The sequence below is a fragment of the Pseudomonas sp. ASL8 genome, assembly GCF_056680355.1.
Genome location: NZ_CM155278.1, coordinates 5245536 through 5303206, shown reverse-complemented (window position 1 = coordinate 5303206; position 57671 = coordinate 5245536). Strand labels below are relative to the sequence as shown.

At 58.2% G+C, this 57671-nt stretch carries 53 protein-coding genes, 1 tRNA gene and 2 pseudogenes (2 of these 56 cut by a window edge); 42 read left to right on the top strand and 14 right to left on the bottom strand.

Annotated elements, in window-relative coordinates; translation table 11 throughout:
* The 4 genes in view from AC1MEA_RS24270 to atpD are tightly spaced (each overlapping or abutting the next) and all read right to left on the bottom strand, a layout consistent with a single transcriptional unit that may run on beyond the window.
* On the bottom strand, positions 1-235 hold the 5' portion of the coding sequence (locus AC1MEA_RS24270; RefSeq protein WP_219060684.1) for an ATP synthase subunit I. Its footprint begins 65 nt before the window's first position; 235 of the gene's 300 nt are visible here — the first part of the coding sequence; it begins with the start codon at positions 233-235; its stop codon lies beyond the left edge, outside the window.
* Positions 228-563 carry an AtpZ/AtpI family protein gene (locus tag AC1MEA_RS24265; RefSeq protein ID WP_480417612.1) on the bottom strand — a complete coding sequence of 112 codons (336 nt, stop codon included), beginning with the start codon at positions 561-563 and terminating at the stop codon, positions 228-230. The genes AC1MEA_RS24270 and AC1MEA_RS24265 overlap by 8 nt, the downstream gene beginning before the upstream one ends.
* Positions 556-960, bottom strand: coding sequence for a F0F1 ATP synthase subunit epsilon (locus AC1MEA_RS24260; protein ID WP_480417611.1), 405 nt, complete (start codon positions 958-960; stop codon positions 556-558). The genes AC1MEA_RS24265 and AC1MEA_RS24260 overlap by 8 nt, the downstream gene beginning before the upstream one ends.
* Entirely contained in the window at positions 935-2374 is a 1440-nt protein-coding gene (gene atpD, locus AC1MEA_RS24255; RefSeq protein ID WP_480417610.1) for a F0F1 ATP synthase subunit beta, read from the bottom strand. The genes AC1MEA_RS24260 and atpD overlap by 26 nt, the downstream gene beginning before the upstream one ends.
* A gap of 280 nt (positions 2375-2654) precedes the next feature.
* Here atpD and AC1MEA_RS24250 point away from each other — a divergent pair, with 280 nt between their 5' ends.
* Both AC1MEA_RS24250 and AC1MEA_RS24245 read left to right on the top strand, forming a co-directional pair.
* On the top strand, positions 2655-3158 hold the full coding sequence (locus tag AC1MEA_RS24250) for an Hcp family type VI secretion system effector (protein ID WP_480417609.1): 504 nt from the start codon (positions 2655-2657) through the stop codon (positions 3156-3158).
* Between the two features lie 253 nt (positions 3159-3411).
* A complete protein-coding gene (locus AC1MEA_RS24245; protein ID WP_219060857.1) occupies positions 3412-4431 on the top strand; it encodes a branched-chain amino acid aminotransferase in 1020 nt (339 codons plus the stop codon).
* Positions 4432-4576: 145 nt separating this feature from the next.
* Here the strand turns inward: AC1MEA_RS24245 and AC1MEA_RS24240 are convergent, their stop codons facing one another.
* On the bottom strand, positions 4577-6142 hold the full coding sequence (locus AC1MEA_RS24240) for a methyl-accepting chemotaxis protein (protein WP_480417608.1): 1566 nt from the start codon (positions 6140-6142) through the stop codon (positions 4577-4579).
* A 381-nt stretch (positions 6143-6523) separates the two neighbouring features.
* On the opposite strand from AC1MEA_RS24240, the gene selD reads away from it, so the two are divergent.
* Complete coding sequence (gene selD / locus AC1MEA_RS24235) at positions 6524-7558, top strand: selenide, water dikinase SelD (protein WP_480417607.1); 1035 nt, start codon at positions 6524-6526, stop codon at positions 7556-7558.
* On the top strand, positions 7558-8664 hold the full coding sequence (gene mnmH / locus AC1MEA_RS24230) for a tRNA 2-selenouridine(34) synthase MnmH (protein WP_480417606.1): 1107 nt from the start codon (positions 7558-7560) through the stop codon (positions 8662-8664). Before selD ends, mnmH begins: the two co-directional genes overlap by 1 nt.
* A gap of 20 nt (positions 8665-8684) precedes the next feature.
* Here mnmH and AC1MEA_RS24225 read toward each other — a convergent pair whose 3' ends face one another.
* Positions 8685-9614, bottom strand: a complete 930-nt coding sequence (locus AC1MEA_RS24225) for an AEC family transporter (protein ID WP_480417605.1) — start codon at positions 9612-9614, stop codon at positions 8685-8687.
* Between the two features lie 112 nt (positions 9615-9726).
* A complete protein-coding gene (locus AC1MEA_RS24220) occupies positions 9727-10704 on the bottom strand; it encodes a class I SAM-dependent methyltransferase (RefSeq protein WP_480417604.1) in 978 nt (325 codons plus the stop codon).
* Positions 10705-10843: 139 nt separating this feature from the next.
* Here AC1MEA_RS24220 and hutC point away from each other — a divergent pair, with 139 nt between their 5' ends.
* The 31 genes and pseudogenes from hutC to AC1MEA_RS24065 all read left to right on the top strand — a co-directional run bounded on the left by hutC (position 10844) and on the right by AC1MEA_RS24065 (position 40013).
* A complete protein-coding gene (gene hutC, locus AC1MEA_RS24215; RefSeq protein ID WP_480417603.1) occupies positions 10844-11593 on the top strand; it encodes a histidine utilization repressor in 750 nt (249 codons plus the stop codon).
* Between the two features lie 343 nt (positions 11594-11936).
* Positions 11937-13127 (top strand): CaiB/BaiF CoA transferase family protein, encoded by a 1191-nt coding sequence (locus AC1MEA_RS24210; RefSeq protein WP_480417602.1) that lies wholly within the window; start codon positions 11937-11939, stop codon positions 13125-13127.
* Positions 13117-14256 (top strand): acyl-CoA dehydrogenase family protein, encoded by a 1140-nt coding sequence (locus tag AC1MEA_RS24205; protein WP_480417601.1) that lies wholly within the window; start codon positions 13117-13119, stop codon positions 14254-14256. The genes AC1MEA_RS24210 and AC1MEA_RS24205 overlap by 11 nt, the downstream gene beginning before the upstream one ends.
* Before the next feature lie 167 nt (positions 14257-14423).
* The gene (locus AC1MEA_RS24200) at positions 14424-15095 is read left to right on the top strand and encodes an ABC transporter ATP-binding protein (protein ID WP_480918213.1); all 672 of its coding nucleotides are present in this window, start codon (positions 14424-14426) and stop codon (positions 15093-15095) included.
* On the top strand, positions 15095-15889 hold the full coding sequence (locus tag AC1MEA_RS24195) for an ABC transporter permease (RefSeq protein ID WP_480417600.1): 795 nt from the start codon (positions 15095-15097) through the stop codon (positions 15887-15889). The genes AC1MEA_RS24200 and AC1MEA_RS24195 overlap by 1 nt, the downstream gene beginning before the upstream one ends.
* Positions 15890-16033: 144 nt before the next feature.
* Positions 16034-17923: a penicillin-binding protein 2 gene (gene mrdA, locus AC1MEA_RS24190; protein ID WP_480417599.1), complete on the top strand. Its 1890-nt coding sequence runs from the start codon at positions 16034-16036 to the stop codon at positions 17921-17923.
* A 273-nt stretch (positions 17924-18196) separates the two neighbouring features.
* Positions 18197-19057, top strand: a complete 861-nt coding sequence (locus AC1MEA_RS24185) for a MurR/RpiR family transcriptional regulator (protein WP_219060699.1) — start codon at positions 18197-18199, stop codon at positions 19055-19057.
* A 66-nt stretch (positions 19058-19123) separates the two neighbouring features.
* Positions 19124-19684, top strand: a complete 561-nt coding sequence (gene ddpX, locus AC1MEA_RS24180; protein ID WP_449633318.1) for a D-alanyl-D-alanine dipeptidase — start codon at positions 19124-19126, stop codon at positions 19682-19684.
* A gap of 223 nt (positions 19685-19907) precedes the next feature.
* Positions 19908-21464, top strand: coding sequence for an ABC transporter substrate-binding protein (locus AC1MEA_RS24175; protein WP_480417598.1), 1557 nt, complete (start codon positions 19908-19910; stop codon positions 21462-21464).
* A 108-nt stretch (positions 21465-21572) separates the two neighbouring features.
* The gene (locus AC1MEA_RS24170; RefSeq protein WP_480417597.1) at positions 21573-22589 is read left to right on the top strand and encodes an ABC transporter permease; all 1017 of its coding nucleotides are present in this window, start codon (positions 21573-21575) and stop codon (positions 22587-22589) included.
* A gap of 1 nt (position 22590) precedes the next feature.
* On the top strand, positions 22591-23490 hold the full coding sequence (ddpC, locus tag AC1MEA_RS24165) for a D,D-dipeptide ABC transporter permease (protein WP_219060703.1): 900 nt from the start codon (positions 22591-22593) through the stop codon (positions 23488-23490).
* 2 nt (positions 23491-23492) lie between these two features.
* Positions 23493-24518 (top strand): ABC transporter ATP-binding protein, encoded by a 1026-nt coding sequence (locus AC1MEA_RS24160; RefSeq protein WP_449633320.1) that lies wholly within the window; start codon positions 23493-23495, stop codon positions 24516-24518.
* Positions 24515-25507, top strand: a complete 993-nt coding sequence (locus AC1MEA_RS24155) for an oligopeptide/dipeptide ABC transporter ATP-binding protein (RefSeq protein ID WP_480417596.1) — start codon at positions 24515-24517, stop codon at positions 25505-25507. Before AC1MEA_RS24160 ends, AC1MEA_RS24155 begins: the two co-directional genes overlap by 4 nt.
* A gap of 199 nt (positions 25508-25706) precedes the next feature.
* Positions 25707-26540 (top strand): phosphonate ABC transporter ATP-binding protein, encoded by an 834-nt coding sequence (gene phnC / locus AC1MEA_RS24150; protein ID WP_219060706.1) that lies wholly within the window; start codon positions 25707-25709, stop codon positions 26538-26540.
* A 57-nt stretch (positions 26541-26597) separates the two neighbouring features.
* Positions 26598-27608, top strand: coding sequence for a phosphonate ABC transporter substrate-binding protein (gene phnD / locus AC1MEA_RS24145; protein WP_219060707.1), 1011 nt, complete (start codon positions 26598-26600; stop codon positions 27606-27608).
* Positions 27609-27681: 73 nt separating this feature from the next.
* Complete coding sequence (phnE, locus tag AC1MEA_RS24140) at positions 27682-28470, top strand: phosphonate ABC transporter, permease protein PhnE (RefSeq protein WP_219060708.1); 789 nt, start codon at positions 27682-27684, stop codon at positions 28468-28470.
* A 34-nt stretch (positions 28471-28504) separates the two neighbouring features.
* Positions 28505-29209 carry a phosphonate metabolism transcriptional regulator PhnF gene (gene phnF / locus AC1MEA_RS24135; RefSeq protein WP_480417595.1) on the top strand — a complete coding sequence of 235 codons (705 nt, stop codon included), beginning with the start codon at positions 28505-28507 and terminating at the stop codon, positions 29207-29209.
* 14 nt (positions 29210-29223) lie between these two features.
* Positions 29224-29679, top strand: a complete 456-nt coding sequence (gene phnG, locus AC1MEA_RS24130) for a phosphonate C-P lyase system protein PhnG (RefSeq protein ID WP_480417594.1) — start codon at positions 29224-29226, stop codon at positions 29677-29679.
* Positions 29679-30293, top strand: a complete 615-nt coding sequence (gene phnH / locus AC1MEA_RS24125; protein WP_480417593.1) for a phosphonate C-P lyase system protein PhnH — start codon at positions 29679-29681, stop codon at positions 30291-30293. Before phnG ends, phnH begins: the two co-directional genes overlap by 1 nt.
* Positions 30293-31384 carry a carbon-phosphorus lyase complex subunit gene (locus AC1MEA_RS24120; protein ID WP_480417592.1) on the top strand — a complete coding sequence of 364 codons (1092 nt, stop codon included), beginning with the start codon at positions 30293-30295 and terminating at the stop codon, positions 31382-31384. The genes phnH and AC1MEA_RS24120 overlap by 1 nt, the downstream gene beginning before the upstream one ends.
* The gene (locus AC1MEA_RS24115; protein ID WP_480417591.1) at positions 31381-32256 is read left to right on the top strand and encodes an alpha-D-ribose 1-methylphosphonate 5-phosphate C-P-lyase PhnJ; all 876 of its coding nucleotides are present in this window, start codon (positions 31381-31383) and stop codon (positions 32254-32256) included. Before AC1MEA_RS24120 ends, AC1MEA_RS24115 begins: the two co-directional genes overlap by 4 nt.
* Positions 32253-33077 (top strand): phosphonate C-P lyase system protein PhnK, encoded by an 825-nt coding sequence (gene phnK, locus AC1MEA_RS24110; RefSeq protein WP_449633327.1) that lies wholly within the window; start codon positions 32253-32255, stop codon positions 33075-33077. Before AC1MEA_RS24115 ends, phnK begins: the two co-directional genes overlap by 4 nt.
* Positions 33078-33132: 55 nt before the next feature.
* Entirely contained in the window at positions 33133-33849 is a 717-nt protein-coding gene (phnL, locus tag AC1MEA_RS24105) for a phosphonate C-P lyase system protein PhnL (protein WP_480417590.1), read from the top strand.
* Positions 33843-35003, top strand: a complete 1161-nt coding sequence (locus AC1MEA_RS24100; RefSeq protein WP_480417589.1) for an alpha-D-ribose 1-methylphosphonate 5-triphosphate diphosphatase — start codon at positions 33843-33845, stop codon at positions 35001-35003. Before phnL ends, AC1MEA_RS24100 begins: the two co-directional genes overlap by 7 nt.
* Positions 35003-35572, top strand: coding sequence for a phosphonate metabolism protein/1,5-bisphosphokinase (PRPP-forming) PhnN (gene phnN / locus AC1MEA_RS24095; RefSeq protein ID WP_480417588.1), 570 nt, complete (start codon positions 35003-35005; stop codon positions 35570-35572). Before AC1MEA_RS24100 ends, phnN begins: the two co-directional genes overlap by 1 nt.
* Entirely contained in the window at positions 35563-36312 is a 750-nt protein-coding gene (gene phnP / locus AC1MEA_RS24090; RefSeq protein WP_480417587.1) for a phosphonate metabolism protein PhnP, read from the top strand. Before phnN ends, phnP begins: the two co-directional genes overlap by 10 nt.
* 131 nt (positions 36313-36443) lie before the next feature.
* The gene (locus AC1MEA_RS24085; protein ID WP_449633332.1) at positions 36444-36860 is read left to right on the top strand and encodes an SRPBCC family protein; all 417 of its coding nucleotides are present in this window, start codon (positions 36444-36446) and stop codon (positions 36858-36860) included.
* A gap of 89 nt (positions 36861-36949) precedes the next feature.
* Complete coding sequence (gene sodC, locus AC1MEA_RS24080; protein WP_219060720.1) at positions 36950-37471, top strand: superoxide dismutase family protein; 522 nt, start codon at positions 36950-36952, stop codon at positions 37469-37471.
* 75 nt (positions 37472-37546) lie between these two features.
* A tRNA-Asn gene (locus tag AC1MEA_RS24075) sits at positions 37547-37622 on the top strand.
* A gap of 501 nt (positions 37623-38123) precedes the next feature.
* A pseudogene (locus tag AC1MEA_RS24070) lies at positions 38124-39107 on the top strand (cache domain-containing protein); the annotation flags it as partial.
* Between the two features lie 141 nt (positions 39108-39248).
* Complete coding sequence (locus AC1MEA_RS24065) at positions 39249-40013, top strand: methyl-accepting chemotaxis protein (RefSeq protein ID WP_374028602.1); 765 nt, start codon at positions 39249-39251, stop codon at positions 40011-40013.
* Positions 40014-40112: 99 nt separating this feature from the next.
* On the opposite strand, the gene AC1MEA_RS24060 is transcribed toward AC1MEA_RS24065, so the two are convergent.
* Both AC1MEA_RS24060 and AC1MEA_RS24055 read right to left on the bottom strand, forming a co-directional pair.
* Positions 40113-41195: an HD domain-containing phosphohydrolase gene (locus tag AC1MEA_RS24060; RefSeq protein WP_480417586.1), complete on the bottom strand. Its 1083-nt coding sequence runs from the start codon at positions 41193-41195 to the stop codon at positions 40113-40115.
* Positions 41185-44088 (bottom strand): hybrid sensor histidine kinase/response regulator, encoded by a 2904-nt coding sequence (locus tag AC1MEA_RS24055; protein ID WP_480417585.1) that lies wholly within the window; start codon positions 44086-44088, stop codon positions 41185-41187. The genes AC1MEA_RS24060 and AC1MEA_RS24055 overlap by 11 nt, the downstream gene beginning before the upstream one ends.
* Before the next feature lie 426 nt (positions 44089-44514).
* Between AC1MEA_RS24055 and AC1MEA_RS24050 the strand changes: the two genes are divergently transcribed.
* On the top strand, positions 44515-45066 hold the full coding sequence (locus AC1MEA_RS24050; protein WP_219060723.1) for a DUF4174 domain-containing protein: 552 nt from the start codon (positions 44515-44517) through the stop codon (positions 45064-45066).
* Between the two features lie 20 nt (positions 45067-45086).
* Here AC1MEA_RS24050 and tssC read toward each other — a convergent pair whose 3' ends face one another.
* The gene (gene tssC / locus AC1MEA_RS24045; protein WP_480417584.1) at positions 45087-46763 is read right to left on the bottom strand and encodes a type VI secretion system contractile sheath large subunit; all 1677 of its coding nucleotides are present in this window, start codon (positions 46761-46763) and stop codon (positions 45087-45089) included.
* Positions 46764-47006: 243 nt separating this feature from the next.
* Between tssC and AC1MEA_RS24040 the strand changes: the two genes are divergently transcribed.
* The gene (locus AC1MEA_RS24040; protein ID WP_219060725.1) at positions 47007-47342 is read left to right on the top strand and encodes a hypothetical protein; all 336 of its coding nucleotides are present in this window, start codon (positions 47007-47009) and stop codon (positions 47340-47342) included.
* 113 nt (positions 47343-47455) lie between these two features.
* Here AC1MEA_RS24040 and AC1MEA_RS24035 read toward each other — a convergent pair whose 3' ends face one another.
* Positions 47456-48502, bottom strand: a complete 1047-nt coding sequence (locus AC1MEA_RS24035; RefSeq protein ID WP_480417583.1) for a class I SAM-dependent methyltransferase — start codon at positions 48500-48502, stop codon at positions 47456-47458.
* A gap of 348 nt (positions 48503-48850) precedes the next feature.
* On the opposite strand from AC1MEA_RS24035, the gene AC1MEA_RS24030 reads away from it, so the two are divergent.
* On the top strand, positions 48851-49132 hold the full coding sequence (locus AC1MEA_RS24030) for a DUF3303 domain-containing protein (RefSeq protein WP_449635225.1): 282 nt from the start codon (positions 48851-48853) through the stop codon (positions 49130-49132).
* Between the two features lie 124 nt (positions 49133-49256).
* Here the strand turns inward: AC1MEA_RS24030 and mltA are convergent, their stop codons facing one another.
* On the bottom strand, positions 49257-50405 hold the full coding sequence (gene mltA / locus AC1MEA_RS24025; RefSeq protein WP_480918212.1) for a murein transglycosylase A: 1149 nt from the start codon (positions 50403-50405) through the stop codon (positions 49257-49259).
* Between the two features lie 60 nt (positions 50406-50465).
* Between mltA and AC1MEA_RS24020 the strand changes: the two are divergent.
* From AC1MEA_RS24020 to AC1MEA_RS24005, 4 genes and pseudogenes are all read left to right on the top strand, one after another.
* Positions 50466-50579: pseudogene (locus AC1MEA_RS24020) on the top strand (metal ABC transporter substrate-binding protein); the annotation flags it as partial.
* A 290-nt stretch (positions 50580-50869) separates the two neighbouring features.
* Complete coding sequence (locus tag AC1MEA_RS24015) at positions 50870-52276, top strand: LLM class flavin-dependent oxidoreductase (RefSeq protein WP_219060728.1); 1407 nt, start codon at positions 50870-50872, stop codon at positions 52274-52276.
* A gap of 185 nt (positions 52277-52461) precedes the next feature.
* Positions 52462-53685, top strand: coding sequence for an SfnB family sulfur acquisition oxidoreductase (locus AC1MEA_RS24010; protein WP_480417582.1), 1224 nt, complete (start codon positions 52462-52464; stop codon positions 53683-53685).
* A 52-nt stretch (positions 53686-53737) separates the two neighbouring features.
* On the top strand, positions 53738-54508 hold the full coding sequence (locus AC1MEA_RS24005) for a MetQ/NlpA family ABC transporter substrate-binding protein (RefSeq protein ID WP_480417581.1): 771 nt from the start codon (positions 53738-53740) through the stop codon (positions 54506-54508).
* Between the two features lie 38 nt (positions 54509-54546).
* On the opposite strand, the gene AC1MEA_RS24000 is transcribed toward AC1MEA_RS24005, so the two are convergent.
* Entirely contained in the window at positions 54547-55953 is a 1407-nt protein-coding gene (locus AC1MEA_RS24000) for an ATP-binding protein (RefSeq protein WP_480417580.1), read from the bottom strand.
* Positions 55950-57671 carry the 3' portion of a DAHL domain-containing protein gene (locus tag AC1MEA_RS23995; protein ID WP_219060732.1) on the bottom strand. 87 nt of this gene lie beyond the right edge of the window, so only the last 1722 of its 1809 coding nucleotides appear in the window; its start codon lies beyond the right edge, outside the window; its stop codon occupies positions 55950-55952. The genes AC1MEA_RS24000 and AC1MEA_RS23995 overlap by 4 nt, the downstream gene beginning before the upstream one ends.

Genomic DNA, 57671 nt, shown 5'->3' with positions numbered 1-57671 from the left:
GTGCCACGGTAAACCCGAGCAACGCGACCAGCCAGCGCTGCCAGTCACCGCCGCAGGCAAAATAGAAACCGACCAGCACGACGCCGGTTCGCAGGAGCAGGCTGGCGAAAAACCAGAGTGCTGCCCAACGCGATGACGCTGCCTGACGAACCGTCCACCAAAGGCCACCGAAAAAGAACGCACCAAGCACAACGCCCACTGCGAATGCCGGGACCAGACTCAACATGTCACTCATCCTTATCAGACTCCTGATCGCGAATTTCCCGACCTTCTTTGGCGACCCAATGCCATGCATTGAAGCAACCGAGGCCTAGCCCCAGGGCCAGCAGCGCAAGTGTCCACGAGTGGCCGCCTGGATAGTGCTTATCCAGCCAAAAACCCAGCGCTGCGCCAAGCAGCGTCGGGAGGGTCACCGACCAGCCGATCAGGCCCATCATGCCAAGACCGGACCAGACCGTTTGATTAACCTGGCGCTGCGCCTTGAGCTTGCGCGCTGCTTTAACACCGATCTGCTCGCTGAACGGCTTGCCCTTGGCGGGCTTCTTTTCTTCGCGATCACTCATGATGCATGGCCGCGAAACGGGTAATGAAACCGCCCTCCAGCTTCGCCAGGACCGAACGTACACTGCGCTCCTGCTCATCCAGATTGAGGAACTCCTGCTCGACAGCCTTGTGCAGTTCCCCCAAATCAGTGCCGCCAATGGCGTTACGTACGGAAATGAGGACATCGCTCCCGGTTTTGACCAATACCCCCTCATCGACCGCCACACACACTTCGCCCTCAGTTACAGTTTCGTAAATGAGAATGCCCGGCGCAAGAGCTGCCACACAGTCCAGCCGTTGGGGCAACAGGCCGAAAGAGCCGTTGCGGGACTCGGCGACAATACGCAGTACATCGACCTTCTCGGCGAAGACCTTGAAGGGCAGCAGAATTTTAAGTTTCATGTGGGTTGACGGCATCTTCAGCCTCCGTTGCAGGCTCGGGCCTGGTTTTGCCCAGCGCCTCGTCAATGCTCCCGATCATGTACAGGGCACTTTCCGGGACGTCCATGAACTCATCGCGCAGAATGCGCTCGCAGCCGTCCAGCGCGTCCTCGAGGCTGACCCACTTGCCCGCAAGACCGGTAAATTGCTCGGTGGTGAAAAACGGCTGGGTGAGGAAGCGTTCCAGCCGCCGGGCACGGGCAACCACCTTGCGGTCCTCGGTCGACAGCTGTTCCAGACCGAGCATGGCAATGATGTCTCTCAGGTCGGCGTATTGCGCCAGTGTGCGGCGGATCTCCTGCGCCAGCGCATAGTGCCGCTCGCCGATGACTCCAGGCGTGGCCATTTTCGAGTTCGACAGCAGCGGGTCGATGGCCGGGTACAAACCCTCACTGGCCCGTTTGCGAGACAGCACGATGGAGGCGGAGAGGTGAGAAAAGGTATGCACGGCGGCGGGGTCGGTAAAGTCGTCTGCCGGCACATAGACCGCCTGAATCGAGGTGATGGCGCCGGTATCGGTGTTGGCGATGCGCTCTTCCAGTTGCGACAGTTCGGTGCCCATGGTCGGCTGATACCCAAGACGCGAGGGCATCTGGCCCATCAGCCCGGAAATCTCCATGCCCGCCTGGATAAAACGAAAAATGTTATCGACCAGCAACAACACGTCACGGTGCTCGTCGTCGCGGAAATACTCGGCCATGGTCAAGGCCGCGTGGCCGACCCGAAAACGCGCGCCCGGAGGTTCGTTCATCTGTCCGAAGATCATCACCATGTTCTCCAGAACGCCTGCCGCCTTCATGTCGCGGTAGAGCTCCTCGCCTTCGCGGCAGCGCTCTCCGATGCCGCAAAAGATGCTGACGCCTTCGGTCTGCCCCACCATGTTGTGAATCATCTCGGTCAACAGCACCGTCTTGCCGACGCCGGCCCCACCGAACAGCCCGGCCTTGCCACCACGCTCCAGTGGCATCAACACATCAATGACCTTGATCCCCGTCGCGAATACTTCGGTTTTGGTCGAACGATTGGCCAGTGAAGGTGGCGCGCGATGGACGCTGCGCCAGCCAACCTGAGGCGCTGGCAGACGGTCGATGGCATTGCCAAAGACGTCGAACATGCGTGACAGAATTTCCTTGCCTACAGGCGCAAGCAAGGGCCCACCGCTGTCCACGACCTGCATGCCGCGGGCGAGACCTTGTGTCGGTGTCAGGGCGATGCCGCGTACACGCTGAGCATCCAGTTGCTCCATCACCTCAATGATGATTTTGCCTTCCGTCCCAGTGTGCAGCAGGGAATGGATTGGAGGCAGATGGGCTTCGAAGCGGATATCAACGACGCTGCCGCGCACCGAAGCAACCACGCCTGTGTTCGATAAGCAGGCATTGCTTGTCATGCGAGCCCCTTATTTCCATTGTCAGCCGAGTAGGGCACCGGGAAATTTCATTCTGAAAGGCTGCGTCGGGCATTTTTGCCGCGCGCGCAATTCACCAGATAATCCAGTAAGGGCCTATATTGGCGCCAATAAATCCGGGGTGCATAGACCCTGATCAAGGATCAGGCAAAAAATATCCATCGGGCACCTGTTACAACGGTGACAATGGCTATTGCATCACCTGGCCTGCCACGACCTGGCAGATTTTTCATCTCTTTAAGCCGTGCAAGGAAGACACACGATGGATGTGATCATTATGGATCTGGGGGGCACGATCAAAGGTGACTGCCTACTGGAAGGTTACACCGACAAAATCGAGGTCATGTCCTACAGTCATAACGTGGCCATGCAAGTGACCAACAATGTAAGCAGCGCTGAACGAACCTCTGGCAGGCCATACATTGCTGATTTCACTGTCACCAAGTTCCTCGACTCCTCTAGCCCAAGCCTTAACGAATACTGCTGCGCTGGCAAGCCGATCCCAGAGGTCAAAATCAGCGTGGGGCGCAACGCGTCAGACAATAGCGGGCAACTCATGCCTCTTATCGTCTACACCTTGACTGATGTGTTGATATCCAGCGTCAGTGTCAGCGGTGGTGCAGGGGGTAAGCCGGTCGAAACGTTGTCGCTGAACTTTATCAGGATCAAATGGGAGATTACCGCCCAGAAAGACGATGGAACAGAGCAGAGGGCTGCCGCATCGACCTGGGACCTGGCCGCGAACGCACGGGTCAAAAGCGGTTGACTGGAGAAGTCTCTATTGAGTGCGGTCAATGGCTGGCACGTCACGGCGTGTGCTGGCGACCAGGTCGACGTCACTTAACGTTCGAGCGGCTTGCGTTTGGTCAGACTTGAATTAGGCCTCCCGACAGGCGGTAAGAAAACAAGAGTATTTTCGTTCAGGCTGCGATAAGTGCGTGAATAAAGTATTGTTGTTCGCATCAGCACGATGTCAGAAGCCTGGGGTGTTCAGGCGTTGTTAAATGATCGAGGGTGTCATGGGTTACGAAAGCATAAAGTGGGACAAGCTGGGATTCGATTACATCAAGACAGATCTGCGCTATTTGTCTTACTGGCGCAACGGTGCCTGGCAGGAAGGCACCCTGACAGAAGACAACGTGTTGCACATCAGCGAGGGCTCGACAGCCCTTCACTACGGCCAGCAGTGCTTCGAAGGGCTCAAGGCGTATCGCTGCAAGGACGGGTCGATCAATCTGTTCCGGCCAGACCAGAACGCGCTACGTATGCAGCGCAGTTGTGCCAGGTTGCTGATGCCTCCTGTCCCTTCGGATGTCTTCATTGAAGCCTGCAAGCAAGTCGTGCGTGCCAACGAGCGATTCATCCCGCCCTATGGCACAGGCGGAGCGCTGTACCTGCGTCCATTCATCATCGGGGTGGGCGATAACATTGGCGTGCGTACTGCACCGGAGTTCATTTTCTCGATCTTCTGCATGCCGGTGGGCGCCTACTTCAAAGGCGGCTTGAAACCCAATAACTTTGTGATTTCCAGCTATGACCGTGCAGCACCCAATGGTACGGGGGCTGCCAAGGTGGGCGGTAACTATGCTGCGAGCCTGATGCCCGGCGCAGAAGCCAAGAAGCGCCACTTTGCCGATTGCATCTACCTCGACCCTCAAACGCATTCGAAGATCGAAGAAGTGGGTTCCGCTAACTTCTTTGCAATTACGCGCAATGATGAGTTCATTACACCGAAGTCGCCTTCGGTATTGCCAGGCATTACCCGCTTGTCGTTGATCGAGCTGGCGCAGACTCGCCTGGGCCTGAAAGTTATCGAGGGCGATGTGTTTATCGACCGCATTGATGAGTTCAAGGAAGCTGGCGCCTGCGGTACGGCTGCGGTGATTACACCGATTGGCGGTATCGAATACCAGGATAAGTTACACGTGTTCTACAGTGAAGAAGAAGTAGGGCCCGTGACTCAACGGCTCTATAACGAACTCACGGGCGTGCAAACAGGCGATATCGAAGCGCCAGAAGGCTGGATCGTGAAAGTCTGATAACAGGCCCGGCATACACTGTATTGGCTCATCCACCCGGCTAAAAAAGGTGGATGAGCACCGGCATTTATCGCCGGACAGTGAGGCCTGCAAAGGACGAGGTCATTTTATAGACCTCTCCCACACACGGTGTTCCTGCAACGGGTCACCTGTTAAACCGTTCAACCAGCGCGCGCAAACCACGAGATGTACTTTCCAGTTCGTTGCCACGCATCACGGCTGCCTGTGCATTGCTCGCTGTTTTCTCAACGGTCCCTGCGACATTGTTGATTTGCCGGGCTATGTCTTCAGCGACATGGGCTTGCTCTTCTGAAGCCGCTGCCATTTGATGGCTCATGCTGCTGATGCGCTCAACGGCCTCACGGATGCCCTGGAGCGCCTCTTGCGCCTCAATGACCTGCAGAACACCGTGGTCAGCCTCGTTGATGCCCAACCTGGCGATGCTGACAGCCTCATCGGCACCCTTTTTCAGGGTTTCAATGACGCGTTGAATTTGCTGGGTTGATTCGCGGGTTTTGCCGGCCAGGGCGCGGACCTCATCGGCGACTACTGCAAAGCCCCGACCCTGTTCACCCGCTCTGGCCGCTTCAATGGCGGCGTTGAGGGCAAGCAGGTTGGTTTGATCGGCAATGGATTGAATCATCCCGGCAGCGCTCATGATCTGCTGGGTTTCGTTGGCCAGGTTATCCACGGCGTTGCTGATGTTGGTCACAGTGCTTGCCAGCAGTTGAATGGCTTCTCTGGACGTCCCGGCCACTTCGTCAGCCCGTTGAGCCAGTTCATGTGCTGTTTGTGCCTCATGTGCGGTGTGTTGCACATGACTGGACACCTCGTTGATCGACGCAGCCATTTGAGTCATGGCGGCGGCCGTCATGTCAGTTTCGGCTCTTTGCTCAAGCAAAGCCTGTTCAGTCTGGCTGGAAAGCAGTGAGGAATGTGCAGCCGCCTCGGACACTTGGGCCGCGAGATCGCTCAGGCGCGTGAGGGCGGTCTTGAGCCGGGCGTCTTCACTGATCAATATCATCTCCAGCTGCGCCGACGGACCATATGCGTCGCTATAGGTGAGCGCGCTCACCGGGTCTGTAAACGCGTCAGGGGCGCTTTCAATGATGTGCTTTAGTTGATGCCCGATCCGTTTATATGACCATGCACCAACGATTAAAAATAACCCGACGGTCACGGCGTGGGCTATCGGACTGGGCAGGTAATTAGCGGCGCCAATAGCGAGAACGGCGGCGCTCGCGGGGACAAGCATTTGACCGGTAAAAGCCGCCAGGTGATGTTTTTTTGAAACGGCATTTTTACCGGCTCGCAACCGCTCATACAACCGATGTGCGCGGTCTATCTGCTGCCGTGTCGGCTTGACCCTGACGGACTCATAACCGACTAACTTACCCTCTTCAAGAATAGGGGTTACGTACGCGCTGACCCAATAAAAATCTCCGTTCTTACAGCGATTTTTTACAACGCCCATCCAGCTTTTTCCCGCTTTCAAATAACGCCACATCAGCGCAAAAACAGCAGGAGGCATATCGGGGTGGCGCACCAGGTTGTGAGGGCTACCGATCAGCTCTGCTTGAGAGTAACCGCTTATCTGGGCGAATTCGCTATTGCAATAAGTGATTTTTCCGCTGGTATCAGTTGCTGAAATAAGGCGTTGTTGAACAGGAAATATCTGCTCTACGGCAGTGATGGAGCGGGCAGTTCGCACGGGCAGTGTGTCCAAAAAATATGGGTCTGTAATAGTGTAAAGCTACACGCTTTCAGAGTGATCCCCTAACGAATACTCGTGCTGAGTACATACCTGTAACTGCGCCGTGGCGGTCAGCTGTAGTTAGGCATTCAACAAAAAGCTCTGGAGGCGCATCGACTTTCAAAGATGGCTATTTGATACTTTCGTGCCGGTATTGTTTATCCGGCTGAGTATTTTTACAATAAGGCATCAAGGCCGTCAGGAGGGTGTTGAACTTTTTCTTCAGAGAAAAGCTCAAACTTGAATTTTGGCCAATATACAGTGTGGGAGGAATGTAAGCGCCTACCTCGCTTGGCCGCTCTGTTAGAATCGGGGCACTTGATATTCAGAGGTGCACAGATGAGCTCGCCGATTCGCCTTACCCAGTACAGTCACGGTGCAGGTTGCGGCTGCAAGATCTCTCCACAGGTGCTGGAGGTGATTCTGGCCGGCAGTGGTGCACAGAACCTTGATCCAAAGCTCTGGGTTGGCAATGCATCGCGCGACGACGCGGCGGTGTACGCCATCGATGAGGAGCGCGGTGTGGTGTCGACCACCGACTTCTTCATGCCTATCGTGGATGATCCGTACGATTTCGGGCGGATTGCGGCCACTAATGCCATCAGCGATATCTACGCCATGGGCGGTGATCCGTTGATGGCGATTGCGATTCTGGGCTGGCCGGTCAATGTGCTGGCGCCGGAAGTTGCCCGTGAAGTGATTCGCGGCGGGCGTGCAGCCTGTGATGCTGCGGGCATCCCGCTGGCGGGTGGGCATTCGATCGATACGCCGGAGCCTATTTTTGGTCTGGCAGTGACGGGATTGGTCGAGAAGCGTTTCATGAAGCGCAATGACACCGCGACCGAAGGCTGCAAGCTCTATCTGACCAAGCCGTTGGGCATCGGTATTCTCACCACGGCCGAGAAGAAGGGTGTGTTGCGCGCAGAGGATCAAGGGGTGGCGCGCGACATGATGTGTGCACTGAATAAGCCGGGTAGCCGTTTCGGGAAGCTGCAGGGGGTCAAGGCGATGACCGATGTCACCGGTTTTGGCCTGCTCGGCCATTTGGTGGAAATGGCCGACGGTAGCCAGCTGACAGCGCGCCTCGATTTTGCCGCCGTGCCGCGTCTGGCCAGTGTCGATTTCTATCTTGAGCAGGGCTGCGTCCCGGGTGGAACCCACCGTAATTTCGACAGTTACGGCGAGCGCATCACCGCACTGACACAGATGCAGAAGTTGCTGCTGTGTGATCCGCAAACCAGTGGCGGTCTGTTGGTTGCCGTCGAGGAGGGGGAGCAAGCGAATTTCCTCGCACTGTCCTCTGAACTCGGCCTGGAACTGTCAGTAATCGGCGAATTCGTGGGTCGACAGCGTCACGCGGTTGAGGTGTTCTGATGCGTCAAAACAGCACCGACTACCGCGACATTTTTCTCAACGACCGCCCCTTGATGGACGTTCGTGCCCCGGTCGAATTCGACAAGGGTGCTTTTCCCCTGGCGTGCAATCGGCCACTGATGAACGATCTGGAACGGGAGAAAGTGGGTACCTGCTACAAGCAGCAAGGGCAGCAGGCGGCCATTGAGCTGGGCCATCAGTTGGTGTCCGGCCAGATCAAACAAGAGCGCATCGAGGCCTGGGTGGACTTTGCCCGTTCCCAACCTCAGGGCTACCTGTATTGCTTCCGGGGAGGATTACGCTCGCAACTGACCCAGCAATGGCTCAAGAACGAGGCCGGGATCGAGTACCCACGGGTCATCGGTGGTTACAAGGCACTGCGCACGTACCTGATCGAGGTTACTGATAGCGCGGTAACCGAGTGCAACTTTGTGCTGGTAGGTGGGCTGACAGGCTCGGGCAAGACCGAAGTACTGACACAACTGGCCAATGCGCTTGATCTAGAGGGGCACGCAAATCACCGCGGCTCCAGTTTCGGCAAGCATGCGACGCCACAACCGGCGCAGATCAGTTTCGAAAATGCCTTGGCGATCGACATCCTCAAGAAGCGGGCTGGTGGCATCAATCAGTTCGTCCTCGAGGACGAGGGGCGTGTTGTCGGCAGCCGCGCGATCCCGCTGACGTTGTTCCAGGGCATGCAGAAGTACCCGCTGGTCTGGCTTGAGGAGCGCTTCGAGGACCGGGTCGAGCGAATCCTTAAAGATTATGTGATCGATTTGTGTGCCGAGTTCATCGACGTTCATGGCATCGAGCAGGGCTTTGGCGTCTTTGCTGCGCACCTGCGCCAGAGTTTGTCAGGCATCGTCAAACGTCTCGGCGGAGAGCGCTACCAGCGCCTGGCCTTGATCATGGACAGTGCACTGATCGAGCAGGAAAAGTCCGGCGCAGTCGATCTGCACCGGGACTGGATCATCGGGATGCTGAGTGAGTATTACGACCCTATGTATGCCTACCAGAGAGACAGCAAAGGGCCGCGAATCGAATTTTCCGGCGATCATGCGGCGGTGCTTGAGTACCTGAGAGACCGTGGCCGCCGCCTCGACTGAGTACTGCACTCGGCTGTGCGTCATCCTTTGATGACGTACAGGCAGATCGACAGTGTCACCAATGAGCCAAGGGTCGAGATCAGAATTGTGCTTGAAACCACTGACGCCTCGCGCCGGTAGTATTCGGCCAACATGAACGGCCCGGTGCCTGTGGGAAGTGCGCTGAGCAATAGGGCTGAATTGGCCCACAACGGTGGCAGGTGGAATACGCGGAACACCAGAAACCAGGTCAGCAGTGGATGCGCGATCAGCTTTATCAGCACCAGCATGGTTGCGCCTTGCCGTGGGCCTTGCTGTTTCTGGGCAAGAAACAGCCCGAGTGAAATCAATGCACACGGTGTGGTTGCCGCGCCGAGCAGGCTCAAGAATTTTTCAAGTGGCCCTGGCAGCGGTGCGCCGGTATAGGCCCAGCAGGCGCCCAGAATCGGCGAGACCACCAAGGGATTTTTAGCCAGCGCGAGCAGCACCTTGAGCACGATGCGATGCACCCGACGCTCGCTCTGTAAACCAATCTCGATGCACACCAGCGCCAGTCCGAACAACACACAGACCACCAGCAAGGACGCAATCAGGGCCGGTTCAAGACCCTCAGGCCCCAGCACCATGATGCACAGCGGTATGCCGATATAGCCGGTATTGGCATAGGACGCGCTGAGTGCATCAATGCTGGCATCGGCGAAGTGGCCACTTTTTTTCCAGCGCAGTAACAGGGTCAGTACGAACATCGCGAGGGTACTGCCTGTAAACGCGAGCACAAACCCCGGGTGCCAGATTTGCTCCCAGGTCGCGGTGGCGGTTGCGGTGAACAACAGCGCGGGCAGACACAGCCAGACCACCATGCGGTTGATTTCCGAGGCCGCATTCGGGCCCAGGCGCTGGGTGCGTCGACATACAAAGCCAATGAGGATCAGGGCGAAGATCGGCAGCAATACATTCAATACAGAAGACATCGACCCCGGCCCTTTGAACGGCTAACAAGCCGGCAAGGTTAAAGTCGGAAATCGTTAGCGTCCAATCTTTATTGATGAGCTCGTGGCCTGCAATCTCTCTGTATCAACGGTTTCAGGGCAGCAGAGCGGACCCTCGCCCGGCCACAAAGTCGCTATTCAACGAGAAGATCAACGCCTTCAATCCGCCCTCAGGGTGGACGTCGGCAAACTCGGGCGGATTTTTCAGGCGCTGCTGAAAAATCAGGTCAGGCGCCTCGACAGCGGCGCTGTCGATTAAAAAGTCCGGGCCGATGGCAGGGTCATTGATGCACGCCAGTACAAGACCTTGTGGGTTGAGCAAGTCAGGCAGGCGGCGGAGGATTTTTTGGTAATCCTTGGTCAGCACAAAGCTGCCTTTCTGAAACGAAGGCGGGTCGACGATGATCAGGTCGTAGGGGCCGTCTCTTTTTACTCTCGCCCAGGATTTGAACAAGTCATGCCCTAAAAAGCTCACTCGGCTCAAGTCATGCTGATTAAGGCGGTGATTATCTCGCCCTCGGCTCAGTGCGGCCTTGGCCATGTCGAGATTCACCACATGCTCGGCGCCCCCGGCAATGGCGGCGACAGAAAAACCACAGGTATATGCGAACAGATTCAGCACCCGTTTGCCGTGTGCCTGAGCTTGAACCCAGCGGCGACCATAGCGCATATCCAGGAACAGTCCGGTGTTCTGGTTTCTGCCAAAGTCCAGTTTGAAATGCAGGCCGTTCTCGGTGACAACGCCGTTATCAACGGTCTCCCCCAGCAACCATTCGGTTGTGCTGTCTTGAAGGTAGCGGTGCTGCAATAACAGGGTATGCGCCTGGCGGTGCAGCCAGGCGGGTGACTGGCTCAGGGCCAGAAGCATGTGCTTCAGGGCAGCCAACCCGGCTTCATCCGGTTGCTTGTACAGCGACACCAACAGCACGCCCTGCAACCAGTCAACGGTCACTTCTTCAAGCCCCGGCCAGCGTAGCCCTCTGCCGTGAAACAGGCGGCGAGCTTCGTCAGGTGCTGCACTTAAAGCGGAGATTAAATGCTGTTGCAGGATAGAGAGGGCTTCGGAATTCATCGCGGGCTATCAGTCATTCGAAAGCGCGCAGTTTAAGCGTAATCGCCGGGGGGTTGGTGGCGTTTATTCTATGATCCTGCGCTGGCGGGTAGACTAAGTGGCTGTGCTCGTTGAAGCATCCTTATGAACAGGAGTCGCTGTGTCCAAGTCTGTTGACGCCCCATCCCTTGAATCCTTATCGAGCGAGAGTCCTTCCCCGCTGTATGCCCGGGTTAAGCAGGTTATCGTTCAGCGGATTCGCTCGGGAGCATGGCTGCCGAACTCGAAACTGCCCTCCGAAAGTGAGTTGCTAAGCCTGCTGGGCGTCAGTCGCATGACCATCAACCGCGCCCTGCGCGAGCTGACCATTGAAGGGTTGCTGGTGCGTGTCCAGGGTGTTGGCACCTTTGTCGCCGAGCCCAAAGGGCACGCCGCATTGTTTGAAATCCACAATATCGCTGAAGAGATTTCTGCTCGCGGTCATGTTCACCGCTGTGAAGTGATCACCCTTGAAGAGCTGCCGGCCAAGGCCAGTGTTGCGCTGCCGTTTGCTCTGGAAGGGGTAACGCGGCTATTCCATTCGCTGGTGGTGCACTACGAGAATGAGGTGCCGGTGCAAATCGAGGAGCGCTTCGTCAATGCACAGATTGCGCCTGAATATTTGCAGCAGGACTTCACCAAAGTCACCCCTTATGCCTACCTCATTCAACTGGCGCCGCTAACGGAAGGGGAGCATGTGGTCGAGGCCATCCATGCCAAGTCTGCCGAGTGTCGACTGCTGCACATCAAGCGCAACGAACCGTGCCTGTTGATCCGTCGACGCACCTGGTCGGCCAAGGGGCAGGTAGGCAGTGCGCGGCTGGTGTATCCCGGCTCGCGGTATCGACTCGAAGGCAAGTTCGGTCACTGATTTCTCCCGATCAATGAGCGTCATTCAGCGGGTCGCTCATCGGTTTTGGCAGGTGTTACCTGCGTTACTTTTTGGTGCGGTCATGTTACGTGATGGTGCTGTTTGGTACAGAATTGCGGCAGATTCTTAGTCAACAACAGGATCATGATTCCGCATGGTCTGATTAATTAAATAGTTAAATATCTGAAAAAATGGAGTTTTTATTAAATTCTGGATGCGTTGACTCAGCCAGAAAAAACGATTGGCCCTTCACTTGCATTAGCTTGTATGTACAGGCTGGTATGAGGCTTAAGTGACTTTCTCCGGCCCCACCTGCTTGTGATGCCCGATGAAGGAACTCCACATGACTGATAGCCCCGTCACTCCCTTCACCCAACAGCTTCAGGGCGTACGCGTCCTGGATCTCAGTCGGGTGCTCGCCGGCCCGCACTGCACTGCTCTGTTGGCGGACCTGGGCGCCGATGTAATCAAGTTCGAAGTGCCTGTGCACGGTGATGACAGTCGACACCTGGGGCCTTTTCGCGAGGGTGAAAGCGTGTATTTCGGCTTGATCAATCGCGGTAAGCGGAGTGTCGAAATCGACTTCAAGTCCGAGTCCGACCGCGAACGATTTTATGAGCTGGTGGCTGACGCAGACGTGGTAGTGGAGAACTTCCGTCCGGGGGTGACCCAGCGACTCGGTATCGATTTCGACACCTTGAAGCAGTACAACCCGCGATTGATCTACGCGAGTATTTCCGGTTTCGGTCAGGACGGTCCGTTCTCGCGGCGACCGGCCTACGACATCGTTGCCCAGGCCTTGTCGGGTCTGATGAGCGTGACCGGTTTTCCCGAAACAGGCCCGACCCGCAGCGGTGAGGCGATTGGCGATTTGTGTGCTGGCGTCTATGCCGCCTGGGCGATCAGCTCTGCGCTGTTCGCTCGCGAACGGCATGCGCCTGGCGCGCAGTACATCGACGTTGCCATGTTCGATGTGCTGTTCAGTCTGCAGATGACCGGCCTGTCCAATCTTTTCGCCAACGGTGTCGCGCCGGGCCTGGTGGGCAATCGTCACCCGGTGTCGACGCCGTTCGATACGTACCGTGCGGCCGATGGCCTGGTGGTTATTGCGGTGGCCAGCAATCGTTTGTTCCAGCGGCTGTGTGAGTGCATGGGCAACGCTGGACTGGCGAGTGATCCACGTTTCGTCGATGACGATCAACGCACCCGGAACGAGCCAGCCTTGCGCGGCGAAATCGAAGGCTGGACCGCGAGCTACAAGGTCGAGCAGCTCTGTGACGCGCTGCTCGATGCGGGTGTTCCCGCGTCGCCGGTATGGAACCTTGCTCAAGCGGCTGCCAGTGAGCAGGCCCAGGTCCGCCAATTGCAGATTTACCCTGAAGGCTCGGCGTTACCGCTGGTTCCTCAGCCGGTGTTTTTCAATGGTCAGAAACCTCATGCCACGACGCTGGCGCCTCGATTGGGCGCAGACAGTCAGGCATTCGGGCTGGCGGACCCGATTAAACGCAAGCAGGAGATCAAGCATGAACTTTGAATTGGATCAGACCGAGTTGGCGGTGATCGACAGCGTTGAGCACGTTGCACGTGAAGTCATTGCGCCGCGAGCCAAACATTACGATGAGACTGAAACCTTCTGCGCCGAGAGTTTGCAGGCCCTCGCCGAGCTGGGCTGCATGGGCGTCAACCTGCCTGAGCACTATGGCGGCCTGGGCATTGGTAGCCTGGCGATGAGTCGTGTGGTTGAGGCGGTAGCGGGCGCATGTGCTTCGACGGCTTCTGCGCTTACGGCACATTTTTTGGCCACCGACTCGATCTTGATTGGCGGTACTGAAGCGCAGAAACAGGAGTGGCTGCCCCGGGCGGCCAGTGGTGAACTGCTGGGCGCCTTTGCCTTGACCGAGCCTACCGCAGGCTCGAATCCGGCGGACATGCGCTGCCGGGCGCAGCGGGAGGAGGGCGGCTGGCGATTACATGGGAGCAAGCATTACATCACCAATGCGCGCGAAGCTGGCTTCATTGTGCTCTACGCGAAAACCGACGCCGAGGTCGGGCACAAAGGCATCAGCGCCTTCGTGATTCCGCAGGGCACTGCCGGTATCAGCTTTTCCAGTCCGGAAAAAACCATGGGGCTGCGCGGCAGCACCATTTACGAATTGGCACTGGACTGCTGGCTGCCGGAATCGGCGTTACTTGGGACTGAAGGGCAGGGTTTCAACACAGCCATGGCGGTGCTTGACCGCGGTCGGGTCGAGGTGGCCGCCATGTCGCTGGGTATCGCCAATGCAGCTATGCAATGCAGCCTGGACTGGGTCCGCGAACGGCAGATAGGCCCCAAACCGCTGGCCGCTTATCAGGGGACTCAATGGCGCCTGGCCGAGATGTATGCTCAGCTGGAAGGCGCCCGGATGCTCACCTGGAAAGCCGCCGTGCGACGCGACAGTGGTGAGCGCTTCAGCCTTGACTCAGCCACCGCCAAACTGGTGGCGGCCGAATCGGCAGGCTTTATCACCGATGCCGCGCTTCAGCTACACGGCGGTTACGGCTACATCCGTGATCTGCCACTGGAGCGTTACGTGCGAGATGCACGAATCCTGCGCATCTTCGAGGGCACCTCTGAAGTACAGAAAATTATCATCTCCAGAGGTTTGCTCGAAGCCCGATGAGCCGCGATTTGTTAGCCTAGGCAAAAGCCGCTCGGTTTCAATTGAGCGGCACTGCGGCTATTGATCAGGGGAACAGGGATGAAGAGCGACGCACGCGTTGTGCATCACACCGCGACTGGCGGTGATGAGACGGCTGCTTTCTATATAGGGACAGCTGTCGAGTGATCTTGATAAAAGCGTCAGGGCTGGTCCGAAACGACGCGAAAACCCATAAGTGTTTGCTTAATCCTACGGATTTCACCTTGGCAGGTGGAGATCGCGTCGCCCTCACGGGGCCGTCGGGGTCGGGGAAAAGTGTATTTCTTCGTGCCCTGGCGCTGCTTGATCCGCTGGAGGAGGGCAGCGTTTTTTGGCGCGATAAACCGGTGTCGGGTTCCGGGATTCCGGCGTATCGCCGCCACGTCAGTTACATCGCTCAGCGCCCCGCAATGCTTGAGGGCACGGTCGAAGACAATCTGCGTTACCCCTTCAGCTTGAAGGTTTATCACGACCTTACCTTCGACCGCGCCGCCGCCTTACGGTTGGCCGAGCAGGCCGGCCGGGATGAGCGCTTTCTCGACCAGCAATCCAGCGAACTGTCGGGGGGCGAAGCGCAAATTGCAGCATTGATCAGGGTTCTGCAATTACAGCCTGATGTGCTTCTGCTCGATGAACCCACCGCGTCACTGGATCCCGAATCATCTCGGGAAATCGAGTCACTGGTGTCGGCCTGGTTCAGTGGCGCCAAACAGGATGATCGCGCCTTCATCTGGATTTCCCATGATCAAGAGCAGGCTCAGCGCATGAGTGAGCGCAGATTGACGATGCAGGCAGGCACACTGAGCGAGTACACGACCTGATGGAATATCAGAACCTATCGCTACTGGATATTGGTATTGCGTCCTCGTTGATCCTGATTAACGGCGTGCTGTCCCTTGTCCTGAAGCTTGATCTGGAGCGCAAGCTGCTTTGGGCGGCGATCCGCACCGTGGTGCAGCTACTCGCCATCGGATATGTACTGGGCTGGGTCTTTAACTTCGCCCAATGGTATGTCGTGCTGCCGTTGATGGCCGGGATGACCTTGATTGCGGGGCTGTCGGCCTCAGGTCGAGGCAAACGGACGTATGCGGGGCAGCGTATCGACAGCATTGCGTCGATCTGGCTGAGTTCATGGCTGGTCACAGCTGTGGGGCTGTTCGCTGTTATTCGGATTCATCCCTGGTATGAGCCGCAGTATGCAATCCCCATTCTCGGGATGATTCTCGGCAATACCCTGACCGGGGTGTCGCTGGGTATTGAGCGGATGACTCAGGAATTGACGACCGAGCGCAACGTCGTGGAAATGAGTCTTGCCCTCGGCGCTACCCGCTGGGAGGCCGCACAAGGCCCGGCCCGCCAGGCGGTACGTGCCGGGATGATCCCAACGCTTAATCAAATGACCGTGGTCGGACTGGTCAGCCTGCCCGGGATGATGACGGGGCAGGTGCTGGCGGGCCAGTCGCCGATTCAGGCGGTGCGCTATCAAATCATCATTATGTTTCTGATCGCGGCGGCGTCGGCGCTGGGAACGGTGTGTGCTGTATTGCTCACCTACCGGCGGCTGTTTTCAGCGGATCACCGGTTTTTGGCGTCGAAACTGATGGCGCGTAAATAGTCGGCCATGACACCACCTTGCGCCCGTCGGTTCGTCGGCGTGGCAGCACTGCCGTTGATCAGCACTGCAATATTCGGGGGCACTTCTTGGTATTGTGCGTCACAATTTGTGACGTTTTTCCCTTTTTAACGAGAAGCTGTAGAAATGCCTGAACCAATTCCCTTAAAGGACCACGAGAAAGAGACGCAGCTGGTCAATAAGCGTTTGCTGGCGTGTGGTCTGCTCGTGGCCGTGTTGAGCTGCATTCTGGTGGGCAGAATGTATTTTCTGCAGGTAACCGAGTTTGCCTATCACTCGACGATTTCAGAGAACAATCGGGTGCATGTGCTGCCGATCCCGCCGGAAAGAGGCCTGATCTACGACCGTAATGGTGTGGTGCTGGCGGACAATCGACCCAGTTTCAACCTGATCATGACCCGCGAGCGGTCTGGGGACTGGAGTCAGGTGCTGGACTCCCTCATCAGCATTCTTCAGTTGCCTGAAGAAGACCGGATTTTGTTCGACAAGGATCTGAAGCAGGCCCGTCATCGCTTCGACCCTGTGACGCTGCTGTATGAGTTGACCGAAGAACAAATTGCCTTGGTCGCCGTCAATCAGTTCCGCCTGCCGGGGATCGACGTCGAGCCGCAGTTCGTTCGGCATTACCCGTTGGGCGCGCATTTTGCCCATTCCATTGGCTATGTGGGCCGGATCAACGAAAAAGAGTCCAAGCAACTGTCGGTGGATTATCGCGGCACTCAATCGATCGGCAAGACCGGCATCGAGCGCTTCTACGAGTCTGAGCTGCATGGCCGGGTCGGCTATGAAGAGGTCGAAACCAATGCGCAAGGGCGGGTGTTACGCGTGCTCAAGCACACGGACCCTATCCCCGGCAAAAGCATCGTCCTGAGCCTGGATATCGGTCTTCAGGAAGCGGCGGAAGATGCCCTGGGAGATCGACGCGGTTCAGTGGTGGCGCTGGACCCGGAAACCGGCGAAGTACTGGCCATGGTCAGCAAGCCCAGTTTCGATCCCAATCTGTTCGTCACCGGTATCAGCTTCAAGGAATACGCAGCGCTGCGTGACTCTGTCGACCGGCCCTTGTTCAACAGGGTGTTGCGCGGGTTGTATGCGCCCGGCTCGACGATCAAGCCAGAGGTTGCGATTGCAGGGCTGGACAGCAGTGTCGTAACCGCGCAGACCCGGGTGTTCGATCCAGGCTATTTTCAGTTGCCGGATTACGACCACAAATACCGAAACTGGAACCACAGTGGTGACGGTTGGGTGGACATGGATGCCGCCATCATGCGTTCCAACGACACCTATTTCTACACGCTGGCGCACAAGCTCGGCATCGATCGCATGCATGACTACATGACCATGTTTGGCCTGGGGCAAAAAGTGTCGCTGGACATGTTTGAGGAGTCGGCGGGGCTGATGCCTTCCCGTGAGTGGAAGCGGGCCACGCGACGTCAGGTCTGGTTCCCGGGTGAAACCGTCATCTTGGGTATCGGGCAGGGGTATATGCAGGTGACACCGCTGCAACTGGCCCAGGCCACCGCGCTGATTGCCAACAAAGGCGTGTGGAATCGGCCTCATCTGGCGAAAACCGTCGACGGTGTGACGCCGGTCGATGAACACCCGATGCCCAACATCGTGCTGCATGACTCCAGTGAATGGGATCAGGTCAATCACGGAATGCAGATGGTGATGCATGACCCGCGCGGCATTGCCCGGGCCTCTGCCCTTGGCGCGCAATACCGGATTGCCGGTAAAAGCGGCACGGCCCAGGTGGTTGCGATCAAACAGGGTGAGCGCTACAACCGCTTGAAAACCCTGGAGCGCAACCGCGACAACGCCTTGTTCGTTGGCTTCGCCCCGGCGGCACATCCGAAAATCGCGGTCTCGGTCATGATTGAAAACGGTGAAGCGGGCGGTCGTGTGGCGGGTCCTGTCGTGCGCCAGGTAATGGACGCCTGGTTGCTCGACAAGGAAGGCCACTTGAAGCCGCAATATGCGACGCCGGTCAAAGTGCCGGGTGAGCCGCACGTCTGATACGCCGCATCAAGCTCACGTTATTCGCGAACAAATGCGCTTCAACAGGACGTGCGTTTGCCCGCGAAGTGGGCTGATCAGATCCCGGTTTGTGCCCGTAAACCGGGCGCTCCTGCTTCGTCGTGCACCACTGTGAATCAATAAAAACCTTCCTGAAAATTTCTGCAAAAAAGCCGTTGTATCCGTCTGAAATTGAATGTTATGTTGATAACATATTGAGGCTTGGTGACTAGCTTCTAACATTCTCTGCTGCACCAGAGCGTTGAGTCCGGCATGAATCCCACTGAAAAAAGCAGTTTTCTGGTGACGCTGGAACAGCGCTTCACTGGCCTGACGCCGACCGGGAAGCGTATCGCCGGTTACCTGTTGGCCAACCCTCAGAAGTTGCCCTTCGAAACAGCTGACAGCATCGCGCAGCAAACTGGAACCACCGGCATCTCGGTCGGGCGCTTCTTGCGTTCGCTGGGCTACCGTAATCTGGACGACGTCAAACAAAGTTTGCGCGGCGACTCGGGTAATACCTGGCTGATCACCGACCGGCTTGGCGCCTTCCGTGAAGAAGCCACTCACGGCGATGCTCTGGACCGCTCGCTGAGCCGGGAACTGGACGCTATTCAGCATGTGTACGGCCTGGCCCGGAGCGAACAGTTTGCCCACATTGTCGAGCACCTGTACGCCGCCGATGCGGTGTTTATTGTCGGCATTCAGACCACTCGCGGCATCCTCAACGCGTTTCACAGCCACCTCGAATACATCCGGCCCAAGGTCTACTACGTCGATGGCCTGTCCGGGACTTACGCGGAATCCCTGAACTCAAGTTTCGAGAATCCCTACGCGATCATTTCCGACTTCCGTACCTATTCCAGCGTGGCCCGCACGTTTTGCGAGGTTGCCAGCAGCAACAATCTGCCCTTGGCATTAGTCACCGATTTTCACTGTCCGTGGGCCAGGGATTACCCCATGGACCTGTTGCAACTGAAGACCGACGTGGGTCAGTTTTGGGATTCCCTGGCACCGCTGACATGCCTGTTCAACCTGATGGTGTCGGCCGTGGCGGAAAAATACGGTGACCGTCTGGACGAGCGTCTGGCGAAAAACCGGCACCTGCAAGAGCTTTTTGGCCAGTTTGAATAGCGCTGCTCAGGGCGATCAAACCGGCAACATGATGACCAGCGTCTTACTTTTGATTGGAGTGTTTACGTGAACAGCAGCCTACTTGTCGAAGTCGATGCCCACGCGCTGCAGGTCGAAATCGATCTGATCTACGCTGGCGCCGATAACCTGGCTGGCACACCGATTTATCAAGATCCACGCTGCTTGTTGCACCACGACGCCGAACGCTGCCTGCGCATGGCCAGCCGTCTGGCGCGCCAGGCAGGGTTGAGCCTGCGCATCCTCGATGCCTACCGCCCGCCGTATGCCCAACTGTTGTTGTGGCAGGCGTTGCCTAATCCGGAATACGTGCGTGATCCGACACTCGGCTCGCACCATAGCCGTGGCGTGGCGGTCGATTTGACGTTGATCGATGCCGACGGCCAGCCGCTGGACATGGGCACCGGTTTCGATGACATGCGTGAGCAGTCACACCAGTTCTTCGCCGACCTGCCTGCCGCTGTGCAGCGCAACCGTTTGTTGCTGCTGGGGATCATGCTGAGCGCGGGGTTCCAGCCGATTGCCAGCGAATGGTGGCATTACGAATTGCCCGACGCCGAGCGCTATCCCTTGATTGACGACGGTTCTATCCGTCCGGCCAACCACTGACGGATAACCACTGAATAGATGACACCTGCTTGACTGTGACACAGCCTGACATGACCGGGACGACAATGAATCCCGGCGTAAATCCGGTGCAATCCTTATCCAGAACAGGCAAGGATTGGCCGTTTTCGAACGCTCATTGCGAGTGGTCGAGCTTTAACTGCCCGGTATAGCTTTAATAAAAAACCTGACGAACTTCCACATATCGAATGATCAAGGAACCGGCATGAATCTAATCTTCACCCCGCGCAAATTGGCCATGGCCTTGCTGTGTTCGGCTCTGGGTCTCGGTGCCTGGCAGTCGGCCAGCGCCGCCGTGCCGCAAGACACGCTGATGATCGGCAAACCTGCCGACCCGCAGACCCTCGACCCGGCCGTGACCATCGATAACAACGACTGGACCGTGACCTATCCTGCGTACCAGAAACTGGTGGCCTACAAGGTCGAGAACGGCAAGGGCAGCACCGAGGTGCAGGGCGATCTGGCCGCCAGCTGGACCACATCAGCCGACAGCTTGATTTGGGAATTCAAGATCAAACCCGGCAACCTGTTCGATGATGGCGCCGAAGTGGACGCCAACGCGGTAAAGTTTTCTTTCGACAGGTTGATGAAACTCAAGCAAGGCCCGTCCGCTGCGTTCCCCGACGACATGGTGGTGACAGTGGTCGATCCGATGACCGTGCGCTTTACCCTGAAAGCACCGTACGCGCCGTTCCTCTATACCCTTGCGCATAACGGCGGGGCGATCATCAACCCGGACGTCGCGAAGAAGACCGCTGACGTCAACGCCTACCTGTCGACCCATACCGCGGGTTCTGGTGCCTTCCGCCTGACCTCATGGCAGAAAGGCCAGTCCTTGACCATGGAGCAGAACACCTACTTTTCTGGCCCCAAGCCAACGCTGAAAAAAGTCGTGATCAAAATCATTGGTGAGGCTTCGGTACGCCGCTTGCAGCTGGAGCGCGGTGACCTCGACATCATTGAAGACATGCCCGAAGACCAGCTCGATGCGCTGGGCAAAAAAGCCGGCGTAGTGGTTCGCGACTATCCGTCGCTGCGGGTCACGTACCTGTACCTGAACAACAAAAAAGCGCCGATGAGCAACCCGGATGCACGCAGGGCTATCGTCGATGCGCTGGATTATGACGGCATCATCAACGGCATTCTCAAGGGCAAAGCCAAACCCATGAACGGGCCGATCCCACAGGGCATGTGGGCCTACGATTCGGCGTTGCCGCCGATGAAGCAGGACGTAGCCAAGGCCAAGGCCGACCTGGCGAAAGTCCCGGAGAAAATCGGCAGCCTGAACTTCATGTATTCGGACAAGGACCCTAACTGGGAGCCTATCGGTTTGACCTTGCAGGCAGGCCTGGCACCGCTGGGGGTCAATCTCAAGCTGGAGAAACTGGCCAACGCGACCCTGCGTGAGCGCCTGGGTACGGGTGATTTCGATATCGCCATCGGCTCCTGGAGCCCGGATTTCGCCGACCCCTACATGTTCATGAACTATTGGTTCGACTCCAAGCTGCAAGGCCTGGCGGGCAATCGCTCGTTCTATGACAACCCGGTCGTCGATAAATTGATCCGAGAGGCCGCGTCGAACAACGACACCGCCAAGCGCGTCGAGCTGTATCAGCAAGCGCAGAAAATTGTCCTTAACGACAGTGTCTACGCCTACCTGTACCAGAAGAGCTACACGCTGCCGATGCGTGACGCAGTCAAAGGTTACGTGTTCAACCCGATGCTTGAACAAGTATTCAACATCGACACCATCACCAAGTAAGTCGTCGTTATCGCTCCAGCGACCCACCTGTAAAGGGTGGGTTGTTGCAGCGTTGTGCCCACGGCAGACGTCTATAGCTGCCGATCCGAAGCGTTACCGAGGTGCCTGATGGCCTTCCTGAATATGTTGCGCAAACGTCTGTTCGGCCTGTTGCTGGTCGTTGTGGGCGTTTCGTTGATCACCTTTGCGATTTCCCATCTGATCCCCGGCGATCCGGCCCGACTGATTGCTGGCGACCGTGCCAGCGATGCCATCGTCGCCAACATCCGCCATCAATTGGGGCTGGACCTGCCGCTGTATCAGCAATATGGCCGCTACATGCTTGACCTGTTGCAGGGCGACCTCGGCACTTCGATCCGCACCAGTCGACCGGTGCTCGAAGATTTGCAGGCGTATTTCCCGGCGACTCTGGAGCTGGCGCTGGCGGCGCTGATCCTGTCGATACTGATCGGCGTGCCATTGGGTGTGCTGTCGGCGGTGTACCACAATCGCGCCATTGATCAGATCGCACGGACCCTGGCGGTCACCGGTATTTCCACCCCGGCGTTCTGGCTCGGGCTGGGCTTGATCGTGCTGTTTTACGGGCATTTGGGCTGGTTGCCCGGCAGCGGCCGCCTCGATGAGGGCCTTGAGCCGCCGCCGACCTTTACCGGCTTTTACTTGATCGATTCATTGCTCACAGGCGACATGGCGCTGTTCTCCAACGCCTTGCAGCATTTGATCCTGCCTGCCGTGACCCTGGGTTTCGTTAACCTGGGGGTGGTGGCGCGGCAAATACGCTCGGCGATGCTCGACCAGCTTGGTGAGGATTACATCCGCACTGCGCGCGCCTACGGCTTGTCGCGCTGGGCGGTAATTCTGCGCCATGCGCTGCCGAATGCGTTGATCCCGTCGGTGACGGTATTGGGCCTGACCCTGGGCGACCTGCTCTACGGTGCGGTGCTCACCGAAACGGTCTTCGCCTGGCCAGGCATGGGCGCGTACGTGGTCAAGTCGATTCAGTCCCTGGATTTTCCGGCAGTGATGGGTTTCGCGATTTGGGTGTCCTTCATTTATGTACTGCTCAACATGGCCATCGATCTGCTCTACCGCGTGATCGACCCCCGCATTGGCGAGGTCAACTGACATGTCTATTCCCGTTAACCCGCTGACCATCGCGCCGCTCGCTCAAACCCCGCGCTGGCGGGAAAGGTTCGCCTACCTGGCCTACCAGATTCGCCGCAGCCCGCTGACCATGGCGGGCCTGGCGATCTCCCTGGTCGTCCTGCTGTGCATGGCGTTCGCGCCGTGGCTGGCGCCCCATGACCCCAACGCACTGGACCTGGTGCATCGCCTGGCACCACCTTCCGCCGCGCACTGGTTCGGCACCGATGAAGTCGGCCGTGACCTGTTCAGTCGAGTGTTATACGGCAGTCAGCAATCGGTCGGTGTCGGCCTGTTCGTGGCCTTTTCCTCGTGTTTGATCGGAGGGTTGCTGGGCTGCATGTCCGGGGTCATCGGCGGGCGTTTTGACAGCCTGACCATGCGCTTGATGGACATCATGCTCTCGGTGCCGTCGCTGGTGTTGATCATGGCCCTGGCTGCCGCGTTGGGCCCGAGCCTGTTCAACGCCATGTTGGCGATCACTCTGGTGCGGATTCCGTTCTATGTGCGACTGGCCCGAGGGCAAGCGTTGAGCATCCGTCAGATGGGTTACGTCAAGGCCGCGCAGACCTTCGGCGCCGGGCGCTGGCACATCGTGCTCTGGCACGTGGCGCGCAATGCCATGCCGCCGTTGTTGGTGCAACTGAGCCTGGACATTGGCAGCGCGATCCTCATGGCTTCGGCCCTGGGCTTCATCGGACTTGGCGCGCAGCAACCGACGGCGGAGTGGGGCGCAATGGTCGCCACGGGGCGTAACTACATCCTCGACCATTGGTGGTATTCGACATTCCCCGGCCTGGCGATCCTGGTCACGGCGACCGGATTCAATCTGCTGGGCGACGGCGTGCGGGACTTGCTCGATCCGCGTCAACAGGGGAAATGACCATGCAGACCTCTCCAGAAGTGAGCGCACACGTGCCGAACGCGAATACCCCGGTCCTGACCATCGACAATCTGAGCGTGGAGTTTCCCGCTTACCGCAGCACCGTCAAGGCCCTCAACGGCGTTTCGCTGCACGTCAATCCTGGCGAAATCGTCGGCGTGATCGGCGAGTCCGGTTCGGGTAAATCAGTCACCGCCATGCTCAGCCTGCGCCTGTTGCCCGAACGCAGTTACCACGTCAGTGGCGGCAGCCTGCACATTCTGGGTCGCGACATGCTCGCGGCCAAAGAAAAGGACCTGCTTAAAGTCCGTGGCCGTGACGTCGCGATGATTTTCCAGGAGCCGATGACCGCGCTTAACCCGACCCGCCGCATCGGTCGACAGATGCTCGATGTGATCATTCATCACCAGCACTTGAGCAAGGCCGATGCACGGGCCAAGGCCATTGGTCTGTTGCGTGACATGCACATTGCCGACCCTGAGCAGGTGTTGGAAAACTACCCCTTCGAGCTGTCCGGCGGCATGCGTCAGCGGGTGATGATTGCTTTGGCTTTTTCCTGCGATCCGCAGTTGCTGATCGCCGACGAGCCGACCACTGCACTGGACGTCACCGTGCAACGTCAGGTGTTGCTGCTGTTACGGGAAAAAGCCCGCGAGCGTGGCACCGCAATCCTGTTGATCACCCATGATATGGCGCTGGTGTCGCAGTTCTGCGATCGGGTCTACGTGATGTACACCGGTGCCGTGGTGGAGCAGGGTGCAACCGGCGAGGTCATGGTCGATCCGCGCCATCCCTATACCCGCGGTTTGCTCAGCGGCCTGCCGGAGCAAGTGCAGCCGGGTGAAGACCTGATGACCATTCCTGGCCAGGTCCCTAATCTTGCCGCGTTGCCCGCAGGTTGCACGTTCCGCGACCGCTGTCAGTACGCGATGCCGGTCTGCAGCAAACGTCCGCCCTTGCAAGCCATTGACGCCGAAGGCCTGCGCAAGAGCGCCTGCTGGCTGACTGTACAGGAACAATCATCATGATCAGCACTGCACGTAAACGACTGCCCAGCGACAACGCGGCGATTCTTGGCCTGAGCGATGTGCGGGTACATTTTCCGGTGGGCAGCGACTGGCTGGGTCGCCCCAAGGGCCTGGCCCATGCCTTGAACGGTATTGATCTGGACGTTCGCGCCGGTGAAACCCTCGGCGTGGTCGGTGAGTCCGGCTGTGGCAAAAGTACGTTGGCGCAACTGTTGATGGGGCTGATCAAACCCACCAGCGGGACGCTGGACTGGATCTATAACGACGCCCGCGAGCGCAGCAGTAATGTGCAGATCGTGTTTCAGGACCCGCAGTCGTCTCTCGATCCGCGTCTGCCGATCTGGAAAATCATCACCGAGCCGCTGTTCGTCCAGCGTGCTGTCCCGCGTCGAGAAATGCGCGATATCGCAGCCAAAGTTGCAGCTCAAGTGGGCATTCGCACCGAGTACATGGACCGCTTCGCCCACCAGTTTTCCGGTGGGCAGCGGCAACGTATTGCCATCGCCCGAGCACTGTCGTCCAACCCGGACATCATCGTCCTCGACGAACCGACCTCGGCACTGGACATTTCGGTGCAAGCGCAGATTCTCAACTTGCTGAGTGAACTGCAACGCAGTCGCGACCTGACCTACATCCTGATCTCGCACAACGTTTCGGTCGTCCGGCACATGGCTGACCGTGTGGCCGTGATGTACCTGGGGCAAATCGTCGAACTGGGCAGCGCCGCCGAAGTGCTCGATCACCCACGGCACCCTTACACGCGATTGTTGCTGGACGCGGTACCGCGTCTTGGTGCGCCGATTGATAACGCCCAGGTCGCCGCCCCGACTGAATTGCCCGGCAACCGCAACCTGCCCACCGGCTGCTTCTTCCGCGACCGCTGCCCGCGCGCCACCATCGGCTGCGACAAACCTCAGGGGTTGTTGGCAGCGAAGGGCGCTACGGGCGATAACCTGGTGCGCTGCCACTTGGAATCTGTGACGGTCTGACCCCGACGCGTCAGAAAACGCCAGTGTTTGAAGCACTCACCGACCGGTAGTCGGTGAGTGAATGAGGGCGTCTACAAACCGTCAACCAATCGTTACCTTACTGTCATCCCCAGGTCATGGGCCTGAAACACCTTCTCTTTACTGTCAGTTGCACACAAACGCAGCCGTGCAAAGGCTGTTCAACCAGACAGAGAAGCCCATGAACGCAGCTATCCATGTCGACCGTCTGAACAAGACTTTTGCTCGCAAGACTGCTTTGGTTGATCTTGCGTTGTCTATACAACCCGGTGAAATGGTCGCGCTGATCGGTGCTTCCGGTTCCGGGAAATCGACGCTGTTACGCCACATGGCCGGGCTGGCGCGCTGCGATCGCACCAACGGTGGCAGTGTGCAGGTGCTGGGCCGCGAAGTGCAGGCCTCAGGCCGCCTGAATGGCAACGTCCGCCAGCTGCGCGCCGATATCGGCTACATCTTCCAACAGTTCAATCTGGTCAATCGCCTCAGCGTGCTGGACAACGTGTTACTCGGTTGTCTGGGGCGCATGCCCGGTTGGCGCGGCAATCTGGGCCTGTTCAATGCTCAGGAAAAACAGTGGGCGATGGAGTCCCTGGACCGCGTGGGGCTGGCCGATCTCGCCACGCAGCGCGCTTCGACCCTTTCAGGCGGTCAACAACAACGCGTGGCGATTGCCCGTGCGTTGACCCAGCGTGCCGACGTTATTCTGGCCGATGAACCTATCGCGTCACTGGACCCTGAGTCCGCACGCAAGGTCATGGAAATCCTCGCCGATATCAATCGCCGTGACGGCAAGACCGTCGTCGTCACCCTGCATCAGGTGGATTACGCCGTGCGTTATTGCCAGCGCGCCGTGGCCCTCAAAGCCGGGCGCATTCATTTTGATGGCGCCGCTGAAGCACTCAGTACCTCGCTTCTCAACGACCTGTACGGCGCGGATCTGGACAGCAGTCTTCTGTTCTCCGACAAAGCTCGCAGCGCCGAAAGACCGTTAAAACTGGCGCTTGCGCGGGCCTGATTTCGTTGCAGTTGCTCTAAAAAACAAACCACCAACGCCACCTTCAGGAATCCCTCCATGTTGAATCGTATGGGTCGTGTTTTCGCGTCTGCCGCTTTATTGGCTACCTGCTTCCTGGGTACCGCTCAGGCTGAAGAAAAAGTCATCAACTTTGGCCTTATGTCCACCGAGTCTTCGACCAATCTGCGAAGCGTCTGGCAGCCGTTTCTCGACGATATGTCGAAAAAAACCGGTCTTAAAGTCAACGCGACCTTCGCCTCCGACTATGCCGGATTGATTCAGGGTATGCGCTTCAATAAGGTCGATATCGCCTGGCTGGGTAACAAGGGCGCGATGGAAGCCGTGGACCGTTCCAACGGTGAAATCTTTGCCCAGACCGCTGCCGCCAATGGGGCAGCCGGTTACTGGAGCCTGTTGATCGTGCGCAAGGACAGTCCAATAAACTCGGTCGAAGACATGCTCAAAAACGCCAAGGACCTGACCTTCGGCAACGGTGATCCAAATTCCACTTCTGGCTATCTGGTGCCGGGCTACTACGTCTTCGCCAAGAACAATGTGAATGCCGCCACCGCCTTCAAACGCACGCTCAACTCCAGCCATGAAGTGAACGCCTTGAGCGTGGCCAAAGGCCAACTCGACGTTGCCACCTTCAACACTGAAAGCTGGGACCGTCTGGTCGTCACCCAACCGGACCAGGCAGCCATGCTCAAGGTCATCTGGAAGTCGCCATTAATCCCCGCCGACCCGATGGTCTGGAACAAAGGTCTGTCAGACGTCGATAAGGGCAAAATTCGCGAGTTCTTCGCCACCTATGGCGACACCGACCACGAAAAGGCCGTGCTCAAAGACATGCAGTTGAGCAAGTTCCTGCCGTCCTCCGACGACCAATTACTGCCGATCCGCCAGCTTGATCTGTTCAAGCAGCGCACCGAAGTCAATGCCAGCACCACCCTCGACGCCAAAGAAAAAGCCGAGCGACTGAAAGAGCTCGATGCGGGTCTGGCCAAGCTGCAAGAGCGAATCAGCGATCTGGAAAAGAAGAGCACCTCCAGCGCCAGCGCCGGTTGACGCCTGCCGACGCGACGCCCCAGCGCGTCGCGTCATCGCAGCCTTTTATGGCTGCCCTATTTGAGAGCCGTTTATGACTTCCAATGCTGCACATGCTGAAGCCGTCGGCAAACGTACCTGGCCGCAATATGTGGGCTGGGGCCTGTTCCTCGCCATGCTGGCCTGGGCCTGGCATGGCGCTGAGATGAACCCGCTGGCGCTGTACCGCGATGCAGGAAACATGGCGACCTTCGCAGGCGACTTCTTCCCGCCAGACTTCCGCGAATGGCGCTCGTACCTCAAAGAAATGATCGTCACCGTGCAGATCGCACTCTGGGGCACGGTGCTGGCGATTGTCTGCTCGGTTCCGTTGGGAATTCTGTGCGCCGATAACATCACCCCGTGGTGGATTCATCAGCCATTGCGCCGGGTCATGGACTCGTTCCGTTCAATCAACGAAATGGTGTTCGCGATGCTGTTTGTGGTCGCGGTCGGTCTGGGTCCGTTCGCTGGCGTTCTGGCGTTGTGGATCAGTACCACGGGAGTCCTCGCCAAGCTGTTTGCTGAAGCGGTCGAGGCCATTGACCCCGGTCCCGTCGAAGGCGTGCGTGCGACCGGCGCCAGCGCCCTGCAAGAGGTCATCTATGGGGTCATCCCGCAAGTCATGCCGCTGTGGATTTCCTACGCGCTGTACCGCTTCGAGTCCAACGTGCGCTCGGCCACGGTGGTCGGGATGGTCGGTGCTGGCGGGATCGGGGTGATTCTCTGGGAGAACATTCGGTCTTTCCAGTTCGTTCAGACCTGCGCCGTATTGCTGGTGATTATCGTCGTGGTGAGCGTGATCGACGTCCTGTCGCAACGCCTGCGCAAACAATTCATTTGACGGAGAGGGTGCCGAACGGCGCTTTTTTTTAACCATGCAGTTGTCTAGACAAATTGAACCCGTTTACCGCGAGTTGGCAGACACCTTGCGCCGGGAGCTCGGCGATTATCGGGCCGGGGATTATCTGCCCGCGGAGATCCGCCTGGCCGCACGATTTTCCGTTAACCGGCATACCGTGCGCCGCGCCATTGATGAGTTGGTGCTCGATGGCAGCGTGTTGCGTCGCCAGGGCCGGGGCACTCAGGTGCTGGAGCGTCCGCTGATCTATCCGCTGGTTGCAGAAAGCGCCTACAGCCAGTCGTTGTCGGCGCTCGGGCACGGGGTTGAAGCCCGGCTGCTGCAGCGGCGCAGTTGCCTGGCCAACCGCGATGAGGCGAGGCACTTGGGCTTGGCCGATCAGGCACCGCTGATTGAGCTGCAAACACTGCGCATGGTCGATGGTCAGCCCGTGAGCTTGATTCGTCACCGTTACTGCGCCAGCCGAACCGAGTTGCTGGCGCCGTATGCCGGGGGCTCGCTGCGTCAGTTCTTCGCGGAGCGCGACCTGCCGTTGACCCGTACGTTCAGCCTGATCGGTGCGCGCCTGCCGAGTCGTGAGGAGGCGGGGTTGTTGCTCATGCCCCGGCATTTGCCCGCGCTCAGCGTTTTTACCCTTTCCCGTGATTCGTCCGGCCAGCCCGTGGAGCTTGCGCAGTCCACCAGCCGCTCGGACCGTTTCCAATATCAGGTCATCACATGATGGAGATGCCGACGATGAGTTCCGCTCCTGTAGCCCCGCACGCAGCCCGTCAACAGTGGATCGGCGTGCTTGCCCGTGCCCACCGTGGCGAATTGAGTGGCCATGAAGCAGCCCTGCGTGACACCGAATACCAACTGATTCGCGCTCCGGAAATCGGCATGACCCTGGTCCGTGGTCGCATGGGCGGCACTGGTGCGCCATTCAACGTCGGTGAGATGAGCGTGACCCGCTGTGTGGTACGCCTGGCGGATGGGCGCACCGGCTACAGCTACCTCGCCGGACGCGACAAGGCGCATGCCGAACTGGCCGCGCTGGCCGACGCGCATCTGCAAGGCTCGCAGCAGGCCCGCTGGTTGAGTGAGTTGATCGAACCCCTGGCCCGTGCGCACGCCGCACGCCGCGCCCAAAAAGACGCCGAAACCGCAGCGACTAAGGTCGAGTTCTTTACCTTGGTCCGAGGAGAAGACTGATGAGTGCAACCCTTTTGCAACCCGCATTTGCCGACCCTGTGTTGGACGCCCAACGCAGCTTCCGTGCGGCGCTCAAGGCTCTGGCCGGACCGGGTGTGGCTCAGCCGCTGGAACAGGCCCCGCCTCTGGAAGGGCTGGCGCCAGCGAGCTACGCGCTGTGTCTGGCGCTGCTCGATGTCGACACCCCGCTGTGGCTGGCGCCGGCATTCGATACACCGATGATCCGCGCCAACCTGGCCTTTCACTGCGGCTGCGCGATGGTCAGCCGTCGTGAACAGGCCCGTTTTGCGTTGCTCGACGACAGCGAACTTGGTGATTTACAGGGTTTCGACCTGGGCAATGACCGTTACCCCGATCAGTCCTGCACCTTATTGATCCAGTTGGCTCAGCTCGACGGCGGGCGTCCTCTGGCGTGGCGCGGCCCCGGTATCCAACACGAAAACCGGGTCGCCTTGCCACTGTCTGAAGGGTTCTGGCGCGAGCGCAACGCACGCAACGATTTCCCCCGAGGGCTGGATGCGTTTTTCCTCGCAGGGCATAGCGTCATCGGTCTGCCGCGCAGCACCCGTATCAATTGCCTCGAACCCACACCCCTGGCTGAGGAGTTTGCCTGATGTACGTAGCCGTAAAAGGTGGCGAACAGGCCATCGACAATGCCCACCGTTTGTTGGCAAGAAAGCGTCGTGGCGACACCACGATTGCGGAACTGGGCGTCGAGCAGATTCGCCAGCAACTGCCATTGGCCGTGGCCCGGGTGATGAGCGAGGGTTCGCTGTACGACGAGCAACTGGCCGCGCTGGCGATCAAACAGGCTGCTGGGGATTTGATCGAAGCGATCTTCCTGCTGCGCGCCTATCGCACCACGCTGCCACGTTTCAGCGCCAGCCTGCCGATTGATACTTCGGTCATGCAACTGAGCCGACGCTTATCCGCAACCTTCAAGGATGTACCGGGCGGGCAACTGTTGGGCCCGACCTTCGACTACACCCATCGCTTACTGGACTTCACGTTGCTGGCCGAAGGCGAGCACCCAGGGCCGCGCGTAGAGGAGGGCGCGACACTGGAGCCGTGTCCGCGAGTCCTCGGTTTGTTGGCCAGAGAAGGCCTGATCAAAAACGAATCCGACAAAGGTGAAGCCGTCGCCGACATCACTCGGGATCCACTGGAGTTCCCTTCCAGCCGTGCTCAGCGCTTGCAGGCGCTGGCTCGTGGCGATGAAGGATTTCTGCTGGCGCTGGGCTATTCCACCCAGCGTGGCTACGGCCGTAATCACCCGTTCGCCGGGGAAATCCGCATCGGTGAAGTGGAGGTCTGGATTGAGCCGGAAGAGCTCGGCTTCCCCATCGCCATTGGCGCCATCGAGGTGACCGAGTGCGAGATGGTCAACCAGTTCGTCGGTTCTGGCGCGGAACTGGCGCAGTTCACCCGAGGCTACGGCCTGGCGTTTGGGTATGCCGAGCGTAAAGCCATGGGCATGGCTTTGGTGGACCGCTCACTGCGGGCCGATGAGTTCAACGAAGAAATCCAGTCGCCGGCGCAGCAGGAGGAGTTTGTCCTCAGCCATTGCGACAACGTCGAGGCGGCCGGTTTCGTGTCGCACCTCAAGCTTCCGCACTACGTTGACTTCCAGTCCGAGCTGGAACTGATCCGCAAGCTGCGCAAGCCCGCAGCCGCTCAGTCCACCGTGCAGGAGAACCCACAATGAACAGCGTAATGACCGACAGACCTGCGCGTGACGAGGCCTACAACTTCGCTTATCTCGACGAACAAACCAAACGCATGATCCGGCGCGGCCTGCTCAAGGCCGTGGCGATTCCCGGCTATCAGGTGCCCTTCGGCGGCCGCGAAATGCCGCTGCCGTATGGCTGGGGCACGGGCGGCATGCAAATGACCGCCGCGATTCTGGGGGCCGATGATGTGCTCAAGGTCATCGATCAGGGCGCGGACGACACCACGAATGCGGTCTCGATTCGGCGCTTTTTTGCCCGTACGGCAGGCATCGCGACCACCGAGCGCACGCCGGAAGCAACGGTGATCCAGACCCGTCACCGGATCCCGGAAACCCCGCTGCACGCGGATCAGATCATGGTCTATCAGGTGCCAATCCCGGAGCCGCTGCGTTTTATCGAACCGTCGGAAACCGAGACCCGGACCATGCACGCGCTCAACGATTACGGGGTGATGCACGTGAAACTCTACGAGGACATCGCCACCTTCGGCCACATCGCCACCAGCTATGCCTACCCGGTGATGGTCGATGAACGCTATGTGATGGACCCCTCGCCGATTCCAAAATTCGACAACCCGAAACTCGACATGAGCCCGGCGCTGATGTTGTTCGGCGCCGGTCGTGAAAAACGCCTGTACGCCGTACCGCCTTACACCCGGGTGGTGAGTCTGGATTTTGAGGATCACCCGTTTGAAATCCAGACGTGGGAAGCGTGTTGCGCGATCTGCGGCAGCCGCGATTCGTATCTGGATGAACTGATTCTCGACGACGCGGGCACCCAGAGCTTCGTCTGCTCGGACACCGACTACTGCGCCCAGCGCAGCAATGAACAGGAGGCCGCTCAATGAACAACCCAGTGCATCACTCGCAGCGGCTGCGGGACCGGCAAGCCGACCGTGCGCAGCCGCTGCTCGAAGTACGGGGTCTGTCGCGCTTATACGGGCCAGAGAAGGGCTGTCAGGATGTGAGCTTCGACCTGTACCCCGGCGAAGTATTGGGCATTGTCGGCGAGTCCGGGTCGGGCAAATCGACCTTGTTGTCATTGCTCAGCGGCCGTTGCCCGCCCGACAGCGGTGCCGTTGCATATCGACGTAAAGAAGGCGGCTGGCTCGACCTCTACAGCGCGAGCGAAGCCGAACGCCGCACGTTGTTGCGCACCGAATGGGGGTTTGTTGAACAGAGCCCGCGCGATGGTCTGCGCATGGGCGTGTCGGCTGGCGCCAACATCGGCGAGCGACTGATGGCGCAGGGCGTACGCAATTATGGGCAATTGCGTGCCGCCGGGATCGACTGGTTGACCCAGGTGGAAATCGATCCGCTGCGCATTGACGACCTGCCGCGTACGTTCTCTGGCGGCATGCAGCAGCGCTTGCAGATCGCCCGCAACCTGGTTTCCGGCCCGCGCCTGGTGTTCATGGACGAGCCGACCGGAGGCCTCGACGTTTCGGTCCAGGCGCGCTTGCTTGACCTGTTACGGGGGCTGGTGCGGGAGCTGGACCTGGCGGTGGTGATTGTCACCCATGACCTGGCCGTGGCGCGATTGTTGGCCGACCGGCTGATGGTCATGCGGCGCTCCAACGTTGTGGAGGCCGGGTTGACCGATCAGATCCTTGATGACCCGCAGCATCCGTATTCGCAGTTGCTGGTGTCTTCGGTGCTGCAACCGTGATCCGTCCATCCGCCGGGCGATCCCCGGCCACCGTCGTCTTTTTGGGGTGTGCTTGATGAACAGGCTGATCGAGGTCCGCGACCTCTCAAAAACCTTCACGCTGCACCAGCAGAACGGTGTAGTGCTCAACGTGCTCGACGGCCTGAGCTTCACCGTCGACGCAGGCGAATGCCTGGTGCTGCACGGGCAGTCCGGCGCGGGCAAAAGTACCTTGCTGCGCACTCTGTACGGCAACTATCTGCCGGCGGGTGGCAGCATTCGTGTGCGACATGCCGGTGACTGGCTGGAACTGGTCGGCGCCCAACCGCGTGATGTGTTGGCCGTGCGCCAGCAAACCCTTGGCTATGTCAGCCAGTTTCTGCGGGTGATCCCGCGTGTCGCCAGCCTGGACATAGTCATGGAGCCGGCACTGGCGCGGGGCTGGTCGAGGACGTTGGCCAAGGCCCGCGCAGAAAACCTGCTGGCGCGACTGAATATTCCGCAGCGCCTGTGGCAACTGGCGCCCGGCACCTTTTCCGGCGGCGAGCAGCAGCGGGTGAACATCGCTCGCGGCTTTATGGTCGCCTGGCCCGTGATGCTGCTGGATGAGCCCACGGCGTCGCTGGACGACACCAATCGCAAGGTCGTGCTGGAACTGATGAACGAAGCCAAAGCGGGAGGTGCCGCCTTGATTGGCATCTTCCACGACCGTGCCGCCCGTGAAGCGGTCGCCGACCGCCACCTCGACATGACCCCGAGTGCCCCGACAGCAAAGGAATCACAGCCATGCTGACCGAACAGATCCTTAGCAACGCGCAACTGGTCACCGCCGATCGGGTTTTCAACGGCACGGTGGTGCTGCGCAACGGCTTGATCGTCGAGGTGGACGAGGGCATTAGCAGGCTGCCTCAAGCACAAGACCTGCAAGGCGATTACCTGCTGCCGGGTCTGATTGAGCTGCACACTGATAACCTGGAAAAACACATGACGCCGCGCCCCGGTGTTGACTGGCCATCGACCTCGGCGGTGCTCAGCCATGACGCGCAGATCGTGGCTGCGGGCATCACTACGGTGTTCGACGCGCTGTCCATCGGTGACGTAAACCCCAAGGGCAATCGCATGCAGAAATTGCCCGCGATGCTCGACGCCATCGCTACCGCCAATGCCGCCGGCCTGACCCGCGCCGAACACCGTCTGCACCTGCGTTGTGAGCTGTGCCACCCGGACACCCTGAGCGTGTTCCGCGACCTGGTGGAGAATCCGCTGGTGCAACTGGTGTCGGTCATGGACCATTCGCCAGGTCAGCGTCAATTCGCCCTGGAGTCCAAGTACCGCGAGTACTACATGGGTAAGTATCATCTGACGACGGTCGAGATGGACGCGTTCATTGTCACGCAGATGGCTAACTCCCGTGAGTTCAGCAGCCGTTACCGGCGTGCCATCGTCGAGGATTGCCTGGCACGTGGTCTGTCGGTGGCCAGTCACGATGATGCGACCCTGGCGCACGTCGAAGAATCGGCCCGCTACGGGATGACCATCGCTGAGTTCCCGACCACCCTGGAAGCGGCGCGGGGCTGTCATCGTCTGGGCATGGGGGTGTTGATGGGCGCACCGAACATCGTGCGTGGCGGTTCGCACTCGGGCAATGTGGCGGCGGCCGACCTTGCTAAAGAAGGACTACTGGATATCCTCTCCAGCGATTATTATCCGGCCAGTCTGCTGCAGGCGGCGTTTATGTTGGCTGCCCAGAACGAAGACAAGCGGCATAACGATTGCGATCTGCCTCGTGCCGTCGGTATGGTCAGTCGCGCACCGGCCCAGGCCGCAGGGCTCAACGACCGGGGCGAGATCCGGGTAGGGCTGCGCGCCGACCTGGTTCACGCTAGAAACCAGGGCGGGCTGCCGGTGATTCAACAGGTTTGGCGACAAGCGAAGAGGGTGTTTTGATGGCGGGCAGGTTGATCTATCTCATCGGACCTTCAGGTTCGGGCAAGGACAGCCTGCTCGATGCCGCACGTGAGCCGTTGGCCGATCAGGGCTGCCGGATCGTGCGGCGCGTCATCACCCGTTCGGCTGAGGCGGTCGGTGAGGCGGCGCAAGCGGTCAGCGTCGAGCAGTTCATAGCGATGCAAGGCGAGGGTGCGTTCGCCTTGAGCTGGCAAGCCAATGGCTTGCACTACGGTATTCCAAAGGAAATCGACGAATGGCTGGAGGCCGGGCTGGATGTTCTGGTCAACGGCTCCCGTGCTTATCTGCCCCAAGCGCATCAACGCTATCCGGGTTTGCTCGCGCTGCTGCTAACCGTTGATCAGGCCGTGTTGCGTCAGCGTTTGCAGGCCCGTGGTCGCGAATCATTGCCGGAGATCGAAGCACGATTGGCGCGCAATGCCGATTTTGCCGCAACCTTGATGGCGGCCGAGGATAAGGCGTTGTGGCTCTTGGACAACTCCGGCCCCCTCGAGCAGACGCTCGAACGGTTATTGCAACTGATGGGCAAAGAGCCTTCATGCGCCTGACCTTGCTCGGCACCGGCGATGCACGTCAGGTGCCGGTCTATGGTTGCGACTGTCCGGCGTGCGCCGTTGCACGCTCGGACCAGCGCTTGCGCCGTCTACCGTGCAGTGCCCTGATTGAATGCGCCGGCCAACGCTGGTTGATCGACACGGGGCTGACCGACCTCACCGAGCGTTTCCCGCCGCGCAGCTTTAACGGCATCCTGCAAACCCATTACCACGCTGACCACGCACAAGGCCTGCTGCATTTGCGTTGGGGCCAGGGATGGGTCATTCCGGTACATGGCCCGGTTGATCCAGAGGGCTTTTCCGACCTGTACAAACACCCGGGTATCCTCGACTTCAGTCGGCCCTTTGCTGCCTTCGAAACCCGACAGTTGGGCGGCCTGAGCGTGACCGCGGTGCCGTTGATGCATTCAAAACCCACGCTGGGTTACCTGCTCGAAGGCGAGGGGCGACGCATCGCTTACCTTACCGACACCGTCGGCCTGCCTGAGCCGACTCGCGATTTTCTGCAACGCCAGCCCCTCGATGTACTGGTGCTGGACTGCTCCATGCCCCCTCAGCCGCAAACGCCTCGCAACCACAACGACCTCAACCTGGCCCTGGCTTGCATCGCCGAACTGCAACCACAACAGGCGGTGTTAACCCATATTGGCCACACGCTGGATGCCTGGCTGCTCGATGAGGCGCATCAACTGCCCGCACGGGTGATCGTTGCGCATGATGGTATGGTGGTGTGACAAGGCAGTGGCGCTCGCGCAGTAACGCGTTGCTGAACGTTATGATTCAGCGTGCGTCTGAAGTAGATGAAGTCAGCCGCCGGGCCAGTTGAGCCTTTTCCGATCCCTTGAATCCTGCTTGGAGAAATACCGTGGCTAAAGCGTCTGCAACGATCGAAATTCCGGCGACTGCCGATCAAGTCTGGCAACTGATAGGCGGCTTCAACTCGCTCCCCGACTGGTTGCCGCTCATCGCCAAAAGCGAACCGGGCGAGGGTGGGCGCGTGCGTCATTTGGAGACCGGCGATGGCACGGTGATCGTCGAGCGACTCCAGACGTTCGATGACAAGGCGCGTACGTACACGTATTCCATTGATCAGGGGCCATTCCCTGTTACAGATTATCTGGCGAAGGTGCAGGTCCTGGAAATGGCCGGCAAACAGATGACTCAAGTCGAATGGTCGGGCAGTTTCACCCCGGCCGGCGTGACCGATGCAGAAGCCGTCGAGCTGTTCAGCGGAGTCTATAGCGGTGGCCTTGAGGCACTCAAGGCTAACTTCCCAGGCTGAAGTTCATCGTGTCGTAATGTGTAGGAAGCGCCGCTGACAAGTGTTCTTTCTTATAATTCAGGCTCTTTTCGATAAGCTCTGGAGGCACCATGAAATTGTATGGCTGGTGGGTATTGATGGGGGTAATGTCGTGCGGCGTTGCCCAGGCAGCCTCGAAAGAAGTCTCGATGAGCCTGGTGAGCGCTGACGGTCTGCCCCAGGCCATTGGTTCGGTTACGCTTAGCGAGACAGAGTATGGGGTGCTGTTTACGCCCAACCTGAAATCGTTGCCTGTTGGGGTGCATGGTTTTCACGTGCATCAGAACGGCAGCTGTGAGGCCGGATTGAAAGACGGTAAAAAGTCTGCGGCAGAGGCGGCCGGGGGGCATTTCGATCCACTGGGCACCAACAAGCACCTTGGCCCGTACGGCAATGGCCATATGGGCGATCTGCCTGCAATCTACGTAAATGCCGATGGCACCGCGACCTATCCGGTGCTGGCGCCACGTATCAAGAAAATTTCCGACATCGATGGCCATGCGTTGATGGTCCATGCCGGGGGCGACAACCATGCCGACATGCCAAAACCGCTGGGTGGTGGCGGTAGTCGCATGGCCTGTGGGGTCATCTGATTTTGGTCGGGTAGGGTAAGGAATTTTTTGCCGAAGGCTTGACTTGCCCTTTTCAATCAGTAACATAGACCACATTCCGCGATAGCTCAGTTGGTAGAGCAAATGACTGTTAATCATTGGGTCCCTGGTTCGAGTCCAGGTCGTGGAGCCATTTTCTTCAAGGTGCAAGTTTCAGGCAGTTGAGCGCTTGCTTGCACGCTTCTGATCAATTCAGACGCGCAACCGTTATTGTCGTTGCTCCAGTGCATCGATCACCACGCGGTTCGCTGGATTTATCAGCTCATTGCCCAACGCTTTACGTGGGCAACGCAGGCCACACAGTGCCTGTACCCAATCTGCTTTCATACCCTTCCGCTATTCCTGCCGCCCGCTTGGTAACGTATTTCTGCACCTCGTTTGCGTGCATTTTCGTCTAAAAAAACCGGGCATCGGCGCGCGCTATGGCTGTGCATTATTTTTTACATTTCTGGTTAATCTTTAGTTCGTTACTGTCGATACAGAAGCGATAGCCCAGAAAAGACTGAAGAACGCGGATGCTCCTCAAGGGAACGGAGGAATAACCAGTTTGCCCTTCAAAAAATAATGCCCAGTTCGCGCTCTTTCGGAGAAAGGGTGCCCTTGGTCATGAAGACCCGAGCGGACACTAGACGCCATGACTAACAATTTGCGCTTCAGCCATAAAATTCTGCTGGCCGCTTCGCTGATCGTGATTACAACCTTCGCACTCTTCACCCTCTACAACGATTACTTGCAGCGCAATGCGATTCGCACCGATCTGAAGAACTACCTGCAAGAAATGGGTAGCGCCACTGCGGGCAACATTCAGACCTGGCTGAACGGGCGGACCCTGCTCATTGAAAACCTCTCGCAATCCGTTGCCCTCAACCCCGACGCAACGAACGTGGGCAATGTGCTCAACCAGAAAGCGCTTACTTCCAGCTTTATGAGCGTTTACCTCGGCGGTTCGGATGGCAGTTTTACCATACGGCCAGACAGTAAGATGCCGGATGGCTACGACCCACGCATACGGCCTTGGTACAAAGGTGCGCAAGGCAGCAACGTTTCGGCACTGACTGAACCCTACATTGATCTGGCAACTGGCGAGCTGGTGATTTCCATCGTTGATGCCGTGCAAAAGGCCGGTCAAAACCTTGGGGTAGTGGGTGGTGATTTGAGTCTGAAAACCATTGCCGACAGCATTAACGCGCTGGACTTCGACGGCATGGGTTATGCCTTTCTGGTCAGCTCCGACGGCAAAGTCCTGGTTCACCCGGACAAAGCCTTTGTGATGAAAACCCTCAAAGACATTTACCCGAAAGATACGCCACCGATCAGCGGCAATATCAGTGAAGTCCAGGTCAACGGTAAAACCCGTATCGTCACCTTCAGTCCTATCAAAGGCCTGTCCTCGGTTAGCTGGTACATCGGCCTGTCCGTGGATAAGGATAAAGCCTACGCAATGTTGAGCGAGTTCCGGGCCTCTGCGATTGTTGCGACCATCATCGCGGTCGTCATCATCATTGCGTTGCTCGGCATGCTGATCCGTTTTCTGATGCAACCCCTGTATGTCATGACCCGCACCCTGCAGGACATCGCCGAAGGTGAGGGTGACCTGACCAAGCGCCTGACCATCCAGACTCAGGATGAATTTGGCATTCTGGGGACTGCGTTCAACCACTTCGTTGAACGAATTCACGGCTCGATCCGCGAAGTGTCCTCGGCCACCGATCACCTCAACGAGGTGGCAACGCGCGTGGTCTGCGCCTCCAATTCATCAATGCTCAATTCGGACGAACAAGCCAATCGTACCCACAGCGTCGCAGCTGCGATCAACGAATTGGGCGCCGCAGCGCAGGAGATCGCCCGCAATGCGGCGCAAGCTTCCCGCCAGGCCAGTGATGCTCGGCAGTTGGCCGGGGAAGGTCAGCAGGTGGTCGATAAAAGCATTCAGTCGATGAATCAGTTGTCCGAGATGCTCAGCGCCTCCAGCAGTAATATCGAGTCGCTCAACAGCAAAACCGTGAACATCGGGCAGATTCTCGAAGTGATCACCAGCATTTCTCAACAAACCAACTTGCTGGCGCTCAATGCTGCCATTGAAGCAGCGCGGGCAGGGGAAGCAGGACGTGGGTTTGCGGTGGTGGCTGACGAGGTCCGCAACCTGGCTCATCGCACTCAGGAATCGGCGCAACAGGTGCAGAAAATGATCGACGAGCTGCAAGTCGGTGCCCGCGAATCGGTCAGCACGATGGCTGAAAGCCAGCGCCATAGTCAGGAAAGCGTCGTCGTCGCCAACCTTGCGGGGGAGCGTTTGAGCAGCGTGAACCAACGCATTGGCGAAATCGACGGTATGAACCAGTCGGTCGCCACCGCCACTGAAGAGCAGACTGCCGTTGTCGAGGCGATCAATATGGATATCACCGAGATCAACACGCTCAATCAGGAAGGGGTGGAAAACCTTCAGACAACGTTGCGCGCCTGCTCTGACCTGGAGCAACAGGCGGGTCGCCTTAAACAGTTGGTGGGCAGTTTCCGGATCTAGGTTTTAGTCCTGATTGCTGATTAGCATCAGGACGATCCTGGCTGAAGGGGTAGGAGCTGGGCTGATAACTGGGCCAGCTTGCCGCACTAGAAAAGGGGGCTAGAACTGCGCCTTTACCGGCGCAGGCTCATCACCCAAATGTTGCTGTAATGCATCCACTTGATCGAACAGACCCTTGAATACCTCTATCAGTTCGGGGTCAAAGTGGTGACCTGATTGTTCGCACATATAGGATTGAGCCCGCTCTGAGGTCCAGGCCTGTTTGTAAGGACGTTGAGAACGCAGGGCATCATATACATCACAGATCGATACGATGCGCGCTGCCAGAGGAATAGCGGTGCCTTTGAGCCCGTGCGGGTAGCCGCTACCGTCCCACTTTTCATGGTGGTACAAAGCAATTTCGGCGGCCAGTTCGGTCAGCGGCGACACCTGCTCATCACGCAAGATTTCGTAACCGATACGTGCGTGTTCATTCATAACCACACGTTCTGCGGCGGTGAGTGCTCCTGGCTTACTGAGGATCGCGTCGGCAATACCGATCTTGCCGACATCATGCATGGGCGCAGCCAAACGTAATTGTTCTACCCATTCAGGCGCGTGATCCATGGCGGTGGCAATCAATGCCGCCGATTCGCCGATGCGCAGCACATGATTGCCAGTCTCGTTGTCTTTATAGGCTGCGGCCCGCGACAGGCTGCGGATCAGTGCTTGAAAACTGCGGTTTAGCTGCGCTGTGCGTTCCTTTACCAGGTCTTCGAGCTGGTCGCGCTCTTGATGCAGGTGTTGGCTGGCCAGACTCAACTGCAAGCTGTTGCGCACCCGCAGGACGAGATCGGACAGATCAACAGGCTTGCTGATGTAGTCTTGAGCGCCCATTTCCAGGCCCTTGCGCCGATCTTCGGCGCGGCTCAGGGCCGAGATGATAATCACGGGTGAGCGGCTCCGATCACGCTGCGCCAATTGCTGCAGAATGTCGAACCCGTTGGGTGTTGGCATATCCAGATCCAGTAGCAGGAGGTCCCATGAGTTCTCCTGCAGCCAGGTAAGGCCTGCGGCCGAGTCGCTGAAAGTTTTGACGTGTGCAAGGCCGAAGGTTTTCAAACTGGATTCGAGCAAACGTAGGTTGGAGGCGACATCATCGATAACCACTACGCGGGAAAAGCGTATCGCTTCAGATAACATCAATAGGTACCTCTGATAATAGTTCGCGCACCAGGGCGCGTAGTTCGTCCAGGTCCACCGGTTTGCTTAGCGTTCCCTGGCAGACCAGAGCGAGCCCTTGCGCGATATCCGGGGCGGCGCTGAGGAGTACTATCGGGAGGTTGCGGGTGGTTGGGTCCGCCCGCAGCTGATTCAACAGTGTGTCTCCATCCATGTCTGGTAAATGTAAGTCGAGCAGCAGAAGGGCTGGCGGCTCGTCAATAATTCGTTGTAACGCCAGGTGGCCAGTGCCGACGACATGGACTTGGGCTAAGTCGGCTAGTGCTTTGCGCACCAGAAACTGGCTTGCCGAGTCGTCTTCTACATAGAGCAGATGAGGTAAGTTGACCTTGGTCAGTTGCGGTTCTGGACGCGATCCAGCAACTGGCAGGGCCACCCGGCCAAGCAGCGCTAATTCGATCCAGAAACGGCTGCCGATACCTGGCTCGCTGTGGAGGCCCATACGGCCCTGCATCCGCTGGGCAAATTCGCGGCACAGTGACAAGCCGATACCGGTGCCCGGGATCGCCGTGTTTTCACGGCCCAGGCGCTGGAAGGGTTCGAACAGTTTCTCTTGCAGGTGCGCATCGATACCGAGGCCGTTATCTTCGACCATCAAACGGACATAGCCGCCAGTCACTTGATAACTGAGGGTCACATGGCCTTCTGGCCTGTTGTATTTAATGGCATTGGATAAAAGATTGATCAGTACCTGACGCAATCGTTGCGGGTCGGCGCGGACCCGTAGCGGCTCATCCGGTAGAACAAGGTGGAACTGCAAGTGCTGTTCCTGCGCTTCGCCCCGGGTCAACTCGGCGCATTCGCTCATCAGGCTGCCGATGTCCACTGCTTGCAGGTCAAGGTGCGCTTGGTGAGTCTGGATGCTCGACCAGTCAAGAATATCGCCCACCAAGTGATTGAGGTGTCGGCTAGCCAACAGGATTTCGTCCAGATAGTCCGCATCCTCTGTCTGCTCCGAGGCCTTACGCTTCATGGTCATCAGCTGAGCAAACCCCTGAATGGCGTTCAGCGGGGTTCGTAGCTCATGACTCATGCTGGAAATAAAACGTAATTTGGCCTCGCTTGCGGACTGCGCTTGCAGGGTGGCATCGCGCAGTTGGGCTTCGATTTGCTTGAGTTCGTCAATGTCCACATGGGTGCCGGCAATGAGGCTGGCCATCCCGTTGCGGGGATCGCGCTCCACTACTCGGCCACGGCTGAGCAGCCAGTGATAACGGCCGGTTGCTTCGGAGAAGCGAAACTCCGACTTATAAATATCATCGTACCCGTCGCGTACCCGTTCATAGGCCAGTCTGATAGACAACTGATCGTCGACATGCACTCGCTGGAGAAACTGCTCATGGCTCAGTTCGGCATCCGGAAGGCCAAAGCGTTGGCAAAAATGTCTGCTCAGCGTGATACGACCGCCGATGAAACTATGCTCCCAAAGACCTTCGGTAGCGCTCTCAAGTACCAGATCGAGGCGCTGGTGGGCGACTGCTCGCGACTGCGCGCTTTGCTCCAGTTGCTCACCCAATGCCGTTGCATGCCCGGCCATCTCGTTCAACTCGTAAATATGCGAACTGACTTGCGCGGGCTGCCTCTGCCCTTGGCCGATCTCGCTCATCATCTGAGAAATTTTCGTGATGGGCGCGCGCAGTTCGCTGCTCAGCCGCAGAGCACGCATCCACATAAAAGCAAAAAATAGCAGATAGAACACAATCAGACCGGCAATCATCAAGTAACCAAGCTGCTGGTAGCGACCCGCCAATGCATTGGTTTGTTTGAAAATATTGGCCTCATCGACCACTGTCAGCAGGCGCCAGCCCGTTTGTTTGATGGTGGTCCAGGCCACCCAGTTCACCCGCTCACCAAGAATGATTGATTGAATACCCTCTGGTTGGGCGGCAATGATCTTGGCCAGCTCGCGGGTTTCATTACGAGTACGTAGATTGAAGTCTTCTGGCTTGAACAGCTCGCTACGGATAGCCTCATCGTAGGAGTGATCGGTCAGTTCATCGAGCCCAAAATCGGCCTCTCCAGATTTGGGCATGGCCATGATCCGCAGATCATTACTGACCAGCATGGCATAGCCACTCCATGGCACGGACAACTGCTCGATCTGCTGCAGGATGCTCCCCACCGTGATGTCCATCCCACTTACGCCTTCAAGGAAGTCGCCTCGGTAGACGGGGGCAACGGCCGACATCATCCACCCTTGTCCCGCCGGATCAAGGTACACATCGGTCCAGACCACCTTGCGCGCTGGGTTATGGCTCGCATCGGCCAGGTAGTAGAAGTTGTAGTCGGGGATCACCATGTCATGGGGGTACTGGTCCTGTGTACTGAACCAGGGGTAGATATAGTTGAGGCTGTCCCAGCTGTTGAAATACACACTAGCAACAAGCGGTTGGCGCTCCTTGAGCTGCTTCATCAGCGGGGCAAGGCTCGCCAGTCGAGCCACTTTCGCCAGATCCTGACGCGCTGGCGGCGTGCCGTTAGCGTAGAACACCGCAGCTGCACCGAGGTCTTTGGGGCTATAACGAACGCCATCGACTGTCAGCATCAATGCTTCGGCCGTGCCGACAGGTTTATCTTGAAGGGCTTTTGCGGTGAGATTGCGGTAGAGATCGGTAAGAGCGCCCAGATTCGTCAGCTGCTCATCAATGATGCGTCCCTCATGCTTGGCCGAGTACTGCAAGTCGGTCAGAGCGTTCTCCCGCAGATAATCGATTTGCGCCTCACGAATGGCACCGTTGGTAAGCAAGTACACGGCAATCAGCACCGTTTCCACCAACAGCAGGGGTATCAGGGCGCTTTTTGCAAAGGCTCCCCAGATCCACCGACGCAGCCCTATGAGGTTTGTTGCTGGCAAGGTACAGCACTCCAATAGATAGACGTGGGGCAGAGCTATCATCATATGATAACAACAATATGAATGGTGGCATTACGATATCATCACGCTATCGTTTTTAACGACTACCCGCCAGGGATAACCTGAATCGCGGCTGATTTTTCTGGGTTTTCTAACAGCTAAAAGCTGCCATTGTTGTGCTGGACGATGGTACGACTTTTCGGCGTTGGGTCGAACCAGGATAACTTTCCGCACTTGAGAACCATTGCAGTGCTTTACGGTGACGGGGGTGAACGACATCGAAACCAAAGCATCTTCAGGGAGTGGTTGCGTGATGAGCACGCTGACCTAAGCTTCAGGTCAGTACAACGTGATGCGGCTTTGAGCTTGAAACCGCACGGATGAAACTCTCAATGAACGATGCGTGGTATTGAAAAGGAGATGCGTATGCTCATCCGGTCACTGATCCTTGCCACGCTGTTCGCTAGCGTCGGCCCGGTGCTGGCTGCCGACAGCGATGCCCCCTTGGCTCAGGATCGCGGACGATTCCGCCCGCTGATCATCATTGCTCCCAGTGCCGTGGACCCGACGCTGGTTAACCTGAAGAAAGCGCTGGAAGAGCCTGCCAACCGCGATGCCTTCGCCGAACGCAACATGGTGCTCTATACCGTGGTCAACACCATTGGCCAGCGCAGCGGCAAGGACCTGGACGCGCAAACCACCATGGCGCTGATCCGCGAACTCAAGCTGGGTGCCAGCGCCCAGGCCAAGGTCATTCTGGTGGGCAAGGACGGTGAGAAGAAGATCGAACACTCAGGCCCCATCGATCCCAAGGAGATTTTCAGCACCATCGACCAACTGCCCATGCAAGAAAAAGAGGCCTCGGCACCGCCGCCACCTCCAGCTGCGCCTGAGGCCACGTCAACCCGTACGGGCAAGACAGGCAAGCCTGATAAACCGGGTAAACCCAGCGCGCCACCCAAGGCGCTGGATGATTGACAGGAGGAGGGGCGGACGTTTCATTTCGGCAACTCAACCACCACCCTGATCGAAACGGTCAATTCCTCCAACTGAAAGTGCGGACGCAGGAACACCGTCGCGAGATAACTGCCTGGCTGACCTGGCACGTCAGTGACAACGATTTTGGCTTCCCGCAGCGGGTACTGCGCGTTTATCTTCTGGGTGGCGTTGTCGTCGAGCAGCACGTACCCGGCAATCCAGTTGTTAAGGTAGGACTCCACATTGGCGCGGGTCATGAAGCTGCCGATCTTGCTGCGAATGATCGCTTCAATGTAATGAGCAAAGCGTGAGGTTGTCAGGATGTACGGCAGCAGCGAGCCGAGGCGGGCGCTGGCATCGGTTTCAACGTTGAAGTAGCGCTTTGGGCTGTTGGTGGTCTGGCTGCCGAAGAACACGGCAGCGTTGGCGCTCTCGCGATAACACAAGGCGATGAAACTCAGGTTTTCGAGTTCCTGTTCACGGTCGTCGCTGATTCCCACCTCTGTCGCAGACTCTGCTGCCAAACCACCCCGGCGGGTGTTGAAGGCGTAAACCGGCAGACCGCTTACCGCGCCTCCGCCCTCAATGCCCTGAATGGCGGCACACCAGTGGTGCAGGGCGAACGCTTCAGTGATGCGCTGGGCCAGAAGCCAGGCGGCATTTCCCCAGAGAAACTTGTCCGGGTCTGTGTAGGTGGCTGCTTTTGGATCATCGGCCAGGCTGACGTCGCTCACGTGCACGTCTTCAGTGAAAGTCGGCATCCCCGGCACCGGCCAGTTCTGCGCATCGTAAGGTGGGCGGGCCAGATAGCGCGGCACCACCATGGCGACGTAGCGCGAATTCTCGCTGTCACGAAACGTCAGCCAGTCAATGGACTCGGGACCCTCGAATATCTTGGATAACTTGCGTGGCCGGTCCAGGTCGTCAAAGTCCTGAAGATGAAACATGGCAGGGCTGGCGGCAGTGAGGAAGGGCGCATGAACGGCTGCGGCGACGTTCGACAGTCCCGTGAGCATCTGGATCTCAGCCATGTCCTGGCCAAACGCATAGTCGCCCAGCAATATACCGAACGGACTGCCACACAAGGTGCCATCGCGCGGCTCGGATACTCGCTGGAACAACAGGCTTTGGTCGAAGTCGACGGCGCTTTCCAGGTCAAGGCGCAGTTCTTCTTTGGTCACGTCAAGCAGGCGCAACGTCAGCAGAGGCCCGGTCTCTGTATTCATGACCAGTTGGTGCAGTCCGCGCCAGGACGCTTCAAGGGCTTGCAGCGGCTTACTGTGGAGAATCAGATTGAGTTGGGCATGGACCTGGTCACTGGAAAGATCCTTCAACTCAGGAACCTGGCCCAGGATTTTCTCCGGGCTGAAATCGCTGAAGGTGTTGAAGGTCAGCTCGATATTGAGCGGTTCGATTCGACCCGAGAGCGCGCTTTGGACGGTGAACGTAATGCGTGGCTGGAGGCTGCCGAGCAAGGCATCAAAGTGATCGCGATCGATGTCGACGAACGCTCTATTTTCCAGTGTTGGCGCTTTGACCAACGAGCCGTTTCCGGACAAGTCTGCAAGGATACCCACCACGAATGGCAGTTCTCTTTTTTCAAGCGCGCCACCTGTCTCGACATCGTAGGTAATGTGCGTGCGCGGTAGCAGATGGCTGTCTGAAGTACGGTGCGTGTTTTCTTGCTCGGGGGCCATTATTTTATTCCTTGTGGAGCCTGTGCGGATTCGAACGTGGACACTGAAATTGCTGGAGCGCATTTTTACACAGCCGTGACCCAAAGCGAGCGAATGGCCCTTCCGGCACAGGAGTCCGAGCGTGATCCCGTCACTGCGGTTCTGCCTGAGGTTTTTTTCTTTTGAAACCTTGAGCATCCGCACGTTGTCGTAATAGTCATGAGTCCATACAGTTTCCAATGGTTCACATCAGGAGGTTTAGTCATGAATGCCCTGACCATCGAAGGCTGGTGCAAAATCAGCGGCGAGCAAAAGTCCACCCCTGTAGGGGATATCCATTTTTACGTTAATGGACCTGTTCATTTGCGTCTGGAGCAGGCCGAAGAACACTTGCAGAAGACCCACGAGCCTGAAGTCATGGTCGATGTCGATATGGGCTCGATGGACTTGATCCTCCCGGAGGGATACGGCCCCCTGTCCGATTGCCAATTGCGCGTTTATTTGAGTGATCAGCGCGGCCAGTTCCATTTGGTCGGGCATCGGGCGAGTGACGGTAGCTTGATCTATACCAACTCGGTGATGGTTGATCAGCTAGGGTAGCCGCGCACTGTTCAACGACGCAGGAACTCTCCTGCCATTGATGAGTTTGAGCGCAATATACCTCGGCATGGCGCTGAATCCAGCCGGCGTCATGCCGAGGTGAATTGCCCTGATTATTTGCGCGCTTCCAGGATCAGGTTAAACGGTGTTTCCGCTGCCCGGCGGAAGTGGGTGAACCCCGCCTCGGTGAAGACCTTGCGCAAGCGCGCCTCGCCAGCCTGTGCGCCCAGACCAAGGCCGACCTCCTGAGACAGCGAGTTCGGTGTGCAGATAAAGGTCGATGCGGCGTAGAACAGTCGTCCCACGGGGGTCATGTTCTCGTCAAGCTTGTCGTTGGCGTACGGCTCCACCAGCAGAACCGTACCGTCAGGCTTGAGTGACTGATAGGCATGCCGGGCAGCACCTACCGGGTCGCCCATGTCGTGGAGACAGTCGAAGTAGCAGACCAGGTCGTAATCGTTGCCAGGGTAGTTCTTGGCTGTGCCCTGGGCGAAGCTCACGCGATCCGCCACGCCTCCTTCTTGCGCGCGTTGCGTCGCGATGTCGATGGACGGCGCGTGGTAGTCGATGCCTACAAAACGCGATGCCGGGAAGGCCTGCGCCATGATCACCGTCGACGCGCCATGGCCGCAGCCAATGTCCACCACCTTGGCACCGGTTTTCAGCTTGTCGACCACGCCCTCCAGGGCCGGCAACCACTCGGCGACTAGATGCGCCCGATAGCCAGGCCTGAAGAAGCGTTCCGTACCGCTGAACATACACGGATGGTGATCGCCCCAAGCGAGGGAGCCATCGCCGCGCATGGCGGCGACCAGCTTGTCCTTGTCATGGAACAACGACGCGATGACCACTGCTCCGCCCGCCACATAGACCGGGGAGTCCTCAATCGCCAACGCCATGGCTTGTTCCTCTGGCAGACGGAATTGGCCATCGATGTGCTCGATGTAGCCGGACGCCGCGTGGGCGTTGAGCCATTCACGCACCAGGCGCGCGTTGCAGCCGGTTTTGCTGCCGAGTGCTTCGGGGGTGACAGGTTGGCTGTCAGCCATGGCCCGGTACAGACCCAGCTCATCGCCGAGGATGATGTTAGCGAGCATCGCCGCTCCGCCCATATCGGAAACCAGCTTGCCCATGAACTCATTGAGTTTGGCCTCGTTCATTGCGTGTCCTCCTATTTAGGAAGGCCACCGGCCAAGGCGTTGCGACTCCAGGCGACAACCTGCTCGGCGGTGGTCGGGGTCAATAAGTGTAGTCCGCCTCTAAGCGATGTGCAGTTGCTCTTCGTCGCTGCCTCAGCATATCTGGCGCTTGTGCTGGGTGAGGTAGGTTCAAGGAAAGAGGATCAGCGGTCATACGCAAGGTTCGGGAGGCTGCTATTCCTTCCCATGGGAGCAGTCGTTTCAGGCCTGCCAGGGTGTGGGCCGGGAACAGACGCGTGGCCGTGGTCGCGGCGCCAGCCAGGTGCGTGAAGAGAAGAACAGGTGCCAATCCCTGTCAGGAGGTGGCAGATGCTATTCATTGTCAGTTGGTCAATCAGTCCCGAACGCCGTAATAGCGCGATTGAACGTTTTCTCAAAACAGGAGCCGTACCACCCGCAGGCGTAACCATGCTGGGACGCTGGCATGCCATAGGGCGCATGACTGGCTTTGGCGTCGCAGAAACCAGTGATCTTGCGCTGATGCAGAAATGGGTGCTTGAGTGGAGTGACCTCATGAGTATGGAGATTCACCCGGCACTGACCGACGAACAGGCTGCTCCGCTACTGGCAGCAGCGGTCAGCAAGCACTAGTTTCCGTCCGAGAAAGCGTTGATAAAACAGGGACAGATTTATTTTGACCAATAAATCTGTCCTTTTTTCAGGGCGCCAGGCGCTTGTGCGATAACAGGACTGATGGGGGCTCCAGGTCAGGCCGTTATTGCGCGTTGGGTAACGCAACCCCTTTTGGCCACAGCAGCCAGATCTCGCCTTGTTGTTTCATGTTGCCTGCCAATTCCCCGGCCTCGGTGCCGGTGCCCCAGAACAGATCCGCGCGGACTTCGCCAGCGATGGCGCCCCCCGTGTCCTGAGCAGCGACGGGCCTTACCACCGCGCTGCCGTCGGGGCGTGTGGTGGAGAGCCAGAGCAGGCTTCCCAAGGGGATGACCTTGCGGTCGATCGCCACGCTGTAGCCCGCCGTCAGCGGCACGTTCAAAGAGCCACGCGGGCCTTCATTGCTGTCGGGTCGTCGACTGAAGAATACGTAGCTGGGGTTGCTCGCCAGCAACTCCGGAACCCGATCCGGGTTGGCACGGGCCCAGTCGTGGATCCGGCCCATGGTCACGTCTTCTTTTTTGAGTTGACCCTGCTCGACCAGCCAGCGGCCCACCGGCTTGTAGGGATGGCCGTTCTGGTCGGCATAACCAATGCGCAATTGCTGACCGTTATCCAGTTGGATGCGGCCGGACCCCTGTATCTGCAGAAACTGCAGGTCCATGGGGTCGCTCAGCCAGGCCAGCACAGGGGCGTTCACACCTTGGCGGGCAATGGTGGCTGCATCGTCATAGGGCTTGAGTGTTCGGCCTTCGAGGCGACCGCGCAGGCGCTTGCCTTTGAGTTCGGGGTAGAGGCTGTCCAGCGCCACCACCACTAGATCGTCGGGAACGCCGTGGACCGGCACCGCCGTTTCCTCGGTACGTTCAAGGCTGCCCCGATAGATCGGTTCGTAATAACCGGTGATCAGACCGTGCTTGCTGCGGTCGGCCGAACGCAGGGCGTACACCTGCAGCTGGGTCTTGAGAAAGTCGCGAATCGCGGCGGTGGTAGGTGGCACCTGAGTGGCTGCGCTGCACGGGCCTTTCCAGACGGGATCATTGGCCAGTCGTGCGCACGCTGAATACCAGGCGTTGAAACCGGCCTGCAGGTCGCTGTCGCTGACGGCGGGCAGATCGTCCCAGTTGCCGCTGACATAGGTGGCTGCCGCAGGCGGTTCTGTCTTTTGGGCGCCGCCATCGCAACCCGCCAGCAGGGCGATGAGGGGGGCTGCGCACAGTAAAAGCCGGCGCCAGTGAAAACGGGGGTTAATCACGCAATGTGTTCCAGATGGACAATTCGAGGGCCGTAGCTTGGTGAAACCCGTCACTGACGTCAAATCAAGCGCGACAAACAGGTCAGCGCCTACTTTTTCGAATACTCAGGCGACCCGCGCCTGGTCAAGCAAATCGCCGCCGCCAGCGATGCGAGGACACGCGGCGACGTCGGCTCAATAGTTTCAGCGCTACCCTCAAGCAATAACGGGCGCTCACATTCTTTGTCGCTCTACTGTCGGTCAGCCAACAGCAGTTAAACAATTCGATGAGTTTGTGGGTGGATCAATCTTCGTAAAATCACATAACTAGTTGAAAAATAATATAAAAATTATTCGGCATGGCCTGTGCAGAGAGAGGAGACGAAATCCGATATCCCTCGACACTCTGGAGTCAGCCCATGTTATCTCCTGCATTCCCCCGCTTTGACTGCGCTTTGCCTTCAGCAGTAGGAGCCCTGTAAATGTCCCGTGAAATTCGTCTCAACGCCTTCGATATGAATTGTGTCGGCCACCAGTCACCTGGGTTGTGGGCGCATCCGCGTGATCGCTCATGGCAATACAAAGATCTGGAGTACTGGACTGACCTGGCGAAAATCCTTGAACGCGGCAAGTTTGACGGGCTGTTCATCGCCGACGTACTGGGCATTTACGACGTTTACAACGGAAACGGTGATGCGGCAATCCGTCAGGCGGCCCAGGTACCGGTGAACGATCCGTTGCAATTGATTCCACCGATGGCCATGGTCACCGAACACTTGGGATTTGGCCTGACCGCATCGTTGTCTTTCGAGCACCCTTATCCTTTCGCTCGACGCCTGTCGACCCTGGACCACCTGACCAAAGGTCGCGCCGGCTGGAATATCGTGACGTCGTACCTGGAGAGCGGTGCGAAGAACCTGGGGCAGAAAGCGCAGACTGAACACGATGCGCGTTACGACTATGCCGAGGAATACCTCGAGGTTTGCTACAAACTCTGGGAAGGGAGCTGGGAAGACGGCGCGGTCCTGCGTGACCGTGAGCGGCGGATTTTCAGTGACCCAAACAAAATTCATGAGATTCAGCACGTCGGTAAACATTTTCAGGTGCCCGGTATCCATCTCTGCGAGCCGTCGCCGCAACGCACACCGGTGCTGTACCAGGCGGGTGCGTCGAGCCGTGGCAAACAGTTTGCCGCCGAGCAGGCTGAGTGCGTGTTCGTCGCCGCGCCGTCAAAAGCACAGTTGAAGAAAACCGTGGCCGATATTCGTCGTCGCGCAGCTGAAGCGGGCCGTGACCCGAAGAAAATCCTGATCTTCAATTTGCAGACGGTGATCCTGGGCGAGACCGATGCCAAGGCCAAAGCCAAGTTCGAGGAATACAAGACCTGGGTCAGCTACGAAGGTGCGATGGCGCTGATCTCGGGCTGGACCGGGATTGATTTCAGTCAGTTCAAACCGGACGAACCGCTCAAGCATGTCCACACCAACGCGATTCAATCGGCGGTGGAAGCGTTCTCTACCGCCGAGCCGGATACGATCTGGACCCCCAACGAACTGGCCAACTGGGTGGGCATTGGTGGTTTTGGTCCTCTGTTCGTCGGCGGTCCGGAAACGGTGGCCGATCTGCTTCAGGAGTGGGTCGAAGACACGGATGTTGACGGCTTCAACCTGGCCTACGCGGTCACTCACGAAACCTTCATCGACGCCGTGGACTTGCTGGTGCCGGAGTTGCAGAAGCGCGGTGTGTTCAAGACTGAATATGCCCCCGGAACCCTGCGCGAAAAACTGTTCGGCGCCGGTCCGCGCCTGCCCGATATACACCCTGGCAGCGCCTACCGCGACCTGAAAGCCTTCCAGCTCAGGACCGCCCCATCGCCTGATCAGGCCTGAGTCAACCCAGGATCCGGGCACCACGGTAAGGAGCCCGGATCAACTGTTGCCACGCCGACATCACATCAGCAAATCGTCGTTTTCAGGCACACCGATTTATTCGTAACCCCCCGTAATTGCTGGTGTTCAGACTGGGCACGGAAGCTGCAATCACCCTTGGCATCTATTGATCGTCGAGTGCTTCCATGTCCCATTTACCGCTGTCTGCCGACTACTCCATCAATCCTCCCACCGCGCATGTGATTCGCGACGAAGCCGAAGCGTTGGCTGTTGCTGGACACGTCGCGGCCCTGCTTCTGGAAAACGATGCCGAGCGTGATCGCACTCGCCAAGTGCCTGCCGATATTGTCGATATCTATTCCAACAGCGGCTTGTGGGGTATCAGTGTGCCCAGGGCGTATGGCGGAGCGCAGGTGTCTTATGCGGTGCTGGCGCAGGTCATCGCGATCATCTCGGCGGCTGACCCTTCTCTGGGGCAGATCCCGCAGAATCACTACTGCCTGCTTGAGGACATTCGGCTGCAAGGTTCTCCTGATCAGCAGGCGTATTTTTTTGCGTTGGCGCTGCAAGGGCATCGCTTTGCTAACGCGATATCTGAAACAGGCGGCAAGAACGTTCAGGACATTCAGGCAACCGTGCGCCACGACGGCGATGGTCATGTGATCAACGGCCGCAAGGGCTATTGCACGGGTTCGTTGTACGCCCATTGGCTGGGGGTGCTGGCGCTGGATGAAGAGCAGAGAGGTCAGCTGGCGTTCGTTGAGCGCGGCACACCGGGGCTGGTGATTGTCGATGACTGGGACAGCATAGGTCAGCGCACGACCTCCAGCGGCACGGTGCTGGCAGACAATCTGCGCGTGCCGGCTTTCAATCTGCTCCCGGTCTGGCGCTCCTACGACAGCCCGACGCTTGCAGGGCCTTTTGCTCAGCTCACCACCGCCGCCATCGACGCCGGGATTGCTCGTGCCGCCTTGCGCGACACCCTGGTGTTTGTCCGCGAGCAGGCGCGACCCTGGATTGATTCCGGCGTTGAAAAAGCCAGCGAAGACCCGCTGACGATTGTGCAAATCGGCGCGTTGGACATTCGGCTGGAAGCCGCCGAAGCGCTGCTCGAACGTGCCGGTAAAACCCTGGACGCCGCGCGCAGTGAGACCACCGAAGACAACCTTGCATTGGCCTCCGTCGCGGTTGCCAGGGCCAAGGTCCTGACCACCGAAATCGCCATTGAAGCCAGCAACAAACTGTTTGAGCTGGGCGGTACACGCTCGACCTTGAAAAAACACAACTTTGATCGCCACTGGCGCAATGCACGGGTTCATACCCTGCACGACCCGGTGCGCTGGAAGTATCACGTTATTGGCAACTGGTTACTCAACGGCGTCAAGCCACCCCGTCACGACTGGTCATGACGACCGCACGTGCCACACGCAGCACTCCCTTTATGCCTTTCAGGAGCACACGATGAAAAAAACACTCGCCGTATTGGCCGCTGTGATGTCTTTGTCCATTCACGCCAACGAGAAATTGATTGTGGGGGCCACGCCGGTTCCGCACGCGGAAATCCTTGAGTTCATCAAACCGGAGCTGGCGAAGGAGGGCGTGGATCTTGAAATCAAGGTGTTCCAGGATTTCATCCAGCCGAATCAGCAACTGGCTGAGAAACGCATCGACGCCAATTACTACCAGTACCGGCCGTTTCTCGATGAGTACAACAAAACCCGGCATACAGATCTGGTGCCGGTCGTGGGCGTGCACATCGAACCGTTCGGCGCGTATTCAACCAAAATCAAAAACATTGCCGAGCTGAAAGAGGGTGCTTCAGTATCGATCCCTAACGACCCGGTGAATGCGGGTCGCGCCCTGGTGCTGCTCAACGAGTCGGGTTTGATTACGCTGAAGGACCCGAGCAACACCCTGTCGACGCCCAAGGATATCGCCGCCAACCCGAAAAAACTGAAAATCCGCGAGCTGGAAGGTGCCTTGCTGGCACGTTCAGTCAGTCAGGTGGACCTGGCCTTTGTGTTCGCCAATTACGCGCTCGAGGCCGGGATCGATACCAACAGCGCATTGATCGTCGAAAAGGGCAAAAGTCTGTATGTCGAATACCTGGTCGCACGTCCTGACAACATCAATGACCCGCGCATTCAGAAGCTGGCCAAAGCCCTTAACTCCGACGCGGTTCGTCAGTTCATCCTGACGCGGTACAAAGGACAGATCGCCCCCGGGTTCTAGGCGCTAATGCCGGCTGGCTTGGCTGCGAGGGCCGTGTGTCAGGTGTTCGAGTGCTGCTGCCTGACCGGCAACGTAACCCGAAACGTAGTCCCCACGCCAAGCTCGCTGCTGACCGTAATGTCGCCACCGTGTTTTTTCACAATGCCGTAGGAGAGGGACAGGCCCAACCCTGTCCCTTGGCCGACGGGTTTGGTGGTGAAGAAGGGGTCGAAAATTTTCTGCACGGTGTCGGAAGCCATTCCTGATCCAGTGTCAGCCACTTCGAGCCAGACGTGCTCTGCTTCCATCCCGCTGCGAAGGGTGATCTTCCCGCGCTGAGGCCCCATGGCCTGGGCGGCGTTGACCACAAGGTTCATGATTACCTGGTTGATTTGCGAGGGCAGGCATTCGATGTCGGGAAGGTCGACGTATTCCTTGATGACGTCGGCTTTGTATTTGAGTTCGTTGGCGACGATGTTCAGGGTCGATTCGATGCCCTGCTGCAGGTTGGCCCATTGCCATTCCTGATTCGAGTCGACGCGGGAGAAATCTTTGAGGTCTTTGACGATTTTTCCGACGCGGCTGATGCCCTCCTTGGACTCCTTGATCAGCAGCGGGATATCTTCCCTCAGGAAGTCCAGTTCCACACGCTCGCGCATGGATTTCAAGCGCTCGAGGATCTCGGTCGAGGCGATGCCCTCTTCTGAGCGCTGGTAGGCGTCGAGCATGTCCTGCAATTTGCTGAAGTAACCTTCAAGGGTGCCGAGGTTGGACGAGATAAAACCGATGGGGTTGTTGATTTCGTGAGCAACCCCGGCGGCCAGTTGCCCCAGGGACGCGAGCTTTTCGGATTGCACCAGCTGGCTTTCCAGCTGTTCGCGTTCGTCGATTTCGCGCTGCAGGGCTTCGCTGGCCTGTTTGAACTCGTGGGTCCGTTGCTCGACCAATTGCTCAAGCTTGCTCATCTGCACCGATGCGCGCTCGGTCATTTCCCATTTGGCGGTCAGGGTGTTGGCCAACTGATGGACTTCAATGTTGTCGAAAGGCTTTTTCAGAATCAACAACCGATCATGGCCATGCAGCCGTTCCAGTAATTCATCCCAGGAGTAGTCGGCGTAAGCCGTGCAGACCACCACCTGCAGGCGCGGGTCTTGCTCCCAGAGGTGCTCGATGGTTTCTACGCCGTCCCAGCCCTGGGGCATGCGCATGTCGACGAACGCCAAGGCATAGGGGCGATTGTCCTTGAGTGACTGGCACACCTTGGCCAGACCTTCCTGGCCCTGGTAGGCCGAGTCGAGCTCGAACACTGGAATCTCGATCTTGGCCGTTTGCCCGAACAGCGCTGCTTCCATCAGGTACAGGTCGGAGTTGTCGTCGACGGGAGGCAGGAGGATTTTGCGAAAGTCGTCATGAATGGCAGGGGTGTCGTCAATCAGCAGAATACGGCGGTTCGTTAGACTGTTCATTGCTTATCCGTCGCGATTGTCAGGGGCATTTCAAGGGTGAACGTCGCACCTTTGCCGGGTCCGTCACTGTAGGCACTCAAATGCCCATTCATCTCGATCGCGGCCAGCGCGCAACTGTGCAGGCCAAAGCCGTGGCCGTCTTTGCGGGTGGTAAAACCGTGGGCAAAGATTCGCGTCATGTTCTCCGGAGCGATGCCTTCACCTTCGTCTTTGACACTGATCTGCAAGATGGAATTGTCGATGAATTTTACGCCCAGGGTCATTTTTCGAGCGCGGTCGTCCATGTCGGACATCGCGTATTTCGCGTTGCTGATCAGGTTGATCAGAATCAGCAGCAGCCGATGTTTATCGGCCATCACGGCAGGTACATCGCTGAAGTCCTTGACCACCGTGACATGGTGGCGGGTCAATGCGCCCGAGTTCATGCGCAGGGCATCTTCAAGCAAGTCGCTGATGTTCAGGGATTCAGCCAGGCTGGACGCACCGGCGTAGGACTGCTGGGTGGAGACGATATCCTTGATGTGATCAACGCTTTTGGTCAGCTGCGCCAGCTCGTCGGTCATGCTCTGTTGCTCAGCGCCCAGCGCTTTGACCAATTGGTTCAGATAACCCGGTAACAGTTTTCCCTTCTCGTCGACGGTGATGAAGTCTCCCAGATCGTGCTCGTGCTCATTCATCATTTGCACCGCTTTACCGAGGCCGATTGACTTGCTGGTGCGCAGTTTTCGCGTGAGCAGATCGGCAGAGATATTCACGCTGTTCAACACATTGCCGACGTTGTGCAGCACATTGGTGGCAATTTCCGCCATCCCGGCCAGGCGCGCGGTATCGAGCAATTCGCTCTGGGTATCTTTCAGTTCACGGGTGCGCTCTTCCACGCGTTGCTCAAGGCCTTCGTTGGCGGCATGCAGCGCTTTGTTGACACTGTTGATTTCGGCATAGCTGCGCAGCAACCGGATGGTCAGATATAACAGCAGGACGACCATCAATGCCGAGAAAATCAGCAGATACAGGTGGTACTGCTGACCCACTTTGACGGCCTGCTCCTGGTTGTGATTGAGGATGTTATTGATGTCCTCCAGTCGAGCGGCCACGGGAACGACGCCGATGTGCTCCAGCAGATCGTTGACTACGGGTTGCTCGTGCAGGATCAGCTCCACATGTTTGAGCAGAAGTTCCAGCGGAAGATGGAGTGGCTGCGGTAAACGATCTTTGTCCGCACCCAAACGGTTCAGGCCGACCTGGATGTCAGCCGCTTTGTCGTCAGAGGTGATTTGAGAGAACTCCAGACTGCCGAGCAGCAGGTCATAGATGTCCATAGAGGTGGCTTGCAGCACTGGGTCGTTCTTGTTGAGCGTGCCGAACTGATTCTGGATATCGTCTTCGGCGATGGGCAGAAAGGCCAGTGAGTTACGCAATACGGCGTTATGCGATTTGAATTTTTCAACCAGCCGTGTTTTCTCGTCGACGGCAGCCAGATAGGCGTTGCGGCTGTCTTGCCACAGCGCATCGGCATGCAGCGCATGCCCGGCCTGTATGGTATCGAACTGTTTCCAGAGGGTGTTCATTTCGGTCAGCGGCTCTACCAGCAGGTCGTAGTTTTGACTGACGGAAACTCTTGCCTTGAGGATCTCTGTTTCCCACTGCGCGTCCAGCTGTTTGATCTGACCAATCAGATCCCGCGACGCGATGTAGTTAGAGGTGTTATCGACACTGGA

Bases quoted from the DNA above. Each gene is read 5' to 3' on its own strand.
- AC1MEA_RS24015 (WP_219060728.1), top strand. From the start codon at position 50,870: ATGTCCCGTGAAATTCGTCTCAACGCCTTCGATATGAATTGTGTCGGC.
- AC1MEA_RS24065 (WP_374028602.1), top strand. From the start codon at position 39,249: ATGCTCAATTCGGACGAACAAGCCAATCGTACCCACAGCGTCGCAGCT.
- AC1MEA_RS24000 (WP_480417580.1), bottom strand. From the start codon at position 55,953: ATGAACAGTCTAACGAACCGCCGTATTCTGCTGATTGACGACACCCCT.
- AC1MEA_RS24170 (WP_480417597.1), top strand. From the start codon at position 21,573: ATGGCCTTCCTGAATATGTTGCGCAAACGTCTGTTCGGCCTGTTGCTG.
- AC1MEA_RS24060 (WP_480417586.1), bottom strand. From the start codon at position 41,195: ATGTTATCTGAAGCGATACGCTTTTCCCGCGTAGTGGTTATCGATGAT.
- AC1MEA_RS24155 (WP_480417596.1), top strand. From the start codon at position 24,515: ATGATCAGCACTGCACGTAAACGACTGCCCAGCGACAACGCGGCGATT.
- mnmH (WP_480417606.1), top strand. From the start codon at position 7,558: ATGCGTCAAAACAGCACCGACTACCGCGACATTTTTCTCAACGACCGC.
- AC1MEA_RS24195 (WP_480417600.1), top strand. From the start codon at position 15,095: ATGGAATATCAGAACCTATCGCTACTGGATATTGGTATTGCGTCCTCG.
- AC1MEA_RS24040 (WP_219060725.1), top strand. From the start codon at position 47,007: ATGAATGCCCTGACCATCGAAGGCTGGTGCAAAATCAGCGGCGAGCAA.
- phnG (WP_480417594.1), top strand. From the start codon at position 29,224: ATGAGTTCCGCTCCTGTAGCCCCGCACGCAGCCCGTCAACAGTGGATC.
- AC1MEA_RS24160 (WP_449633320.1), top strand. From the start codon at position 23,493: ATGCAGACCTCTCCAGAAGTGAGCGCACACGTGCCGAACGCGAATACC.
- sodC (WP_219060720.1), top strand. From the start codon at position 36,950: ATGAAATTGTATGGCTGGTGGGTATTGATGGGGGTAATGTCGTGCGGC.
- AC1MEA_RS24210 (WP_480417602.1), top strand. From the start codon at position 11,937: ATGACTGATAGCCCCGTCACTCCCTTCACCCAACAGCTTCAGGGCGTA.
- selD (WP_480417607.1), top strand. From the start codon at position 6,524: ATGAGCTCGCCGATTCGCCTTACCCAGTACAGTCACGGTGCAGGTTGC.
- AC1MEA_RS24005 (WP_480417581.1), top strand. From the start codon at position 53,738: ATGAAAAAAACACTCGCCGTATTGGCCGCTGTGATGTCTTTGTCCATT.
- AC1MEA_RS24205 (WP_480417601.1), top strand. From the start codon at position 13,117: ATGAACTTTGAATTGGATCAGACCGAGTTGGCGGTGATCGACAGCGTT.
- AC1MEA_RS24245 (WP_219060857.1), top strand. From the start codon at position 3,412: ATGGGTTACGAAAGCATAAAGTGGGACAAGCTGGGATTCGATTACATC.
- AC1MEA_RS24225 (WP_480417605.1), bottom strand. From the start codon at position 9,614: ATGTCTTCTGTATTGAATGTATTGCTGCCGATCTTCGCCCTGATCCTC.
- AC1MEA_RS24220 (WP_480417604.1), bottom strand. From the start codon at position 10,704: ATGAATTCCGAAGCCCTCTCTATCCTGCAACAGCATTTAATCTCCGCT.
- phnF (WP_480417595.1), top strand. From the start codon at position 28,505: ATGCAGTTGTCTAGACAAATTGAACCCGTTTACCGCGAGTTGGCAGAC.
- AC1MEA_RS24035 (WP_480417583.1), bottom strand. From the start codon at position 48,502: ATGAACGAGGCCAAACTCAATGAGTTCATGGGCAAGCTGGTTTCCGAT.
- AC1MEA_RS24185 (WP_219060699.1), top strand. From the start codon at position 18,197: ATGAATCCCACTGAAAAAAGCAGTTTTCTGGTGACGCTGGAACAGCGC.
- AC1MEA_RS24265 (WP_480417612.1), bottom strand. From the start codon at position 563: ATGAGTGATCGCGAAGAAAAGAAGCCCGCCAAGGGCAAGCCGTTCAGC.
- AC1MEA_RS24010 (WP_480417582.1), top strand. From the start codon at position 52,462: ATGTCCCATTTACCGCTGTCTGCCGACTACTCCATCAATCCTCCCACC.
- phnC (WP_219060706.1), top strand. From the start codon at position 25,707: ATGAACGCAGCTATCCATGTCGACCGTCTGAACAAGACTTTTGCTCGC.
- phnH (WP_480417593.1), top strand. From the start codon at position 29,679: ATGAGTGCAACCCTTTTGCAACCCGCATTTGCCGACCCTGTGTTGGAC.
- AC1MEA_RS24175 (WP_480417598.1), top strand. From the start codon at position 19,908: ATGAATCTAATCTTCACCCCGCGCAAATTGGCCATGGCCTTGCTGTGT.
- phnD (WP_219060707.1), top strand. From the start codon at position 26,598: ATGTTGAATCGTATGGGTCGTGTTTTCGCGTCTGCCGCTTTATTGGCT.
- AC1MEA_RS24100 (WP_480417589.1), top strand. From the start codon at position 33,843: ATGCTGACCGAACAGATCCTTAGCAACGCGCAACTGGTCACCGCCGAT.
- AC1MEA_RS24115 (WP_480417591.1), top strand. From the start codon at position 31,381: ATGAACAGCGTAATGACCGACAGACCTGCGCGTGACGAGGCCTACAAC.
- AC1MEA_RS24260 (WP_480417611.1), bottom strand. From the start codon at position 960: ATGCCGTCAACCCACATGAAACTTAAAATTCTGCTGCCCTTCAAGGTC.
- ddpC (WP_219060703.1), top strand. From the start codon at position 22,591: ATGTCTATTCCCGTTAACCCGCTGACCATCGCGCCGCTCGCTCAAACC.
- phnP (WP_480417587.1), top strand. From the start codon at position 35,563: ATGCGCCTGACCTTGCTCGGCACCGGCGATGCACGTCAGGTGCCGGTC.
- AC1MEA_RS24050 (WP_219060723.1), top strand. From the start codon at position 44,515: ATGCTCATCCGGTCACTGATCCTTGCCACGCTGTTCGCTAGCGTCGGC.
- AC1MEA_RS24120 (WP_480417592.1), top strand. From the start codon at position 30,293: ATGTACGTAGCCGTAAAAGGTGGCGAACAGGCCATCGACAATGCCCAC.
- phnK (WP_449633327.1), top strand. From the start codon at position 32,253: ATGAACAACCCAGTGCATCACTCGCAGCGGCTGCGGGACCGGCAAGCC.
- phnN (WP_480417588.1), top strand. From the start codon at position 35,003: ATGGCGGGCAGGTTGATCTATCTCATCGGACCTTCAGGTTCGGGCAAG.
- AC1MEA_RS24030 (WP_449635225.1), top strand. From the start codon at position 48,851: ATGCTATTCATTGTCAGTTGGTCAATCAGTCCCGAACGCCGTAATAGC.
- mrdA (WP_480417599.1), top strand. From the start codon at position 16,034: ATGCCTGAACCAATTCCCTTAAAGGACCACGAGAAAGAGACGCAGCTG.
- atpD (WP_480417610.1), bottom strand. From the start codon at position 2,374: ATGACAAGCAATGCCTGCTTATCGAACACAGGCGTGGTTGCTTCGGTG.
- tssC (WP_480417584.1), bottom strand. From the start codon at position 46,763: ATGGCCCCCGAGCAAGAAAACACGCACCGTACTTCAGACAGCCATCTG.
- phnE (WP_219060708.1), top strand. From the start codon at position 27,682: ATGACTTCCAATGCTGCACATGCTGAAGCCGTCGGCAAACGTACCTGG.
- phnL (WP_480417590.1), top strand. From the start codon at position 33,133: ATGAACAGGCTGATCGAGGTCCGCGACCTCTCAAAAACCTTCACGCTG.
- AC1MEA_RS24250 (WP_480417609.1), top strand. From the start codon at position 2,655: ATGGATGTGATCATTATGGATCTGGGGGGCACGATCAAAGGTGACTGC.